This window comes from Parasutterella excrementihominis YIT 11859 (genome assembly GCF_000205025.1).
In the GTDB taxonomy this organism is placed as follows: domain Bacteria; phylum Pseudomonadota; class Gammaproteobacteria; order Burkholderiales; family Burkholderiaceae_F; genus Parasutterella; species Parasutterella excrementihominis.
This window is the reverse complement of record NZ_GL883675.1, coordinates 1-57,671: the sequence shown is the minus strand read 5'-3', so window position 1 is coordinate 57,671 and position 57,671 is coordinate 1. Positions and strand designations below refer to the sequence as shown.

Below are 57,671 nucleotides of genomic sequence, written 5' to 3'. Positions count from 1 at the left end.
CACGAAAATTTTATGGCCCGATTTCACCGAGAACGAGTTTTTAAATGCGCTAAATTGGTACTCTAATAGAGAACGTAGATTTGGTAAGACTTCCGAACAAATTCAACAGGAAGCGAAAAAGGAATAGTTCATGTTGCTGCAAAGAGTCATCACCGCCGTTGTGTTGTTAATTATCATCATCGGCGCGCTTTTAATTTCCCCTCTCGCTTTCACGGCGGTGGCCGCGATTGCCATCGGATGCTGCTTTTGGGAGTGGCTCCGGATCTGTAAATGGAATAACGGAGTCGCTATGGTCTGCGGCGTTTTGCTGGCGGCCTTCCTCTTCTTTCTAGAGTATGTTTCACCGGCTGCGCTGCAAACCATTCAGTCCGGCAACGGGCTCATGATTATTACAGCTGTGGCTACCGTGCTTTGGGCTGTTATCACCGCTGTCATCTTCACTCGCCGGGCTTCCGGCTGGATGGTACCGAAAGGCATCGGGGCTTTGCTTGCCTGGATCTTTGTTCCGGCAGCTTGGTTCTCCCTCATGTATCTCTTCCGTGAGAAGGGCACCATCTACATGCTTTCCGTCTTAGCTATTGTTTGGGTTGCCGATATCGTGGCCTATTTCGGCGGCCGCTGCCTAGGCGGTCCGAAGATGGCCGAAGGCATCAGTCCGAAAAAGACTTGGTCAGGCGCGCTGACGGCTTTTGTAAGTGTCCTGGCTTTGTCGTACGTTCTTTATTGGGCTCAGCCGTCCTTCCCGCTCTGGACCAACGCTCTGATCTCTCATTTAACAGGCTGGGCTTCTGCCTTGATCCTGATCGTAGTAGTTCTGTTTTCGATTGCCGGCGACTTGTTTGAAAGTGCCCTCAAGCGCTCCGCCGGTGTCAAAGATTCGAGCAATCTTCTTCCGGGACACGGTGGTTTCTACGACCGTCTCGACGCTCAGATGAGCGTTCTTCCGCTTACCGTCTTCATTCTTCTTTTCCTCCAAGGTTACTAAGTTTCAGTCATGGAAAGCATTGCGATACTCGGTGCGACCGGCTCGATCGGTAAAAGTTCATTAGATGTCATCTCTCGTTATCCCGACCGGTTCACCGTGTATGCGGTAACGGCGAATTCCAGCGTTAAAAAAATCGCTCAAGCGGCTAAGGACAGCGGAGCTAAAGTCGCGGTTATTGCTGATAAAGAGCTTCTGGGAGCCTTACAGGAAGAGCTTAGAGCTGCCGGAAGTACGGCCGAAGCTTTGGCCGGTTCGAAGGCGATCGATGAAATCGCTGCGAACCCCGAAGTCGATATCGTTATCGGAGCCATCGTCGGAGCTGCCGGAATTTCTTCTACATTTAAAGCTGCGGAAGCCGGAAAAAAGCTTCTGCTCGCCAATAAGGAAAGTGTCGTTTGCGGCGGCCGAATCCTGATGGATGCGATAAAGGCCTCAGGTGCTGTTCTCATGCCGGTTGACAGCGAACACAATGCCATTTTCCAGTGTCTTGTCGGCGCGACCAAAAAAGCTAGATGTGAAGCCAATATCATTCTGACTTGCTCGGGAGGCCCTTTCCGTCAAAGACAGGACCTCTCTGATGTCACGGTTGAAGAAGCCACGCATCACCCAAACTGGTCGATGGGCAAGAAAATTACCGTTGACTCTGCGACGCTGATGAATAAAGGCCTGGAAGTTATCGAGGCCCGCTGGCTTTTTGATTTCGAACCGGAACGCATTCAGGTTGTCGTTCATCCCCAGAGCGTCATTCACTCTATGGTCCAATACGCCGACGGCGTAGTCATTGCCCAAATGGGCGCTCCAGACATGAGAAACACGATTGCTTACTCTTTAGGCTTCCCGGAAAGATTGGACGCCGGAGTAGAACCATTAAACTTCTCAAAAATCAAAACGTTAACCTTCGAAGAACCGGACTTAAAACGTTTTCCCCAGCTCGGCTACGCTTATGATGCATTGAAGCTGGGCGGAGCTGCTTCGATCGTCTTGAACGCGGCCAACGAGATCGGCGTCGAGGCGTTTATTCAAGGCAAGATCGGCTTTACCGACATTGCACGCCTGTGTCATGCAATGATGTACGGCTTCCAGCCCCCGACTCCGACCAACTTGGAAGAGATTTTGGAAACGGATAAAGAAGCCAGAAAACTGGCTCAGTCTTGGCTCGAAGGTTTTTGCGACAAACTGGAGAACTAACCTTGACATTGTTGACGACCATTGCTGCCTTTGCGGTAACGATCGGTATTTTGATTACCTTTCATGAGCTCGGGCATTATTTAGTCGCCAGACTTTGCGGCGTAAAAATTCTGAGATTTTCTCTCGGCTTCGGAAAACCGATTTTTATCTATAAACGCAAGAACGACCCGGACGCAACCGAGTGGGCGGTTAGTGCACTGCCTTTAGGCGGATACGTCAGGATGCTTGATGCGAGAGACCCTGCCTGTCTGCCTATCAAACCGGAAGATAAAAACCGTGAATTCGGGGCCAAGAATGTATGGCAGCGATTCGCCATCGTTGCTGCAGGTCCATTTGCCAATCTTCTGCTCGCCGTCCTGCTTTACGCTTCTATCTTCATGATAGGCAGCACGCAGCCGACGCCGGTTGTTGCCGAGCCTCCCGCCGGTACGCCGGCCGCCATGGCCGGACTCCATGCCGGCGACAAGATTCTGAAAGTCGGCGATTCCGAAATTAAAACTTTTACGGATCTCCGTATGGAGATGCTGAATAAGTTCGGAAGTACGACGGATATTTTGGTTCACCGTCCCAACGGGAGCGAAGTAACGAAAGAAATTGACCTCACGAAGATGAGTCTGGACCCGAAAGCAAAAGATGCCGATCCTTTTGATGAGGTCGGTCTTCATTTGAATATGGGCCATCCGTTTATCTCATCTTTTGTTGAGAACTCTGCCGCGCAGCGCGACGGAATCAAAATCGGCGACCATATTTATCGCGTCGGTAATGTTCCGGTTAAGATGCCGAAAGATTTTGTCAGTGAAATCAAAAAATATCCCGGGAAACCCGTCACATTACTCGTCGGAGACGAAAACGGTCCGACACATACTCTGGAAGTTACACCGGCAGCCGCTATGGACGAACAGGGTAATGAAATCGGCCGCATCGGCGCAGCGATCGGGGTAGATTTTCCGCACACTCAGGTTTCTTATGGCCTCCTAAAGAGTCTGGCCGAGGGTGTGAAGAAGACGTGGGATACCGCGGCGATGTCTGTTCGAATGATCGGAAAGATGTTCACCGGTGATGTCTCTATCAGCAACATCTCTGGTCCGGTGACGATTGCCGACTATGCCGGCCAGACTGCTCAGCTGGGTATTCTTCCTTTTATTTCGTTTTTAGCGTTGGTTTCCATCAGCTTGGGAATTTTGAACTTGTTACCGATTCCCATGTTGGACGGCGGCCATCTCCTGTATTATTCTCTCGAAGTAGTGACTGGTAAGCCGGTTTCTGAGGCTGTACAAGCGTCTGCACAAAAGATTGGCATCGCAGCTCTCTTTGGTTTGACTATACTTGCACTATTTAATGATTTGACGCGACTTTTGCCGTGATTTCAATCACGCAGGGTCATTTTTTAATTTATAGAATATGCCTCATCCTAAGAAGATAGCGCTAGCTTGCGCTTTAGCTTTGGCAGCGACGACCGTGCTTGCACAGGGTCATGTGATTAAAGACATTCGACTCGAGGGCATTTCCCGTACGGAGGCGGGTACTGTATTTTCGCATCTGCCGATCCGAGTGGGAGACACGTATTCTCCGGAGCTGGGCGCTGAATCACTGCGTTCTCTGTATGCCTCCGGAATGTTCCAAGACGTTCAGCTCGACATGGACGGCAACGTCCTGGTTGTTCGAGTTCAGGAACGTCCGACGGTCGCAAACATTCACACTACCGGTATTTCCGAGTTTGATGCCAAAGGTGTTGAAAAATCTCTCCGTGATGTGGGCTTAGCCGAAGGCTTTATTTTTGACCGTGCGGTGTTAGACCGTGCCGTTCAAGAATTAAGACGCCAATATCTCTCGCGTGGCCGTTACTCCGCAGATGTCAAAGTCACTGTGACGCCGGTCGAACGCAACCGCGTCCGCATCAACATCGACGTTGATGAAGGTCCTGCTGCAAAGATTCAGCAAATCCGTTTTGTCGGCAACAAAGTTTATGACGAAGGCGATCTTCGCGACGAAATGCAGCTCGGTACCCCGAACTGGTTCTCTTGGTATACCAAACGCGACCAGTACTCTCGAGAGAAGCTCACTGCCGACTTAGAGGCAATTCGCGCTCTGTACAACAACAACGGTTACCTCGACTTCAAGATTGACTCGACACAAGTATCTGTCAGTCCCGATAAGTCAGAGATTTTTGTCACCATCAATATTGATGAAGGCAAAAAGTACACAATCAAAGATATCCGCTTAACCGGTGACATGCTTGGCCTTGAGCCCGAGTTTGAAGATCTTGTGGATATCAAGCCGGGTTCCGTCTACAACGCTTCCGAAGTAAATGGTCTGGCAAAGAAATTTACGGATCGTCTTTCCGCTTTGGGCTACGCGTTTGCAAGAGCAAACCCGAATCCGGTCGTTGATCCGGAAAATCCGGATGAAGTTAGTGTCGTATACACGATTGACCCCGGCCGCCGAGTTTATGTTCGTAAAGTGAACATTACCGGCAACACGCGTACTCAGGACGAAGTCATTCGTCGTGAAGTTCGTCAGTATGAAGCGAGCTGGTTTGACAGCGATAAAGTTGCCGTTTCTCGTGACCGTATCGACCGTCTCGGTTTCTTTGAAACTGTTACTGCGGAACCCGAACCCGTACCCGGTTCTCCGGACGAAGTTGATTTGGCCGTTAACGTGAAAGAACGTCCGACCGGCAACATCTCGATCGGTGCCGGCTACTCCACCTCCGAAGGTATTGTTCTTTCCGGCGGTTTCTCGCAGAACAACGTTTTCGGTACCGGTAATTCTCTATCTCTTGAAGTCAATACGTCTAAGAGCTCTAGAACTTATGCTGCCAGCTTCACGCAGCCTTACATCACGACTTCGGGTATTAGCCAGTCCTTCGAAATTTACGATCGTAAGCTCGACTTGGACGAACTCGAAATTACCGATGACGTTAAGTACGAAACGTACGGTGCCGGCGTAACTTACGGTGTGCCGATTACGGAAAACGACCAGATCTTTCTCGGCGGCAAGTTTGAAATGACCGATGTGACCGTCGGCTCCGGTGCTCCGCGCCGCTACGTCGACTATGTCAACGATTACGGCAAGAAGCCGAAGAGCATTGCAGCGACGATCGGCTGGTCTCGTGATACCCGAGACAACATTCTGGCTCCGACTCGCGGCCGCTATCAGAGATTGTTCGGTGAAATTTCTCTTCCTGTTCTTGATCTGAAATACTATCGTGCGACCTACCAGTTCCAGCAGTTTGTTCCGGTTACGAAATCCATTACTTTTGCGTTCAATACCGAACTCGGTTATGGTGACGGTTATGCAGGCAAACAGTACCCGTTCTTCAAGAATTTCTATGGTGGCGGTATCGGTTCAGTTCGCGGCTACGATACTTCCTCCTTGGGCCCCCGTGATACAGACGGAGATGCCTCCGGCGGTAACCGCAAACTCAATTTCTCTCTCGAACTGTTGACGCCGATCCCCGGGGCAGACAGAACCCTTCGTATGTTCACCTTCCTGGATGGCGGCTGGGTTTGGGGCCGCAAAGCCTTTTACAAACAAGCAGCTAACGGCAGTTATGTTGTGGATCGCTATGAGAAAGACAAGCTTGACCTCGGTGACCTTCGTTACTCCGTCGGTTTCGGTTTAGCCTGGATTTCTCCGATGGGCCCGCTTAAATTGAGCTTCGCATTCCCGCTCAATAAGAAGGACAGTGACGAGCTTCAGAGATTCCAATTCCAAATTGGTACAGGTTTCTAATAAATTTGTGGCACAATTAAACAATTGTGTAGGAGATACATTCATGCAAAAAAAATGGTTAGCGGTTGCTTTAGTTTCCGCCTTGGTTTGCTCTGCTGCGACAGCAGTGCAGGCAGAAGTTAAGATCGGTGTTGTCAGCACCGAGGTTATTCTTCGCGATTCTGCAGCTGCTCAGGCCGCAAGTAAAAAACTTGAACAGGAATTCTCTAAGCGCGATAAAGAGCTCAATGCTGCCGGTCAGCGTTTGAAAAATGACGTCGAGCGCTTCGAAAAGAACGCCGGCACAATGACGGAACAGGAAAGAATTCGCAAGCAGCGTGATTTGGCTGAAAGAGACCGCGATTTCCAGCGCCGTCAGCGCGAACTCCGCGAAGACTTCAATCAGCGCAGAAATGAGGAGCTTCAGAAGCTTCTCCGTCAGGCAAACACGGTCATCAAGAACATCGCTCAGCGCGAAAAATATGACCTCATTCTTCAGGAAGCTATCTACGTCAACCCGAAGATTGACATCACTGACCAGGTTCTTAAGGAACTCAAGTAATTTTTATCGGGCACAAGCAGACAGATGTCTGCTTGTTGCTTAATTGCCATTTAGTGCAATACGTGCGGCATGACCTGACTCGGGTTTCGGCGACTTCAAACTTGCTCTCCCTCTCAGATCAGCCGCATAAATTTTTTAATTAGGGCGATTCAAATGATTCAACAAACAGCGCCGATGACTCTTCTTGAGTTAGTAGACCGAATTAAAGAAAAAAGCAACGATACTTTATTGAGCACAATCAGTGCCAACGGAGGCAAGGCTGAAATTAAGTCCATTGCTCCGCTGGAGACCGCCGGGCACGGCGACGTTGCTTTTTTAGCCAACAGCAAATATCGCGATGCGGCTGGCGCCTGCAAAGCGACAGCTTTGGTTTTGACAGAAGAAGACAAACAGGCGATTTGGGGAGAAAAAGAGCCCGAACGTATCCTCGTCATTACCCGCAATCCGTACGCTTGGTTTGCATATGCCCTGCAAATCATCTTCCCGCAGGAGCAGCCGGAGCCGGGGGTTGATACCAGAGCCGTAGTCGAAGACGGTGCCGTTATTGATTCGACCGCAACCGTTGAAGCCGGCGTTGTAATTCGCAAAGGTGCGCAGGTCGGGCCTTACTGCTTTGTCGGAGCCAACAGCGTTATCGGCGAAGGCGTTGTTCTCGGCGAACACACTCGTATTTATCCGAACGTTACCATCTACTATGGCTGCCGTATCGGCAGACGCAATATCATTCACTCCGGTGCCGTGATTGGCGCCGACGGTTTCGGATTTGCGCCTTTGGACAGACAATACGTGAAGATTCCGCAGATCGGTGCGGTTGAAACTGGCGACGATGTTGAAATCGGCGCCAATACATGTATCGACCGCGGTGCGTTGCAGAATACCACCATCGGACAAGGCACCAAGATTGATGACTTAGTTATGATCGGTCACAACTGCCAAGTTGGTAAGAATGTTGTCCTATCCGGAAGAACCGGTTTGGCCGGCAGCACGATTATCGGCGACAACGTTCAGGCCGGCGGCGGTTCCGGTTTTGCCGGACACCTCAAGGTCGCTGCAGGTTCGATCATCGGCGGCGGGGCAGGCGTTCCGAGTTCGATCGAGAAACCTGACTACTATGCCGGCTACATGCCCGCAATGCCTCATAGAGAGTTCTATAACATTCTGTCCGTAATTAAACGTTTGCCTGAGATGCGCAGACAGCTGAAGCATCTGGCTGAAAAAGTTGATTCCCTTAAGAAAGAGTAAAATGCAAGACATTAATGACATCATGAGGCTCCTGCCTCACCGCTATCCGTTTCTTTTAGTTGACCGAGTTTTGGAAACGAACGGTGTTGATAAGCTGATTGCGATCAAAAACGTCACTGTCAACGAACCTCAGTTCACCGGCCACTTCCCCGGCGTTCCCGTCATGCCCGGCGTTCTGATCATCGAAGCGATGGCTCAGGCCTGTGCGATGCTTGCTTTTGCAAGAATGGGCGGCGAAAGAGATCCTGAGAAACTTTTCTATTTTGCTTCTATTGACAACGCTCGCTTCAAACGTGTCGTGATTCCGGGTGATCAGCTTCGTTTTGAATGCACATTCCTCCGTGAAAAACTCGGCATGATCAAGATGCACTGCGATGCAACGGTTGACGGTCAGCTGGCTGCATGTGCCGACATGATGTGCTCTTATCGTTCACCCAAATAAAGGAAAAAATATGGCTCAGATCCATCCCTCATCCTTAGTAGATCCTCAAGCCAAACTTGCGGAGAACGTTGTCGTCGGTCCGTTCTGCACGATCGGTCCCCACGTTGAAGTCGGTGAAGGAACCACTTTGCAGAGCCATATTGTTCTTACCGGTCATACGAAGATCGGTAAGAACAACAAGATTTATGCCTTTGCAGCGATCGGTATCGATCCTCAGGATAAAAAATACCGCGGTGAAGAAACTCAGCTAATCATCGGTGACAACAACGTTATTCGCGAACACTGCACACTCTCTGTCGGGACCGTGCAGGACAAAGGAATAACCATTATTGGAAACGGCAATCTGCTGATGGCCAACGTTCATGTTGCACATGACTGCGTCATCGGAAACGGCACCATCATTGCCAACAATGTCGGCTTTGCCGGGCACGTTCATGTTGCCGACGACGTGATCGTCGGCGGCCAGTCCGGCATCCACCAGTTTGTCAAGATCGGAAAGGGCGCGATGCTGAGCGGCGGAAGCATGGTTCGTCAGGACTGCATTCCCTACGGCATGTATCAAGGTTATCCTGCCTCTCCTTTCGGCATCAATCTTGAAGGCATGAAGCGTCACGGCTATTCAAGGGCTGCCATGCACGCGGCACGCGAAAGCTACAAACTGATCTTCCGTGAAGGCAAGACCGTTCCAGAGGCCGTGGAAGCCATCAAGGCTTACGCATCAGCATTAGAAGATGAACAGGCTAAGAAAGTCTGTGAACTGATGTGCGAATTCACAGAGCAGGCAACTCGAGGATTGGCTCGCTAATGGAGCAATTGACCAACAACAGCATTATCTGGGCAGCCGGAGAGAACAGCGGAGATTATCTAGCTTCGCGTGTTCTGCCGGCTGTTGCCGCGTCTCGTCCGAATCTTAAGATGGAAGGTATCGGCGGTAACCGAATGATTCAAGACGGCTTGGATCCTTGGTTTCATGCCAGCGAACTTTCCGTCCGGGGCTATTTGGAAGTGATCCGTCATTTGCCTCGAATTTTAAAAATTCGCCGAGAAATGATGCGCCGTACTGTCCAGCTTCGTCCTGCTGCCTACATCGGAGTTGATGCTCCTGACTTTAATCTGTCGATTGAAGAGAAGGTCAGAGCATCGGGGATTCCGGTTGTTCACATGGTGGCTCCGGCCGTTTGGGCTTGGCGTCCGCAGAGAATTCACCAAATCAAACGTGCGGTGGATCATCTGCTTTTGATTTTCCCTTTTGAAGAGAAAATTTTTAAAGAAGCCGGCATTCCGAGCACGTACATCGGCCATCCTCTAGCCGAGATCATTCCGATGGTGCCGGATACGGAAGGTGCAAGACGCAAACTGAACATCGCTGCGCAGGGGGCGGTCATTGCCATTCTTCCCGGCAGCCGTAAAGACGAGATTCGCTGGTGTGCGCCGGCATTTTTCGGCGCTGCGTCCTTACTGCTGAAGCAGGAACCGAGAACTCGATTCATAGTTCCGGGCGCCGATGAGCAAAGGAAAAAAGAGATTTTAGAAGTTCTCAATCGCTTTCCTGATGTCGAAGACAATACCGTTCTTTTGGACGGGAAGTCTCATTTGGCGATGGAAGCGGCTGACGCTATTTTGGTGGCGAGCGGCACAGCAACGCTTGAGGCGGCACTTTATAAAAAGCCCTTGGTCGTCGGATACGCTATGCCGGCGCTTTCGGCAATGCTGATTCTTTCCAAAGGACAGACAAAGTGGATCAGCCTGCCCAATATCCTGGCGCAGAAGACTTTGGTTCCCGAGTGCGTTCAGATGTTCTGTTCGCCTGAGATCCTTTCGTCCCATTTGCTTCACGCCCTGGAGCCGAAGCGGCAGGAATATCTCAAAGAAGTATTTTCAGAAATGCATGAAACATTGCTGAGGCCGACTGCTCAGCTGGCAACAGAGGCAATCGATCAGGTTTTAAAACGCTGATGGCTGACTATTTATTCGACGGTGAGGAAACGATCGCCACACTTGTTTGCGGTGTGGACGAAGCGGGCCGCGGCCCTTTGGCCGGACCGGTTGTTGCTGCAGCCGTGATTTTGAACCCCGATCATCCGATAGAAGGGCTCAGAGACTCAAAAAAACTGACGGCTCACGCAAGAGAAGTTCTTGCAGAGCAGATTAAAACGCATGCGCTCGCTTGGGCGATCGCCGAAAGTTCGGTTGCGGACATTGACCGAATGAACATTCTTCAGGCGACGATGGCAGCGATGCGTAAAGCCGTTCTTCAGCTTGATCCAAAACCGGACTTAGTCTTGGTTGATGGGAACCGCCTGCCAGAGCTTCCTTTCCGTGCAGAGCCGATTGTCAAAGGCGACGACTTGATTCCGGAAATTTCCGCAGCCTCCATCTTGGCCAAGACCTATCGGGACGCCTTGATGAAAATCTTGGGAGGAATGTATCCGAAATACGGCTTTGAGCAACATGCGGGATACGGTACGGCACACCATCTTAAAATGCTGGAGAAATGGGGCCCGTGTCCAGTGCACCGAATGACGTTCGGTCCTGTGGCCTTGATTGCTAAGAAGTTTGAACGGCGAGCCGATCGTAAAAAGCGAAAGGGACAGTAAATGGAATTCATGCGGATCACAAGCGCAGCTAATCCTTCGATTAAGCTTGCGAAGAATTTGGCGCAGCACTCGAGGGCGGCGAGAAAAGAAGGTTTATCTCTCGCCGAAGGGATTCATTTGGCCCGAGAACTTCTTTCGCATCCTGAGCTTGTCCGCAAAGTATTTTTAAGAGAAGGGGCCGAGAAGAATTTTGAAATATCGGAAATCCTGCAAAAGTACCTGTCGTTGAAGATTTCTGTAGTTCAGTTGCCGTCTCAAATTTATGCTTCGATTTCTCCGGTGGACACCAGTGCCGGGATAGTTTGTGAGATCCGCATCCCGGAAGAGGGAAAGATCAAAAAAGACGAGGATTGGATTTATCTTGACGGCGTCCAAGATCCGGGCAATGTCGGAACCATCCTTCGTTCCGCACTGGCTTCCGGTGTGACGAATATTGCGTTGTCACCGCAATGTGCCTACGTTTGGTCTCCCAAAGTGCTTCGTGCAGCCATGGGAGCTCATTTCTTCTGCAACATTATTTCTTCCGTCGAGCTTGCAGAGATCAAAGAAAAAACCGGAGCTGTATGTTTAGTGGCTGACGCGCGCGGCGGAAAAGATCTCTACGAGGAAAAATGGGGAAAGGGCCAAACTTTGTGGGTGTTCGGAAGCGAAGGTCTGGGTGTTTCTGAAAAAGCCCTGGAACTTTCCGATTTAACCCTGTTGATTCCTTTGGATTCCAGAGTTGAAAGCCTCAACGTTGCAACAGCGGCTTCCGTCTGCCTTTTTGAACAGCGCAGACGCCGTCTTTCAGGCATTGCGCACAAATAGAAAGCGGCCGAAGATTCGGCCGCATATCTAAATATCGATTCGGTCCGGCCTCACATACTCATGTGAGGATCAATATTGATTTTGAGTTCAAGCAGGATCGTCGCTGAAATTTCTTCAATGGACTTAGAAGTGGAAGACAGATATTTAATGCCTTCACGATCCATCATCCGCTGAGCCTCTTCAACTTCGTATTCGCAGTTCTCTATGGAAGCGTACTTAGAATTCGGGCGGCGTTCGCCTCGAATTTCAGAGAGACGCTTGGGAGAAATGGAAAGACCGAATATCTTGTCTTTGCAGTTTTCCAGTGCGGGCGGAAGTTCGCCGCGCTCGAAATCTTCTGGAATAAGCGGATAGTTAGCTGCTTTGATACCGTACTGCATGGCCAAGTACAGGCTGGTCGGAGTCTTACCGCTGCGGGACACACCTACCAGCACCACGTCTGCATCTTCCAAGCCTTTGTTGGTTTGTCCGTCGTCGTGTGCCAGCGTGTAGTTAATCGCATCAATACGACGGTTGTATCTTTCCTGGTCACCGATTTCATGGCTCTTGCCGACGGAGTGGTCACTCGGAACACCGAGTTCACGCTCAAGCGGTCCGACGAAGGAGCGGAAAAGCTCGATGACGAAGGCGTTGCAGTATTCGTTAAATGTCGAAGCCAGAGATCCGGCGACGAGTGTAGAGAAAACAATCGGGCGCACGCCGTTCTCTTTGCCGACCTCATTGATTCTCAAGGCCGCGGCCTTGGCTTTTTCTTCCGTGTTGACGAAAGGCATGCGGTAGCGCAGGTATTTAAGGCCGTGAAACTGCGCTAAAACAGCATTTGCCAAAGTTTCTGCAGTAATAGCCGTCGCGTCGGATACAAAAAACACGGTACGCTGAGTCGGTTTTTCAGGGGTTTCGTTTACGTTTGAATTCATAAAATTTAACGCTGTTAGATGAAGTTACGAACTTAACGCTAAAAGAACGGCTAAAATTTAGCAAATTTTTTCACTCAATTTCGAGGTAAACATGACACAAGGACGTTTCGTCATTCCATTCAGCCAACTTCGTATGACAGATGTTGACATCGTAGGCGGCAAGAATGCTTCTCTTGGCGAACTGCTTAGCCAGCTTACAGAAGCCGGCATCAGAGTACCTGACGGCTTTGCAACGACGGCTGAAGCTTTCAGAGTCTTTTTAAAAGAAGGCGGTCTTGATAAAAGAATTGAAGATCGTCTGAGCAAGTTAGACGTTGATGATGTTAAAGAGCTGGCAAAGGCAGGCGCTGAAATTCGTGAATGGATTGAAAAAGCTCCTTTCCCGGCTCAGCTCGAAAAAGAAATCAGAGAACACTATGAGTGGCTCAAGGGCGACCAGAAGGAAATTTCCGTTGCTGTTCGTTCCTCTGCAACTGCTGAAGACCTTCCGGACGCTTCCTTTGCCGGCCAGCAGGAAACTTACCTGAACGTCGTCGGTCTCGAACAGGTGTTCGCAAGAATGAAGGAAGTATTCGCTTCCCTCTACAACGACCGCGCAATATCTTACCGCGTTCACAAAGGCTTCGACCACGCTGATGTGGCTTTGTCCGCCGGTGTTCAGAGAATGGTTCGCTCCGATAAGGGCGCTGCCGGTGTTATGTTTACGATGGATACCGAAAGCGGCTTTGATCAGGTCGTTTTCATTACAGCCAGCTATGGCCTCGGTGAAACCGTTGTTCAGGGCGCTGTGAACCCGGACGAATACTTTGTCCACAAACCCATCATGGAAATGGGCAAATTCCCGATCATCCGTAAAGTTCTCGGCAGCAAGAAGATCAAGATGATCTTCGACACAGACAAGTCCAGCGGACGCTCTGTGAAGGTGGTCGATGTTCCCGAATCCGAACGCCGCAAGTTTGCCTTGAACGACGACGAAATCGTTCAGCTTGCCAAGTACGCCCGTATTATTGAAAAACACTACGGCCGTCCGATGGACATTGAATGGGGCAAAGACGGTATCGACGGAAAACTCTATATTCTTCAGGCTCGTCCCGAGACCGTGAAGAGCCGCCAGAAGAAGGCTGATGTTCAGCAGAAATTCGTTCTTCTCGGCAAAGGCGAAGTCCTGGTAACCGGCCGCGCTATCGGTCAGAAGATCGGCGCCGGCAAGGTTCGTATTGTTGCCGGTCCGGAACAGATGGACCTGGTTCAGGAAGGAGACGTCCTTGTTACGGACATGACCGATCCTAACTGGGAGCCGGTGATGAAGAAGGCCAGCGCCATCGTTACTAACCGCGGCGGCCGTACCTGCCACGCAGCTATTATTGCTCGTGAGCTCGGTATCGCTGCTGTTGTCGGCTGCGGCGACGCTACGGAAGTCCTCAAAGACGGCCAGGAAGTTACCGTCTCCTGCGCCGAAGGTGATACAGGCAATATTTACAACGGCCTGATCCCGTTCGAAATCAAAGAAGTGAAACAGGGCGAACTGCCTGAGATCCCCGTTAAGATCATGATGAACGTGGGCAATCCTCAGCTTGCATTCGACTTCCAGTCCATCCCGAACAATGGTGTCGGTCTGGCCCGCCTTGAATTCATTATCAATAACAACATCGGCATCCATCCGAAGGCCTGCTTAGCTTACCCGGATCTTCCCGAAGATCTGAGAAGAGCGGTTGAAGAGGCTTCTGCCGGTTACGAAAACCCGCGTGAATTCTTCAAGGAAAAGATCGCCGAAGGTGTTGCCACGATTGCTGCCGCTTTCTATCCGAAGAAAGTGATCGTTCGTATGTCCGACTTCAAGAGCAATGAATACCGCAAACTCTTAGGCGGCAAGCTCTACGAACCGGAAGAAGAAAACCCCATGCTCGGTTTCCGCGGTGCAAGCCGTTACGTTTCCGAAGACTTCAAAGAATGCTTTGCTATGGAATGCGAAGCTCTGAAGAAAGTCCGCGACGAAATGGGCCTGACCAACGTCGAAATCATGATTCCGTTTGTCAGAACCGTTAAGGAAGCCAAGGAAGTTAACGAACGTCTGAACGAACAAGGTCTCAAGCGCGGCGTGAACGGTCTTCGCCTCAATATGATGTGCGAAATCCCGAGCAACGCACTGCTTGCCGAGAAGTTCCTTGAACACTTCGACGGTTTCTCTATCGGCTCCAACGACTTGACCCAGCTGACACTCGGTCTGGACCGCGATTCCGGACTGGTTGCCAACTTCTTCGATGAACGCGACGAAGCCGTTAAGATCCTCCTGGCACGTGCCATCAAGGCCTGCCGTGAGAAAGGGGCTTATGTCGGTATCTGCGGTCAGGGTCCTTCCGACCATCCTGACTTAGCTCAGTGGCTGATGGAAGAAGGTATCGAATCTATCTCTCTGAACCCGGATACTGTCGTCAATACTTGGCGCAGACTGGCTAAAGACGTTAAGAAATAATTCTTAGGTTCTAAGCTTTACCAAACGGCCGTTTTCCTTTCGGATGCGGCCGTTTTCGCGTTCTTAACCTATAATTGACTCACGGTCAAAGGAGAGACCTCAAAGAAGGGAACGCATTATGGGATTGTCGTATTTTTGGTTTATTGCCGCTGCAGTGATCGGCGCGATGGATCTTTACTTCGGCAATTTTTTTCTATTGGTGATTTCAGCTGCCGCCTTTACGACAGCCCTTTTTTCCTTCTTCCTCAGTTCCGTTTATTTACAAGTCGCCATCTTCACCGTCATTTCTCTTTTAGTGATCAGTTATTTGATGCTTTTGCAGCGTCACTTGAGAGAAGTCGACTTTTATTCCGAAATTCTCCGCCGGCACATTGGTAAGACCGTGACGGTTCACGAATGGAGGCACAATCGGTACGCGACCGTCCAATACAACGGGCGAGTTTGGGAAGCCGAGATTGCTTTTAATGCGGGCGGTAATCTTCGTGCAGGGAAATACAAAATATGGAAAATGCTTTCGAACCGGCTAGTTCTGATTCCGTAGAAGGAAAAATCCCGGAGGGCGTCAGGCTCCCCAATCTTGACGATCCTCTCGTCATTAAAGATTTATTGAGAGCTCATGCAATGGCGGTCTCTAAACGCCTTGCGGAAGCCGTTCATAAAAATGTTCGTCGAGAAGAAGTCGTTCAAGCCGACCAGAGAGCCGCTGCATTCTTGGCTACAACGCTCTTAGGCCAAAATCCGGCTTATGCAAAGGCGGCAGTAAATACGCCTGAAAGAATTGAAAAGCTGCTTCGTGCGGAATTCACAGAGGCTTTGAAAGGCTTCGGGATCAAAGAGGAAGAGGCCGCTGATCCGGCCGTCTTTATGCAGCTCGTGATGTTCTTATTCACGAACCAAGTTCACGAGCTCATTAATGAACTGCAGAAAAATCCGGATGAGATCGAAGCAAAAGGTCCGCAGGCTCTCGACGCTCTGCTCGAGTCTTGGGTGAAAAAATTAACCAAAGAGAAGTGCGATGCCTAAATGTATTAAACCGAGCTGTAACCGCGGCTGCTGCGGTCACGATCACAGCTCCAAGGCAGAACAGGCTCCTTCTATCGTAGACATTGAAGTCGTCCGAAAAATCCTCTCCCAGGCTGTCGTGAATATGTGCAAGCGCGCTATTGCTTGTGCGGAAGGCGAACTGACGAGAGATGAGCTTGCAGAGAAAGATATGAAGCTCATGGAGTGGCTTGGAGAGACTTTCTGCGGCAACAACAGTCATTTTGAACCGGGCCCTGAAGACTGGACCACCGAAGGTTTGGCAGAATACATCAAACAGGCGCTGCCTCAGATCGAGGAGAATCCGGAAGGGGAGGAGATGAGTTCTGATGAGGTCGTCGTCAAAGCCTGCGCGATTTTTGTAGGGGAAGCCTATAAGGCGATCCATGATGCTTTGAAAGCCGGATTCCCGCTGCTGGATGCCGATGAGTTACCGGCGCCGGTCGCTTCTTTTGTCGAATCCTGGACCCTTTTGTTCGTCGGTGCTCCGATGGGCAGCAATAACTAAAACTGAAAATAGGAAAAAATAATGAATAACTTTGAATACTCTAATCCCACACGCTTAGTTTTCGGCAAAGGAGAAGAAAGCCGTATCGGAGAGCTAATGCGTGCCCGTGTGCCGGCGATGAGTCCCGTGCTGGTGGTTTACGGCGGCGGTTCTGCCAAAGAGAGCGGCCTTTTGGAGCGCATCTCCGAGTCGTTAAAAGCTGCCGACCTTGTGCCGATTGAATTGGGCGGCGTGACACCGAACCCGCAGCTTTCTTTTGTTCAGAAGGGTATTCTTTTGGCCCGCGAGCACAGAGTCAAAGCTATTTTGGCCGTCGGCGGCGGAAGTGTTATTGATGCTTCCAAGGCGATTGCGATCGGCGTTCCTTACGTCGGTGATGTTTGGGATTTCTTCACAAAGAAAATTACGCCGACAGAAGCGCTTCCGGTTGCCGCTGTGCTCACGCTTCCTGCTGCAGGCAGCGAACAGAGTATCCGTATTGTGATTTCAAACGGAGACAGAAAGCTCGGCGCCGGCTCTCCTCTAGTTCGTCCGTTTGTAAGCGTCATCGATCCCGAACTTTTCTTTACGCTTCCGGAAAAGCAAATTAGAGCAGGTGTGATCGACATGATGAGTCACATCATGGAGCGCTACTTTACCCAGACCAAAAATACCGACTTTGTGGACAGTCAGGCTGAAAGCGCCATGAAGACGATCATGAAGAACGGTCTGAAGCTCAAAAAGAATCCTAAGGATTACGACGCTTGGTGCCAGATCGGTTTGGCCGGATCTTTTGCACACAACGGATATTACGGATTGGGACAGGTCGAAGACTGGGCCTCCCACGGGATGGAACATGAACTGAGCGCCTGGGATACGACGATTACGCACGGCGAAGGTCTGGCAGTTGTAGTTCCGGCTTGGATGAAGTACGTCTGGCATGCCAATCCGAAACGTTTTGTTCAGTTTGCCCGCAACGTTATGGGCGTAAAAGGCGAAGGTACCGACGAAGAGATTATTCGTAAAGGTATCAAAGCCTTTAGACGATTCCTGAAGAAGATGGGTGCCCCGAAGAATCTGAAGGAACTCGGCGCTGAGAAGGCCGATCCCAAAGAGCTCGCGAAAAAAGCGGTGGAAATTCCCGGAAAATTAGGAAATTTCCTCCCGCTTTATGAGAAGGACATCGTCAAGATTTACAAACTGATGCGTTAATTTTGATTTTTTGTGAGAGGCACTTCGGTGCCTTTCTCTTTTTCTGGCGCTGCCAGAACGGAGTGAGAGAAATGCTTCTCCCAGTTTTTGACATATTCTTCGGCGAGCGGCTTGGATTTCAAAATTAAGAGGTTTTCCCCGTTCTTGGTTTCGGCGACTTTGACGAAATTGAAGCTTCCGGTGAGGACGATATTGTCATCGACGATGATGATTTTGTCGTGCGCGGTTCGGTGAGCCGTGTCAAAGAAAGTCGGAACACCGGTTTTTAAGAGGTCTTCCGTTGTATTCGGTTTTTTCTTAGGCATCTTCTTATCAATGATGACATCGACTTTCACGCCGCGCTGATGAGCTCGGATGAGCGCCTGCGTAATTTCCTTGTTAGAGAAAAGAAAGGCCTGCATACGAATTCGGACCTTTGCGCTGTCAATAGATTGAACGATGGCGTTCTCAGCGCCTCCGTTAGGAGAGAAGAAGACTGCGGCCTCTGTAGGATAGAAAGGAGAGGCAGAAGCAGGGGCTGCCAAAGAAATAGCAGCAGCTTGTGCAAGGCATAAAAGGAAGTATTTCATAGGGTTACAAAAAGAGAGCTGCCATTCGGCAGCTCGATAAAAGATTATTTTCGGTTAAGTGTTCTGTTTTTCAACAGACGGCCTTGTTCGCGTTTCCACTCTCGCTTACCGATATCGGCTCGTTTTTCAAATAACTTTTTCCCTTTACCAAGGCCGAGTTCGAGTTTGACACGTCCGTCCTTGAAATGCATGTCTAAAGGAATCAGCGAATACCCGGCTTGTTCGACGCGGCCGATTAATCGCATGATTTCATGCTTATGAAGAAGGAGCTTACGGTTACGCGTGGGATCCGCTTTTTCATGGGTACTGGCGGTTTTCAGAGGCGTAATGTTTGCATTCAATAAAAACAGTTCTCCGTTTCTGACGAAAACGTGAGCTTCTTTAATGGAAGCGCCGCCGGCACGGATGGATTTCACTTCCCATCCTCTTAGTTCCAGACCGGCTTCAAATTTTTCTTCAATTTCGTAGTCGAATCTGGCCTTTTTATTTTGAATAATTGCCAAGGTTGCTCTCCAAGTAATAATGGCTCACAGCGAATTGATGCGGCAGGGCCGAAAACAGGCTGAAAGCCGAGTAAAATCTGCATAATTTTACTTTATTCGAGGTACGGGAGGTTCATTTGCTGTTATCAGCCGTAAAACAAACACCCTCCGGACTGCTCAAAAAAGTTCTTGAGCTTCCTGAAGGTTCAACGGTCGGGGACGCACTGCGCGCACTCGGCTGGCAAAAAACCGAAGAAATCGGTCTGAGCATTTACGGCCGGCGCTGCAAAGAAGAAGACCTCCTCAAGGACGGGGACCGAATTGAATTAACCGAACCGCTCCGAATCGATCCGAAAGAAGCCAGACGGCTTCGCGCTTTAAATAAACCGCTTTTGGCAACTCGAGGTCGAAAACATGCGAAATAAAATTTCACCCTTCGAATAAATACCTATTGCTGTCAACAAATACAGCTCCTTCAATTTACGTATAATTGTTTTTTGTGCTTAGAGGTTCAACAATGCGACTCCTTCAAAAGGCTTTAACCTTTGACGACGTTCTCCTCGTTCCTGCATACTCGAACGTACTTCCCCGCGAGACCGTCCTTTCCACACAATTCACCAGAGACCTCCGCTTAAACATCCCGTTCTGCTCTGCAGCTATGGATACGGTTACTGAAGCTAATTTGGCCATTGCCTTAGCTCAGGAAGGCGGCATCGGTATTATTCATAAAAACATGACAGCCCAGGCTCAGGCTGCCGAAGTTAATAAAGTTAAACGCCACGAAGCAGGCATGGTTGCCGACCCGATCACCATCGGTCCGGACATGATTGTTGCCGACGTGATTCGTCTGACCCGCGAACACAACATTTCCGGTCTTCCCGTTGTTCAGGGCGAAAAAGTTCTCGGTATGGTTACACACCGCGACCTTCGCTTCGAAGACCGCATGGACGCCAAGATTAGTGAAATCATGACACCGGCCGAACGCCTGATCACGATTAAAGAAGGCGCCACACTCGACGACGCTAAGAAACTGATGCACGAGCATCGTCTTGAAAGAGTTTTGGTTGTTGACGACAACTTCCACCTTCGCGGCTTGATGACCGTCAAAGACATCATCAAAGCAACCGAACATCCGTATGCTTCCAAAGACAAACACGGAAAACTGCTTGCCGGTGCTGCTGTCGGCGTCGGAGCCGGTACGGAAGAACGTGTCGAGCTGCTGGTTGATGCCGGTGTCGACGTCTTGGTTGTTGACACAGCCCATGGCCATTCTCAGGGCGTGCTTGACCGCGTCAAATGGGTTAAGCAGCACTATCCTCAGGTTCAGGTTATCGGCGGAAACATTGCTACTGCCACTGCTGCCCTAGCCCTCGTTGAAAACGGTGCAGACGCTGTTAAAGTCGGGATCGGCCCGGGTTCCATTTGTACGACTCGCGTTGTTGCCGGTGTCGGTGTTCCGCAGATTACAGCTGTTTCCAACGTTGCCGAAGCTCTTCAGGGCTCCGGTGTTCCTCTGATCGCTGACGGCGGTATCCGTTTTTCCGGCGACGTCGCAAAAGCCATCGCAGCCGGCGCCAATACCGTCATGATGGGCGGCATGTTTGCAGGTACCGACGAAGCTCCGGGCGAAATCATTCTTTACCAGGGCCGCTCTTACAAGAGCTACCGCGGTATGGGTTCTCTCGGCGCCATGAATAAAGGTTCTGCCGACCGTTACTTCCAGGACAACAACAACGGCAACGTTGATAAGTTTGTTCCGGAAGGCATCGAAGGTATGGTCCCCTACAAAGGAAGCGTTCTTGCCATCATCTATCAGATGTGCGGCGGTCTGCGTTCTTCTATGGGCTACTGCGGCTGCCGTACGATTGATGAGATGCGCAACAAGGCCTGCTTTGTTGAAATCACATCTGCCGGCTGGCGTGAATCTCATGTTCACGATGTGAAGATCACGAAGGAAGCTCCGAACTACAGACTGGAACATTAATTTTCCTACATGTCTGAAATTTCAGATTAATATGACGGGCAAGGGTCGACTCGAGTTTTATAGACTCGGGCCGACTTTTGTTTTTAATTGATATTTAGCGAAGATGAACCACGATCGAATTTTAATTCTTGACTTCGGAAGCCAAGTCACGCAATTGATTGCGCGCCGTATTCGTGAAGCTCACGTTTACTGCGAAGTCCACTCCTGCGACGTATCGGATGGATTTATTAAAGAATTCAAGCCGAGCGGCATCGTCCTTTCCGGCTCTCACATGAGCGCTTATGAAGAATCCACGGACCGCGCTCCGAAGGCCGTTTTTGAAATCGGCGTTCCGGTTTTAGGCATTTGCTACGGCATGCAGACAATGGCTGAGCAGCTCGGCGGCAAAGTTGAAAGCGGCGCTCAGCGTGAGTTCGGCTACGCAGAAGTTCGTGAGCACGGCCACACAAAACTTTTGAAGAACATCTCCGACTTTACTGATAAAGACGGCAAGAGCTATCTGAAGGTTTGGATGAGCCACGGCGACAAAGTCACTGAAATGCCTCCCGGCTTCAAACTGATGTGCTCGACTCCGACTTGCCCCATCGCCGGTATGGCTGACGAGGAAAGAGGCTTTTACGCTGTCCAGTTCCATCCCGAAGTTACGCATACCGAGAAGGGCCGTGAAATCCTTGAGACCTTTGTTCTTAAGATCTGCAAGGCCACTCCCGACTGGGTCATGGGCAACTTCGCTCAGGAAGCCGTTGAAAAAATTCGTCATCAGGTTGGAAAAGATGAAGTTATTCTCGGTCTTTCCGGCGGCGTCGATTCTTCCGTTACGGCGGCTTTGATTCATCGCGCGATCGGCGATCAGCTGTCCTGCGTTTTCGTAGACAACGGACTGCTTCGTCTTCACGAAAGAGAACAGGTCGCTCAGACTTTCCGTGACAATATGGGTATGAAGCTGATTGTGGTTGATGCTTCCGACCGGTTCATGGATGCGTTATCCGGTGTTACCGATCCTGAAGCCAAACGTAAGATCATCGGTCGTCTGTTTGTCGAAGTCTTCCAGGAAGAAGCTGAAAAACTGCAGAATGCTAAGTGGCTCGCACAGGGCACCATTTATCCTGACGTCATTGAATCCAACGGCGCCAAGACCAAGAAAGCCCAAACCATTAAGTCCCACCATAATGTCGGCGGTTTGCCCGATACACTTCATCTGAAGCTTCTCGAACCGCTTCGCGAACTCTTCAAAGACGAAGTTCGTGAACTCGGTATCGCACTGGGACTGCCTGCCGAAATGGTTTATCGTCATCCTTTCCCTGGTCCCGGCCTCGGCGTTCGTATTCTCGGCGCTATTAAACGCGAATACGCCGATCTTCTGAGAGAAGCTGATGCGATCTTCATTGAAGAACTTCGCAATGCAGGTTGGTATGACAAAGTCAGCCAGGCTTTCGTTGTCTTCCTGCCGGTTAAGAGCGTCGGTGTGATGGGCGACGGTAGAACATACGACTGGGTTGTCAGCTTGAGAGCTGTTCAGACCAGCGACTTTATGACCGCTAAATGGGCTCATCTGCCATACGATCTTCTTGGCAAGGTTTCCAACCGCATCATCAACGAGGTTAAGGGTATTAACCGCGTCGTTTATGATGTATCTGGCAAACCCCCCGCAACGATCGAGTGGGAATAAAAATATTGAATTTCTAGCTATTTCTTAAGCATTCGGGATGATCAATTGGTTATCCCGTTTTTTTTGTTTAAAATCAATTAACAAGGGCTTCTTTTTAAAATCTATTTGTTTCCATTGCCTTTTATCTGCTATTTACGTTGACCCGACCAATAACACAGTGTCTGGTTAAAAACTCATACAGTTATATGCCTCATTTTTTAAACACCCAAGCGAACGAACTCATAAACTGGTTTACAACTTCAATTCATGCGCGTACCCAGTTAGCCGTGCTTCTACGTAAGCTTATTCAATCAACAGGACATGAACTTCAAAAAGTGGATTTTCCAGGAAACGACGATGCCGAGCGTCCAGGCTGGGACGGTTTCTTAGAAACAAGCTCAAGTAATGCTTGGATACCAGATGGTATTTCTGGTTGGGAGTTCGGTGTTACGGAGAGCATCACAAAGAAGGCAGACGGAGATTTTGAAAAAAGTGTTAGAGCGACTAACGACGCTGAAAGAAGAAATATTACGTTTGTTTTTGTCACTCCGAGACGCTGGCAAGGCAAAGTCCATTGGGTCAAGAAGATGAAGGGCAAGAATCTCTGGAAAGACATTCGTGCATATGACGCAAGTGATCTAGAACAGTGGATGGAGCAATCAGTCTCGTCCCGAATCTGGTTTGCAAACGAGACGGGGCGCCCTTCCGATGGTGTCAGAACCTTAGAGCGTTGTTGGGCTGACTGGGCAAACGTGACGGATCCTTACCTTCATTCTTCTCTTTTTGCTACTGCGATCCAAGCGTGGAATTGTGAGATCAAGTCTTTCTTTGAGAAATGCGACTCAAAGCCGTTAGTAATAACGGCTGACTCTATGGAAGAGGCACTAGCTTTTTTAAAACAGGTCTTTGATATTCCAGAGCTTGAACAGTATCGGGATCGAGTGCTGGTGTTCGACAAGACGGAAATACTTCCCAAAATTGCACAAGAAACTACTGATTTCATTGTAGTAGCCCATACTCGTGAGGTGGAACGTGAGCTTGCACCTTACTGCACAATGTTGCGCTCCATAGTTGTCTATCCGCGAAATGCCGCCCGGGTGAAGTCCGATATCGTTTTGGAACCGCTTGGGACTGAACCCTTCAGGAAAGCGCTGGAGTCAATGGGAAAATCTCGAGATGACATAGCAGTATTAGAGAAGGCTTCAGGGCGTTCCTTGACTGTGCTTCGGCGTCAACTTTCGAATGTTCCCGCCATCGGAACACCTGAATGGGCTGATGATTCAAGAATTGCATCTGATATGGTTCCCCTGGTTCTTGCTGGGACATGGGATGCTCAGAACGAAGCGGATCGAACATTGCTTTCTCTTCTAGCCGAGGTTTCTTCTTATGAATTGTTGGAAAAACGCATTCTTAATTTATTGCAGCTTAACGATTCCCCAGTCTGGTCCCTTGGTAATTTGCGAGGCGTAATTTCCAAAAAAGATGCAATTTTCGCAATTAAAGGTAGTGTCTCTAAAGCTGATCTTTATCGCTTTCTTGAGATTGCGCAAATCGTATTGGGTGAAGATGATCCGGCGCTCGACTTGCCGGAAAAGGAACGATGGGCGGCTGGTCTATATGGGAAAAAGCGAGAATTTTCTGGAGTATTGCGAGAAGGCATTTCCGAGACTTTGGTTCTGTTAGCCGTGCATGGCAAGGACCTTTTTGGTAAACACCTCGGTTTTGATGGGGCATTGGAGGCGGCAAAAATTGTCCGTGAGCTTCTTATGCCCCTAACGACTAGAAAGTTAGAGGCTAATAATCGAGACCTTCCCCTTTATGCAGAGGCTGCTCCGAGGGCGTTTCTCAATATCATCGAGCAAGATTTGCAATCAGATAATTCTGAGGTGTTGGGTTTATTAAGACCTGTTGGTACTTGGATATTTAGCACTTGTCCACGCACTGGGTTACTTTGGGCCCTTGAGGCACTAGCTTGGAATCCTCACACCTTTCCAAGAGTAGTGAACATTTTGGGACGGCTCTCAGAGGTAGAGATTAATGATAATTGGGTGAATAAACCATTTGAATCGCTTAGCTCCATTCTTCGAGTATGGATGCCGCAGACAGCGGCTGATCAAGAAATGCGAGTGAGAGCGGTTAAGATGCTTTTGGACAAGCATCCAGTAGTCGGTTGGCGAGTTTGTCTTAAACAGATGGAGGATTACGGGACACGGATCGGTCGGTACAACTATAAACCCAAGTGGCGTCGTGATGGCTATGGGTACGGAGAACCTCTAATGACGTTTGAAAAGATCCATGCGTCGGAGCGGGAGATGATCGAATTAGTACTTACTAGACAGACCTATACTCCCGAAATGCTATGTGATCTTGTATCTAAGTTACATGTGCTCGTGCTAAATGATCAGGAGCGTGTTTGGAAGATCATTGAAGATTGGCGTATCTCAGGTGCTCCAGACGAAGATATTGCCAAGGTACGCGAGAAAATTCGTGTGGCTGTTCTCTCTCGTCGAGGACATAAATGGGCAGGTGATGAAAGTCAAGCGTTTCTGAAAAAGAAAGCCAAGGAAGTTTATGATGAATTGCTTCCCAAAGACATTCTGAACAACTATGAGTGGCTGTTTCGCCAGGTATGGTTCGAGGGGACAGTTGAAGGAGTTGTGGAAGAAGAGGATTTCCAAACGCGAGAAAAAGAAGTACAAAGGCTCCGAATAGATGCTTTAACGGAAATTGCACGAGAGCGTGGAATCCCTGGCATTCTTGAACTCTCAGAAAGAGGAAATTCCCGACGCTTAATTGGCGCGTACTTAGTGTCCGACGTACTCGCTGCCGAGAGGGTTCAGGACTTGATCTTAACGTGCTTGCGCTCAGAAAATAATTGTCTTTCTCTTAATGAAATCTTAGCAGGAGCCCTCTGGTCGTTGAATAAGGACAGAAGGAAAGCTATGCTCGCAAGCCTTCGGAATAAGATTTCTGAAGAGGAATTACTTCGATTGTTGCTTCTATCGCCGTATAGAGCCTCTACTTGGGAAATTGTAGATCAACTTTCGGCTGAAGCCAGGAATGGTTACTGGGTTGAAGTAATTCCTCAATATTCTTTTGACTCATTTGAGGAAAACAATGAGAGCATTCGTCGACTGCTTGAAGTTAAACGTCCAAGAGCAGCATTTGCATCGGTGCGTTTCAATCTAGAAAAAATAAATCCGTCACTCATTATTCAGATGTTATCTGACATGTTGAAGAATGGTCAGGACAAAGAAGGGGAGTACCTGTTGAACAGCTATGACGTTCGAGAAGCCTTCCAGCTTCTCGATCGTAAATCAGATCTCTCTTTAGAGGAAAAGGCTAGGCTGGAATTCTCATATCTTGGCATACTTGATGTTTCCTCAAGAGGAGAAGATAAGCACGGGATTCCCAACCTTGAACTGTACACAGAGCAACATCCTGAACTGTTTGTTCAGGCTATAGTTTGGACATACAAACGCAAGAATGGTGGAGAAGATCTCATTGAGGGAGATAAAGACAGTTTGGCCCAGTGCGGTTACCGTTTTTTAGAAGCCATTGAACGCATTCCAGGTCTAAATGAAGCTACTAAAAAAGAACAGCAGGAGAAACTATCTAAATGGGTTGAAGCAGTGAGGCGAGCTTGTGCAGACCTCGACCGTCTTGAGGTGGCGGACGAGTGGCTTGGAAATCTGTTCTCTCACGCTCCAGTTGGGGAGGACGGAGTGTGGCCCGATGAAGCTGTTCGCAATGTAATGGAGAACATTCGGTCTCAGTTTATAAGTAGAGGGGCACACATGGGTTTATTCAATTCTCGCGGAGCTCATTTTTGCGGTAAAGGCGGAGCTCAAGAGCGTGAACTTGCGAACAAGTACCGCGTTTGGGCAGATGCGTTGCAATTTACACACCCTTTCGTTTCTTCATCTTTGTTGATGTCGATGGTCTATACATATGAATGTGAAGCTGAAAGGCTGGATATTGAAACCGAAATCAGATCTCGAGTAACCCTTTGAAAAATAATAGAAAGTTTATATCGTAAGTTTAATCATTGCTTTTTGCATTTACTTATCAATAAGTTCAAGTGTTTTTTAGAATGACTTCTTGTTCTTTTTGGAACATGAGTACGTTCCTCTGGGGAAAAAAGGTTCTCGCGAAAGTTCCTTGAGAATGAAATATTAGTGCGTTAAGGCATCCAACTTACTCGATTCGCACGGCTTTACCTTCGTCTTCGAGGTCCGCGCGTTAATATGCTAAGCAGGTAACTCGTTTATACTTTGGCCATGAAAAAGATCGAAATAAAGAAATTTAAAACTACGCCTGACCTGGCAAAGATGATAGAAGAAGGCCATAAGGTTCATGCGATGGCGAACGGAAGAATACAATCGTATGAGCGACATACGCCTCAGCCGGAAGACTACAGTAACTTAGACGATTTTATGGAAGTCGCCGAAAATCATATCGACGAGCTCTATAGCACCAGAAAAGAAGTTGATGAGATGCTGACTGAAGTCTTTACGGTTTTTGTCAAACATCCGGAGCTTTCCGGGACGCCTTATATTGCCGTCTTGGAACTGATGGTTTTTCTCGAAGAAGATTTCCGACAGTTAACTAAGAGATATGAGGCAGCTTCTTCTGCGCTGGCAGCCATGGAAGAAAATCAATACGGCTGCGACGATATGGACATTTACGTCGGAGAACACGGCGCAAGAACAATGCTGAATGCTTTGGACCGATTAAAGAAATTTGGTCAATTAACCAACGACGAAGAAGGCCTTGAGTCCGAACTCAAGGAAGGCGTGGCAAACCAAAGCACCGATATTAATTGGCAACAGCCCCGTCTCAATTAAATTTCTAATGAAAGATGCCTCAGCAGTCGGATCTAATTTCGAAATTTGTGAAATTGTCTATTCGGCGAGGCTCTTCTCTTGCTTCCCTTTCAAAATCTCCCGACCATCTTCGTATAGTTGTCGATACGTTTAGAGCAACGGCTCGAGATCCGCTGGATCCGGACGAAGAAGATGCAAAAAAATTTCTAGCCGAAGCCGGAAACTGGATAACCGATACAGCACAAAATCTTTTGGAAGTATCGGCTTCTTCTATCGAACAAATCGTCCGATTTCCGCTCTCAGAGTTAACTTCTGCAGTTGAAGCTTTTCGAGAAGAGATTCGGCAAAAAAGAAAACATAAAGCCCTGAGCCGTGAGGAAGAAGTTCGGCTTTCTCGGATCGATCGCTCGCGTGATGAATACTTCATGCGCGAAGCCCTTGTCGAGGCAGAAAAGGCTCATCAGGCCGGAGAAGTACCGGTTGGCGCCGTTGTTGTCGATAAAGAAGGCAAAATTATAGGCCGAGGTCATAACTTGGTGGTTGCCGGTCATGACCCGAGCGGACACGCTGAAATCATTGCTCTTAAAAACGCTTCTCAGAATCTTAAAAATTATCGGCTGGATAACTGCACGATTTATGTGACGCTTGAGCCTTGTCCGATGTGCTCCGGAGCAATTATCGGGGCCAGACTTGCCCGATTGGTTTACGGGGCCAAAGACCAAAAAGCGGGTGCCGCCGAAAGTGTGTTTAAACTATTTGACGAGAAAAGAGTCAATCATCACACTGATGTGACAGCAGGAGTACTGGAGGAAGATTGTCTCCGGATACTCCAAAGTTTTTTTGTCGAATTAAGAAAGAGCCGTGGTAAAACAAATGGATAAAGTCGGTATTAACGCCCCTTCCGGTAATGTCATTCATTTCAAATCCGTCGAGAGGGCGGCCGAACTTTTCAGAGAAAGAGGTTGGGACGTAACCATCGGAGAAGATGTTTACACCAGCTTCGGTCGTTTCGGCGGTTCCAGCGACTCCGCTCGGTTGAATGATTTTCAGCAGGCTTGCAGCGATAATGAACTTGTTTTGTGTGCTCGAGGCGGTTACGGTTTTTCCCGACTCCTACCGAACCTTGATTTCAACAAAATCAAATCTAATGGAACTTGGGTTGCCGGTTTTTCCGATATCACTTTTTTCACTACGGCTTATTTAGCACTGACCGGCGGAAAGAGCCTGCAGGCGCCGACGGCTTCTGTGCTCGGCGACCTCAAGTGCGATCCTTATACCATTCAAACTTTCTTTGAAGTATTGGCGGCAGAAGAATACAAATTCTTTTTCCCGACACCGTTTCCGGACTTTCAAACAACGGGTTTGCTTTGGGGCGGGAATTTGACCGTCTTGTGTTCGATGCTCGGAACCAAGTACTTCCCGAAAATCGAAGGCGGTATTCTTTTTGTCGAGGATATCGCTGAACCGGCTTACAAAATAGAGCGTGATTTGAATCACCTTCTGCAGGCCGGAGTGATCGATAACCAAAAAGCCGTGGTCCTGGGGGATTTCTCGAAAATTAAGTCCTCCGAACATGATTTCGGATACGGGCTGGAAGATGCTTTGAGTTTCATCGCAGGGCGCACTAAAACCCCGTTTATCTCAGGGTTGCCTTTCGGGCACGAAATGAAAACCGCCACACTTGTAGTCGGCTCTGAGGCACATCTCAATGTTCAGTCAAACATGGCAGAACTCACGATGAAAGGCTGTCCAAACTTTAGAGTTGCGGGAGTGCCGAAATGATTTTTTCTGCTATTAAGCGCCTTAAAACCATTTTTGAGCCGAACCCTCCCGAGGCGACTAATTACCATCTTCATCTTTCAGGCGCTCGGTTAGCTTCCAAGGTGCAGCTTCGTCAGTTGTCGGTTTTAAAGCACCGGACGACAGCGGTCGTTGCGATCCGCATGCTGCTGTACCTTATTTTTACCTTGACTTGCTGGAGCTATGTCGGGGGCTGGGTCATGGCGCTCTGGCTGGCTTTTAATGTGATGCATACGCTGGCTAGCATGAAATCTGCGGATGACTTCTTCAACGAGCCGTCCATGGACAAGCGTTTTCATTACTGGAAGAACCGCACGCTCCAGATGATTTTGGTGTCGGGTCTCTCTATCGGTTTTGCAGGCTTTTATTTCATGGTTCCGGACAACGTCATTGTCGAGATGATTCTCTTGGCCATGATTGTGGGCGTGACATTCGGCAGTGTTCCGCTTTACGCCATCTGGCTTCCCGCCCTTTGGATATTCGTTCCGGCAACGCTGCTTCCGACGATTCTGAAGCTCGTCCTGATATACCAGCCGTCCTTGTTTATCGCTTTATTCTGGACGCTTATTCTTTTCCTCATTATTTTCTACTTCGGCGTCCGTCTGAATAAGATTTATCTCCAAGGCATCTATCGTTCGTTTGAACGAGAGTTCTTGATGGAGCAGCTGATTTTCCAGCGGCAGAAGGCCGACTATATCCGCGAAGCGTCCGAAATGGCGATCTCTGCAAGAACACGATTCTTTGCGGCTGCTAACCATGACCTCCGTCAGCCGCTCCAGGCTATGGGCATTTTTATCTCTATTCTTCAGGGGCAGGCCGATCAACAGGCTAAACCTTTAATTGATAATTTGTCGAAGGCCTGCAATACGGTGGCGACGCTGGTGGATCAGATTCTGATTATTTCGAAGCTGGATTCCAAGACGATGAAGATTCGGCCTACCGAAGTCTCCATTCGTTCAATGTTCTCTGAATTGGCGAATGAATTTACGCCGATGGCCGAACACAAGGGGTTGACTTTTGAAGTGAGGGCCGAGCCTCTGATGATCGTCACCGACGGACTGCTTTTTGAACGGGTGCTTCGTAACCTTATCGGAAACGCCGTACGTTATACCGAGCACGGCGGTATCCTGCTGAGGGCAAAGAAAACAAAGAAGAACACGCTTGTTGTTACTGTCTCCGACTCGGGCTGCGGGATTACGAAAGAAGATCAAGCTAAACTTTTTCAGGCTTATTACCGCGGCGGCGCCGGCCACAAATCCCGAGAGGGTTTCGGCTTAGGTCTTTCGATTGTCGATAAGATCTGCAAACTTCTGAATATCGAACTCAAACTGATTTCTAAAGTAGGAAAAGGTTCTATCTTCCGCTTGGAAATGGCAATCGAAACGTCTGTAGATACGACGGAAGTACAGCCGCCCGTACAGCCGAATCGGATTTTTTCTCTGGAGGATGTCAACGTCCTGTTAATTGAGGACGATCCTTTGATTCGTGAGAGCCTGGCAACGTTATTAGAAGGCTGGGGTGCCAAAGTGAGAAGGGCGGAATACTTTGATGCTGAACTCGCTGCTCAGTTGATTGAGGAGGCGCCGGTAGACATTATTTTCTCTGACTTTAACTTAGGTCCCAGCCGTTTGACCGGTCTCCAATCGATCTTCCGCATCCGCAGTGTTCTGGGACGCAAGATTCCGGCGATTATCAGCACGGCCACTTCTCGTGATGCCATCATGGCTCAGTACGAAGAAGAGACCGAGGGTTTGGACTTTGCGGATTCAGCGGTTAACCTGATGGAACTCCCGCTTATCGTACAGAAGCCGGTCACGCCGACAGAGATTAATCGGATTATTCATCGAGAAATCGAGAAGAAGTAATTTCTTTCTGAGATTTAAAGTTCCCGCGTTTATTGCGCTATATTGGAAGAGTCTTCTACAAGAAGAATAAAAAAACTGAACCCAACCATTCCGCAAGAATGAGCCGGCGTCGGTATTAGAACATGCGGGCCTCCGTCACAAGCAGAGTGTTCGCCTCCAATCAATTTCCCGTGGACTTTGAAAGGATATTTCCTAATGAAATCTCAAGAAGGGTCTAAACCCGCAGAACGTCTGAACGGGTCAGAGATACTTGTACGCGCGCTTGCCGAAGAAGGCGTTGAATACGTTTTTGGTTATCCCGGCGGCAGCGTGCTGAATATTTTTGACGCGATCTATAAGCAGGATAAATTCAAACACATTCTTGTTCGACACGAACAAGGTGCAGCTCATGCTGCAGATGCCTACTCCAGAGCATCTAATAAAGTCGGCGTAGCCTTGGTCACCAGCGGACCCGGCGCTACTAACGCTGTTACCGGCATCGCGACCGCCTATGCCGACAGCATTCCGATGGTTATTTTTACCGGTCAGGTTAATACCCTCGCGATCGGTCAGGATGCTTTCCAAGAAGTGGATATCGTCGGTATCTCTCGTCCTTGTGTCAAACACAATTTCTTGGTGAAAGATGTAAAAGACTTAGCCAAGACGATTAAGAAAGCTTTTTATATTGCTAAAACCGGCCGCCCCGGTCCTGTCTTGATCGACATTCCGAAGGATGTTTCCGCAGCGATCTGCGAATATCAATATCCGGAAAACATGGAACTTCGTTCTTACAAACCTTTGACGAAGGGCCATTTGGGCCAGATCAAAAAGGCACTGCAATTAATTCTCTCGGCTGAACGTCCTTTGATCCATATCGGCGGAGGCATCGTTTCTGCCAATGCGAGCGAACTGCTCCAGCGTTTAGCTTTTGAACTCGGCATTCCCGTCAATTCAACATTGATGGGGTTGGGTGCCATGCCATCCGACGATAAAAAGTTCCTCGGCATGGTGGGCATGCACGGAACCTACGAAGCTAACATGGCGATGCAGAACTGCGACGTTCTGATCGCAATCGGTTCCAGATTCGACGACCGCGTTGTCGGCTTGCCGTCCAACTTTGCACAGCCCGGCCGCAAGATTATTCATATTGATATCGATCCGTCCACGATTTCCAAACGCGTGAAAGTCGATATCCCGATTGTCGGCGACGTGAAAGAAGTCATCGCCGACATGCTCAATCTGCTCGAAACCACCGACAAGCGCCCCGATCCTGAAAAGCTTGCCGCGTGGCAAAACAGAATCAACGGCTGGCGTGAAAAAGACTGCCTTCACTACGAAAACAGCGATACGGTGATTAAGCCTCAGTACGTTCTTCAGAAGCTGCAGGAAATCGGCGGTGACGATATGATCGTGGCGACCGACGTCGGTCAGCATCAGATGTGGTGCGCCCAATTCCTTAAGTTCCGTAAGCCTCGCCATTGGCTGACTTCCGGCGGCTTGGGCACGATGGGTGTGGGCCTGCCTTATGCGATCGGTGCCTGCGTTGCTCATCCCGATAAACCGGTGGTCTGCGTCACAGGCGACGGTTCCATTCAGATGAATATTCAGGAATTGGCCACTGCTAAGCAGCTCGGCGTAGCGCCCAAGATCATCCTGCTCAACAATAACTATCTCGGTATGGTTCGTCAGTGGCAGGAACTTGAATATGACCGCCGCTACTCCCATTCTCACATGGAAGTGACACCGGACTTTAAAGCCCTGGCGGAAGCTTACGGTCACATCGGTATTGTGGTCGATCGTCCTGAAGACGTCGAACAAGCTCTGAAGGATGCTTTCGGCAAATACAAAGACAAACTCGTCTTCCTTGATTTCCATGTGGATCCGACCGAAAACGTTTGGCCGATGGTGAAAGCCGGACGCGGACTGACGGAAATGATCTTAGGCTCGGAGAAAATCTGATGAATCGACACGTTCTATCTATTCTTTTGGAAAACGAGCCGGGAGCACTTTCCCGCGTGGTCGGATTGTTCTCCGCTCGAGGCTACAACATTGAATCTTTGACCGTTGCACCGACCGAAGATCCGACGGTTTCCCGTATGACCATTGTCAGCCCGGGAAGCACGGAAATCATCGAACAAATTACCAAGCACCTCAACCGCTTAATCGAAGTTATTAAAGTCGTTGATTTGACGGAAGGCGAGTACGCAGAACGCGAACTCATGCTTGTCAAGGTTCGTGCTGTCGGCAAGGATCGCGAGGAAATGAAACGTTTGAACGACATTTTCCGCGGACGCATTATTGATGTGACGGATAAAACCTACACCATTGAATTAACCGGTAATTCCGACAAACTGGATGCCTTTCTCAAAGCAGTTGATAAGGAATGCATCCTTGAAATGGTTCGCACCGGTTCCTGCGGCATCGGCCGCGGAGATCGAATGCTCCACCTCTAATTTATTGTTCCAACCTTCATAACTTGAGGAAAATTAAAATGAAAGTTTATTACGACAAAGACTGCGACCTTTCTTTAATCAAAGGAAAGAAAGTCGCTATCATCGGTTACGGCTCCCAGGGCCACGCTCACGCACAGAATCTTCATGATTCCGGCGTTGACGTCGTTGTCGGTGTCCGCAAAGACGGCGCTTCCTGGAAGAAAGTCGAAGCTGCCGGTCTGAAGGTAGCCACAATCGAAGATGCGACAAAAGACGCAGATGTTGTGATGATCCTTCTTCCTGACGAAAAGATCGCCGAGGTCTACAAAAAACAAATCGAACCGAACCTGAAAGAAGGCGCTGCTTTGGCTTTTGCCCACGGCTTCAACATTCACTACGGTCAGGTCACTCCGAGAGCCGACCTTGACGTTTGGATGGTTGCCCCGAAGGCTCCCGGCCATACCGTTCGCCGCACCTATACCGAAGGTTCGGGTGTTCCTCAGCTGATCGCTGTTTACCAGGACAAATCCGGTAAAGCCCGTGAAGTCGCCATGTCTTACGCTGCTGCCAACGGCGCAGGCAAGGCCGGCATCATTGAAACCACCTTCAAAGAAGAAACCGAAACCGACTTGTTCGGCGAACAGTGCGTTCTGTGCGGCGGCATTGCCGAACTGATCAAGATGGGCTTCGAAACCCTGGTTGAAGCCGGCTACGCTCCTGAAATGGCTTACTTCGAATGCTGCCATGAAATGAAGCTGATCGTTGACCTGATCTACGAAGGCGGCTTGGCAGATATGAACTACTCCATCTCTAACAACGCTGAGTTCGGCGGCTACGTCACCGGTCCAAAGGTTGTTTCCGACCAGGCTCGCGCAGCGATGAGAAAAGCTCTGAGCGACATTCAGGACGGTTCTTACGCTAAGAACTTCCTCCTTGAAAACCAAGTCGGCGCTCCGATGCTTCGCTCCATCCGTGCTCAGACGGCCGCTCATCCGATTGAAGTCGTCGGTGCTCGCCTGCGCTCCATGATGCCGTTCATCTCTGCTCACCGTCATATCGACCGCAGCAAGAACTAATCATTTGAACTGCTAAAGAAACAAGAAGGGGCGCCGATGGGCGCCCCTTCGATTATCAGAAAAAGAAAAATTATTCGAGGTTCTGAATTTGCTCGCGCATCGATTCAATCACGAGCTTCAGATTGACGGACGTGTCCGTCATCGAAATTGAAACGGCTTTGCTGCCGAGCGTATTGGCTTCACGGTTGAGTTCCTGCATCAGGAAGTCGAGTTTCCGGCCGACGGGGCCGCCGCGATCCAGTGTTCTTCTCACTTCTTTGACGTGGGTGCACAGTCTTTCCATCTCTTCGTTGACATCAAGCTTGATGCCGTAAAGCGTGATTTCCTGACGGATGCGTTCATTGACTTCTTCTTTGGTGATCTGAGCGCCGTCTGCCAGCGTGGTACCTAATGCTTCTTCAAGTCTTTCGGTGAGTTTGTCCTTTTGCGCCTGAAGAATTTCAGGAATCTTAGGACGAAGCGTATTGACGAGGTCTTCAATCTGTGTGCAGTATTTGAGCAGAACCTGAGCTAAAGCAGCGCCTTCACGCTGTCGGCTTTCGTTAAATGCAGCGAGGCACTGTTCAAAGCCTGTCAGCACTTGCTTTGCGAAGACTTCGGGATCGGGGACCGGAGCGGCGACGATGCCGGGATAATTCAGAATGTCGGCGACGCGCAGGGCTGTGGCGGAAGGGTCTGTCTTTAAGACCTGCGTCTGAAGAGCCATAAGCTTGTTGAGGGCTTCTTCATTTAAGGCCGTATCCGCCGATAAGCCGGAATCCACTAAATTCAAGCGGCATTCCATCTTGCCGCGGGCGATTTTGCCGGAGATGATCTCTCTGAATTTCGGTTCGAGGAAACGAATTTCTTCGGAAGCGCGGAAACTTAAGTCTAAAAAACGAGAGTTAACGCTTCTCATGTCGATGCTCAGCAAGCCCATGTCGGTTTGGACTTTGGCATTCGCGTAACCCGTCATACTCGAAATATTACTCATTCAAAACTCCTTCTCTGCCGCGCTTGATTGAACTGGATTGCACGGTCTTTCTGCCGCCGTATTTTACCTTCCTTGAAGCCGGCTCTAACTTCCACAAGGTTCGGATCGGGTGGAAATTATGGTTTACGAATCTGCCTTCATTAGAATGACAGAACATTGTTGAAGGAGATATGAATGACAGAAGAAACTTGGAGCCGTCCCAGCGGCCGCAAAGCAGACGAACTGCGCCCGATAAAGATCACACGTCACTACACAAAATACGCCGAAGGCTCCGTTTTAATTGAAGTCGGAGGCACCAAGGTCATTTGCACCGCTTCGGTTGAAGAAAAGGTCCCGGGCTGGCTCAAAGATCAGGGAAAAGGCTGGGTGACTGCGGAGTACGGAATGCTGCCGCGCGCTACCGGTACTCGCACGGACCGAGAAGCCGCCAAAGGAAAGCAAAGCGGCCGCACACAGGAAATCCAGCGTCTGATCGGAAGATCTCTGCGCGCAGTGGTGGACATGGAAGCACTCGGCGAGAGAATGATCAAAATTGACTGCGATGTGACCCAGGCAGACGGCGGTACAAGATGCGCTTCGATTACCGGTGCATATGTGGCACTCGCTGATGCCGTCAATTGGCTCATTAAAAACGGCTCCTTGGAAAAATCTCCGCTCAAAGGACAAGTCGCTGCACTTTCAGTTGGTATTTATGAAGGTGTTCCAGTTGCTGATTTCGACTACGACGAAGATCATTTAAGTGATACGGATATGAATGTCGTGATGACAGACGCAGGAAAATTTGTTGAACTGCAGGGAACCGCTGAAGGAGAACCCTTTAGTCGGGAAGACCTCGATGCTTTGCTCAAGCTGGCTGAAGACGGCCTGAAGCAGCTGTTTGCAGCTCAGAGAGCAGCTCTTGCCGAGGAGTAAAAAGACATGTCTAAGAAAATTGTTCTCGCCAGCAATAACAAAAAGAAAATGAAAGAAATGCAGGAGCTTCTTGCTCCGATGAGTGCCGAAGTGATTTCTCAAGGTTCTTTGGGAATCCCTTCTGCAGAAGAGCCTTTCGGTACCTTTGTGGAAAATGCGCTGGCAAAAGCCAGATGGGCGGCGAAACATTCCGGTCTTCCGGCCATTGCCGATGACTCGGGAATTTGCTCGGATGCCTTAAAAGGCGCGCCCGGCGTACTGAGTGCACGTTTTGCCGGCGAGCCGAGCTCAGATGCTGCAAATAACGCAAAACTGATTAAAGAACTTGAAGACAAAGACAATCGTAACGCTCATTACACCTGCGTTATTGTCGCCGTCCGTGATGAAAACGATCCCGAGCCGCTGATCGCGATTGATTTTTGGAACGGCACGATCGGTTATGAACCGAAAGGCGAGGGCGGCTTCGGATACGATCCTTTCTTTATCGTGACGCCGGACGGAAAGACCGCTGCTCAGATGACGGCCGAAGAAAAGAATGCCGTCAGCCATCGCGGCAAAGCCATGAGAAAAATGCGCACTTTATTAACCGAACGTTGGAATTGGTAAATTGAAAGAACTTCCGCTTTCTTTATATATTCACTGGCCGTGGTGCCTAAAAAAATGTCCTTACTGCGACTTTAATTCTCACGGCTTGAGAGGGCCGGCGCCGGAAGCACTCTATGAGGCTGCCATCATTGAAGGGCTCAAAGAGCAGGGCGCCCGTGTCCAGAGAAGAAAGCTGAAGAGCATATTTTTCGGGGGCGGCACTCCTTCTCTGATGGCGCCGGAAACCATCGGCAGAATCATTGAAGCGGCCGACAACAATATTCCGTTCCACGAAAACATCGAAATTACGCTGGAAGCCAACCCCGGCACTTTTGAGGAACAGAAATTTAAAGACTTCAGGGAGGCCGGTGTCAACCGGCTTTCGATCGGAATTCAAAGTTTTGATGACGCTAAATTGAGGGCTTTAGGCCGGGTTCACAACTCGCAGGAAGCCAGGCGGGCTGCAGAAAGCGCCGGAAAGATCTTTGAGAACTTCAACCTGGATTTAATGTTCGGGCTTCCCGGCCAGACTATTCAGGAACTGGACGAAGAGCTGGAAACCGCGTTTTCTTTCGGATCGACGCATTTGTCCTGCTATCAGCTGACCCTGGAGCCGAACACCTATTTTGCCAAATTTCCGCCCAAAGGGATTCCTGATGACGATGTGCTTTCAGATATGTCCGATTTGGTCAGGGATAAAACCGCAGCCCGCGGTTTTGATCACTATGAAGTGTCTGCCTATGCCAAAGGAGGGTACCGCTGCAGGCATAACCTTAACTATTGGGAGTTCGGAGATTATTTTGCCGTCGGTCCCGGTGCCCACGGAAAAATAACCATTCAAGGACGTCCGGAGCGTTTTTATAACTATCGCGATCCGGCCCGATGGCTTTTATCGTTTAAAGAACATCAGACTCAAATCGCCGAGCGGAAACTCATTGATCCGGAAGATTTGCCATTTGAATTCATGCTTAATGCGCTTCGGCTGAGAGAGGGCGTGCCCTTCGATTTTTACACCGAGAGGACCGGCCTCGATTTCGATGTTATTGAGTCGATTTGGACGGAACTTCGAGAAAAAGGTCTTGTCTGCGACCATCTCAAGAGAATCAAAACGACAGAGAAGGGCTGGCTTTTCTTGAACGAGGTGCTTGAAGCTTTTCTTTGACAGGATCTCAGCGTACGACATCAAACTATGCGGCCGATTTCGGCCGCTAATTGTTTCACTCGGAAGAAATGCACCATTTCGCCGCAATGTTCTATTGCGGATCAAAAATCAATAAAAAAATCCCTAAATTGTTCCTTTTTGCACTAAAAAGGTGCATCATTACAAAAGTTTTTGCGATTGCTTACTGAGGCTCTTTGAGAATGCATGATTTCGTGCATGTCGAAAATTGGCACGAAATTTGCATAAGCTTTGTTGAACATATTTTTTGATTGCTACGTCCAAATTTACTAAGGAGATATCCATGGCTAAGACCAGCGCTGAAATCATGCAGATGCTTGTGGACAACAACGTCAAATTTGTTGATTTGCGCTTCACTGATTTCAAAGGCAAAGAACAGCACGTTTCCGTACCGGTTTCTGCTTTTGATGAAGACAAGTTTGAAGAAGGTCACGCTTTCGACGGTTCTTCCATCGCTGGATGGAAAGGCATTGAGGCCAGCGATATGCTGCTGATGCCGGATCCGGACAGCGCCCGTATGGACCCGTTCGCCGACGAAGATATTCCGACAATGATCCTGACCTGCAACGTTGTTGAGCCTTCTACCGGCAAGGGATACGATCGCGACCCCCGCAGCGTTGCCAATCGTGCTGAAGCTTACTTAAAGAGCACCGGTATCGGCGACAATGCTTACTTCGGACCTGAACCGGAATTCTTCATTTTTAACGGTGTTAGCTGGGGCACCACAATGAATCACAGCTTCTTCAAAATCGAAAGTGAAGAAGGCTATTGGAGCAACGGCAAGGATATGAACGGCGCCAACAGCGGCCATCGTCCTACTGTCAAAGGCGGTTATTTCCCAGTTCCTCCGGTTGACTCTCTCTACAATGTCCGCTCTCAGATGTGCGAACTTCTTGAAGAACAGGGCGTTCCCGTTGAAGTTCATCATCATGAAGTCGGCGGCTGCGGCCAGTGCGAAATCGGTACGCTGTTCAGCACACTGACCAAACGCGCTGACTGGACTCAGATTCTTAAATACACAGTTTGGAATGTGGCAGCAGCCTACGGCATGACTGCAACCTTTATGCCGAAACCTGTTGTCGGCGACAACGGCTCAGGTATGCACGTTCATCAGTCTATTTGGAAAGACGGCAAGAATATCTTCGCCGGCAACGGCTACGCAGGGCTTTCTGATACGGCTCTCTATTACATCGGCGGCGTCATCAAACACGCTCGTGCTTTGAACGCGATTACGAATCCGACAACGAACAGCTATCGTCGTTTAGTCCCGGGTTTTGAAGCTCCTGTGAAACTTGCTTATTCCGCCCGTAACCGTTCTGCTTCTCTGCGTATTCCATTCGTTTCCAGTGATAAGGCACGTCGCGTTGAAGTTCGCTTCCCCGATCCGATGGCCAATCCCTATTTGGCTTTCTCTGCTTTGCTGATGGCCGGTTTGGACGGTATCCAGAACAAGATTCATCCGGGCGAAGCTGCTGACAAGAATCTCTATGATCTGCCTCCGGAAGAAAACGCTAAGATCCCGACCGTATGTTCTTCTTTGGAACAGGCCTTGGAAGCTTTGGCTGCCGACCATGAATTCCTGACGGCCGGCGGAGTCTTCAGCGAAGATCTGATCACCTCTTACATTGCACTCAAGCATGAAGAAGTCGTACGTACTCAGATGGCGGTGACACCTGAAGAATACGACATGTACTATTCGAGCTAGTAGAGTAATTTGAGGCTGTCTGAGTAAAGACAGCAAAATGACCGAGCGGAGGATGTCGTGAGTTTTGATGCTAAGCGTTTAGAAAGTTTCGATCTCCTCAGGCTCGGTCTTTTTGCATGTAATAAAGAAGGCGATATTCTTTACGCCAATACCGCGGCTCAATTTCTATCCGGGCAGTCGCTCAAACTTCTAAAAGAAAGAAAACTTCAGTATTACCTGAATTCGTCGGATGAATGGCTCGCAAATTACCGTGCGCATCCCGAGCCTTCATTTTTGGTTCCGAACGAACTAGACCATTTCCTGCGTCCTCCGGCAGAACCGATTCCGGTTCTAGTCACCATTCATCCTTTCCCAGATGACGAAAATATTCTCTTGGCCGAGATTGTGCCGGCAGATAAGACCCTTCAAATGACGCGAGAACGTCATATGAATGAGTTGTCTGAAAATACTCGGCGCCTGCTGAGAAATCTCGCTCATGAAATTAAGAATCCTCTCGGAGGGATTCGAGGCGCAGCACAGCTCTTGGAAGGGGAGCTTCACGATCCGGAAAATAAAGAATTTACCGAAGTGATCATTAGTGAAGCCGACCGTCTCCAGCATCTTGTCGATAAGATCCTCGCGCCTTACCGTCAGCTTTATCATCCTGTGCCAACCAATGTTCACGAAATCCTGGAACGTGTTCGCCTTCTAGTGCAGTCGGAATTCCCGGAAGGGTTAAAGGTTGTTCGCGACTATGACATCAGTGTACCTGAAATGATGGCCGACAGAGGTCAGCTGACACAAATTTCCTTGAACTTAATGCGCAACGCCGCTGAAGCTTTATCCGAGCAAATAGCACAGGGTACGGCCTGTATCACGCTTAAAACCCGTGTTGTCCATCATGTTCAGGTCGGTCAAAGTTTTTGCCGCACGGCATTAAATATCCATGTGATCGACAACGGAGAAGGCATACCCAAAGAACTGACTGACAGTATTTTTTATCCGCTGGTCAGCGGAAAAGAACAGGGGAGCGGCCTCGGACTCTCATTGGTTCAGACTTTCGTTGAACAGCACGGCGGCAGTATCTCGGTCAGCAGTGAAGCCGGCCGTACCGATTTCAGCATCTTGTTTCCCTTATCGTTATGAAAAATGTTTGGATCGTGGACGATGATCGTTCCATCAGATGGGTATTAGAAAAAGCACTTCAAAAGGCAGATATTCCCTGCAAAACTTTTAGTGAAGCCGAGTCTGTGCTGCAGGCGATCAAGAAAGAACAGCCCGCCCTGATTTTGAGTGACATTCATATGCCGGGCAAAAGCGGCTTGGAAATGCTCGCCGAAATTAAGAAGTCCTACCCAAAACTTCCGATCATCATCATGACGGCCTATTCGGATCTGGACAGTGCCGTGGCAAGTTTCCAAGGCGGTGCGTTCGAATATCTTCCCAAACCTTTCGACATCGATAAAGCGATTGAACTCGTACGGCGTGCAACGGAAGAGAGTGAGGAAGAAGAACAGACTCCTGCTGAAGAGACTGCTTCCGAAATCATCGGTAAGGCGCCGGCCATGCAGGAAGTCTTCCGCGCTATCGGACGTTTGTCTCAAAGCAAGGCAACCGTCCTTTTGACCGGAGAATCCGGCGCCGGCAAGGAAGTTGTAGCCCGAGCGCTTCATAAACACAGCCCGCGCTCCAATGCCCCGTTTGTCGCGATCAATATGGCGGCAATTCCGAAAGACTTAATGGAAACCGAACTCTTCGGTCATGAGAAGGGGGCGTTTACCGGCGCCAGTGCGATTCGTCACGGACGCTTCGAACAAGCCGAAGGCGGCACGCTGTTTCTGGACGAAATCGGTGATATGCCTGCTGAACTCCAGACCAGGCTCCTGAGAGTATTGTCCGATGGTTATTACTATCGCGTCGGCGGACATCAGTCTCTAAAAGCCAACGTCAGAATCATTGCGGCAACGCACCAAAATCTCGAGGCGATGGTTCGGGAAAATCGGTTCCGCGAGGACTTGTATCACAGACTCAATGTCATTCGTCTGCGTTTGCCGCCCTTAAGGGAAAGACCCGAAGACATTCCGCTTTTGGTCAATCATTTTCTTCAGAAGTCAGCGGAGAATCTTGGTGTCGAACCCAAGCTCATGTCCGAAGAGGCGATGGAGTTTTTGAAGCGTTTCCCGTTTCCCGGCAATGTTCGTCAATTAGAAAATCTCTGCAATTGGCTTGTCGTGATGGCACCTTCCCAGCATATCCGAGTGACGGATCTTCCTGAGGAAGTTCGCAACGGTGAAGCGGAAAAAGTTCATAAAAACGGCGAGGTTTCGGGCAGCACACCTGCAGGCGGAAGCTGGGAGGAACTGCTCAAAGGAGAGGTCAAAGAGATGCTGAAAAATCAGTCTCCAGATCTTATGAAGCAGCTTGCCGATACCTTCGAAAGCATTGTGATCGGAACCGCACTTGAATATACGCACGGAAGGCGTGTCGACGCTGCAACAAGACTTGGCATCGGCCGAAATACAATTACACGCAAAATCGCCGAGCTCAAACTTGAAAGCGAAGACTGACGAGCTTGATAATATTTGCTTCTATGAAGATTGCTGATATTGAACAACAACTTATCCAAGCCGGCTGTAAAAGCGTTCACATCGAACGCTTTTGGCGCAATTGGTATTCCGGCAAACCTCTGAACCGCAGTAAGGTGCGCTTGCCTGCTGCTGCCGAGGCGATATTGCCTCAAATGGAGGAATACTTAGCCAATCAATTAACTGCTCAGGAAAAGGCAGAATCCGAGACCGGAACGCGCTGGGTTCTTAAAGCTTACGACGGTCAGCTGATCGAATGTGTTCTTCTTCCGCGAGAGGGCGTTTGTGTTTCTACGCAAGTCGGATGCGCAGTCGGGTGTGTCTTTTGTATGACCGGCAAAAGCGGTCTCATACGTCAGTTAACTGACTTGGAGGTTGCCGGTCAAGTTCAATACGCCATGAGGAATGCGCCTGTTAAGAAGGTAGTTTTGATGGGTATGGGCGAGCCTTCTCATAATCTTCGTTCCGTTTTTTCTGCGGTTGAACATATCGTTCGGTATTCCGGCATCGGATATAAAGAAGTTGTTATCTCTACCGTCGGCGATAAAAGACTCTTCAAAGCCTTAATGGAATCCCAAATCAAACCGGCTCTGGCAATTTCTCTGCACAGCGCAATGGATGAGAAGCGCAGAAGTCTGTTGCCCCGAGCTGCGGAGCTGACTGTCAAGGAAATATTAGAGTTCGGCGCAAAGTACGCAGAGGTTGGGAAATATCCGATCCAATATCAGTGGACTTTGATTAACGGCGTCAACGACGGAGTTGATGAAATTGAAGCGCTCGCTCCGCTGTGGTCGCGGCAGGCCATCCTCAACATGATTCCCGTCAACGCTGTTGAAGGCAGTCCCTATAAGCGCCCGTCGGCAGAGCAGATCGAAAGAATTAAGGAAGCATGCCGGGCTAACGGAATACTGCTTAAATTCCGTGATTCTGCAGCTCAAGATGTTGACGGAGGGTGCGGTCAGCTTCGCGCCAGAGCGCTAAAAAGAAAGCCGGCGATACAGCCGGCTCAGGAATTAAAGATCGAGCGTTAGTGTCACGGGTGCGTGATCACTCGGGCGCTCATTTCCTCTAACTTTCTTGTGGATTTCAACGCCAAGGTTCTTGCTGACAAGAGCCTTGGAAATCAAAATGTGATCGATGCGAAGGCCGCGATTCCTTCTGAAAGCCATCATTCGATAGTCCCACCAGGAATAGGATTTTTCCGGCTGTTCAAAAGCGCGGAAGGAATCCGTTAATCCGAGATCGATAAGACGCTGAAAAGCTTCTCTGGCCTTTGGTGTGCAAAGCACGGATTCGGCCCAGGATTCCGGATCCCAAACATCTCTGTCTTCCGGAGCGATATTAAAGTCGCCGAGCAAAACGAGGTTGGGGTATTGCTCTAACTGGCTCGGGAGCCATTCGGCTAAGGCTTCCAGCCAAGAAAGTTTATAAGGGAACTTTTCGCTCTCAACCGTTTCCCCGTTCGGGAAGTATCCGTTGATGACGCGGAGCCTTTCGCAGCCGACCCGCACCGTTGCGGCTAAGAGACGGCTCTGCGGATCTTCAAAACCGGGGATGTTGCGAACTTCCTCGTCCGGAAGAAAAGTCAGCGGATCACGAAGGATCGTGGCTACGCCGTTGTAGGTTTTCTGGCCGAATGCATCCAGCGTGTATCCGATTTCTTTGAAGGCGCTAGCGTCGATGTCTGCCTCCTGCATCTTGAGTTCCTGAAGACAGAGAATGCTGTTTTCAGTCTCCTTCAGGAAGTCTAAAACTTGCGGCTGACGAACCTTCAGGGAATTGACGTTCCAAGTAGTAATCGTGATGCTCATTTGGACTCCACAAGTCCGTATTGGCGGAGGAGGGCGTCGACCGAAGGTTTACGGCCGCGGAATGCAACGAAGCTTTCCATTGCAGGACGGCTGCCGCCGCGGGAGAGAACTTCGTCCAGCCATTTGTTTCCGACCACAGGATTGAAAATGCCTTTTTCCTGGAACAGCGAGAAGGCGTCTGCAGACAGTACTTCAGCCCACTTGTAGCTGTAGTAGCCTGCCGCATAGCCGCCTGCAAAGATGTGCGAGAAGGAGTTGGCAAAACGGTTGTATTCAGGCGGGAATGCGATAGCGACTTCTTTTCTGACTTCGTTCAAGATCTTGTTAACCGTGTCCTTTTCCGGATGGGTGTCCATATGAAGGAGCATGTCGAAGAGGGCAAATTCGATTTGACGAACGTTTGCCATTCCGGCGCCGTAGTTCTTGGCAGCTACCAGTTTGTCGAAGAGTTCGCGCGGCATAGTCTTGCCGGTTTTGACATGGTGCGTTATGGTCTGCATCACATCCCAATTCAAAACGAAGTTCTCCATGAATTGGCTCGGCATTTCAACCGCATCCCACTCCACACCGCTGATGCCGGAAACGGCCAATTCTGTCTGGCGAGTCAGCATATGATGAAGTCCGTGGCCGAATTCGTGGAAAATCGTTTCGACGTCTCTTAACGTCAGAAGGGAAGGATTGTCTCCGACCGGTGCGGCAAAGTTGCAGACGAGGTAGGCAATCGGTTTTTGAATTTTTCCGTTGACCTCTCGGCGGGAGATCTGATCGTTCATCCATGCGCCGCCTCTCTTTCCGCTGCGGGCATAAAGATCCATATAGAATCCGGCGATTTCTTTGCCTTCCTTGTCTTCAATGACAAAGAATTTGACGTCATCGTTCCAGACGGGCGCTTTCTTTTCTTTGATTTTGATCGAGAACATCTTCTCGACGAGTCCGAACATTCCTTTAAGAACAGCGGGTTCCGTGAAGTATTGCTTTACTTCATTTTCAGAGTAAGAGAACTTTGCTTCACGGAGTTTTTCACTGATGAAGGAAAGATCCCAAGTTTGGACGTCCTTGATGCCGAGTTGGTTCCTGCCGTAATCAATGAGCTCTTCCATTTCTTTTTCTGCTGCCGGTTTGGCTTTGGCAGCTAGCTCGCGCAGGAAAGAAACGACCTGTTCGGGAGACTCAGCCATTTTCCGAACCAAGGAAACTTCAGCGAAGTTTTTATAGCCCAAGAGGTGAGCATCTTCAACACGAAGTTCAAGCAGACGGTTGATGATCGGAAGATTGTCCTTGCCTGCCGGAGAGAAATCAGATGCACGGGTAACGTATGCGTGATACATCTTCTCGCGAAGATCTCTGTTTTCTGCGTACTGCATGATGGGCAGATAATTCGGCATATGCAGGGTGATTTTGTAGCCTTTGGCGCCTTCGGCAGCTGCCTGCTGAGCAAAAAGATGCAGTTCAGCTTCCGGCACCCCCTTGAGTTCATCGGTGTCTTCCGGAAGATACAGCGCAAATTCATTGGTGCAGTCAAGAAGATTTTCCGAGAACTTCTGAGAAAGTTCGGCTTCTTCTCGATTGATATCGGCCATCTTCTTCTTGCCCGGTTCATCCAGCTCAGCGCCGGCGAGAACAAAGCCTTCTAATTCTTTATTAATGACCCGCTGACGAGTTGCAGAGAATTTTTCGAAAGCTTTCTCGGCCTTCAAAGCTTTGTACTTCGCATAGAGTTTCTCATCCATGCCGAGTTCGCTAAATACTTCGGAAATCGGAGGAAGAAGTTCATTAATCGTTACTCTTAACTCAGGCGTGTCGGCAACACTGTTTAAATGCTCGACAACCGACCAAACATAGGAAAGGTTTTCGGAAGCATCTTCTATCGGTGTTACCAAAGTGTCCCAAGTCGGTTCTCTGTTCGAAGATTTAACCGCCTTTACTGTGTCTTTCAAGCGTTGAATCAATGTAAGGACAGCCGGCTTGAAGCTGTTCGGATCAAGTTTCGGAAAGTTGATCAGTTGAGATTTATCGTCGATGATGCTCAGAATGTTAATTAAATCAGACATGTATTGATTCCTACTGAGATATTTTTTGCAGACGCCTTTCATAGGCTTCTACCGTATTGGAAAGAAGCATTGCGATGGTCATGGGGCCGACACCACCGGGGACCGGTGAGATATACCCGGCGACTTTTGCAACTTCCTCGGTGTCGACGTCTCCGCAGAGTTTGCCCTCGGCATTGCGGTTCATTCCCACATCAATCACTGCGGCGCCGGGCTTGACCATATCGGCCGTGACGACTTTTTCTTTACCGACCGCAGCGACAATGACATCGGCCTGAAGAGCGAGCTCTTTCAAATTCTTGGTTTTGCTGTGGGCGACCGTGACAGTGGCATTTTTCTCCAGCAACATGATCGCCATCGGTTTCCCGACAATATTGCTTCTTCCGATGACTAAAGCATGGGCGCCGGTCAGGGGATAATCCACAGACTCCAGCATTTTGATGACGCCGTAGGGCGTGCAGCTGCGGAAACCGCCGATGCCGGTAACAACTGAACCGACGTTGGCAACGTGGAAACCATCGACGTCTTTATCCGCACGAATCGTCTCAATGACCTCTTGCTCGTTGATATGACGAGGCAAGGGCAGCTGGACTAAGATTCCGTCCACAGAATCGTCGGCATTGAGTTTCTCCAAAAGTGCTAATAACTCCGCTTCTGAAGTTTCAGCCGGCAGCTTTTCCAATTTAGAGGTAATGCCGACATCAGAGCATGCTTTGATCTTGTTGCGGACGTAGACCTGGCTCGCCGGGTTGTCACCGACGAGAATAACGGTCAGGCCGGGTGCTCTCGAGCTTAATTTGAATTGTTCTACCTTTTCTTTCAAACCGGTTCGAACAGACTGCGCCAGTGCTTTTCCATCAATTATTTTTGCGCTCATTGTTGTTAAAAGATAGTAACTAAGACCGAACCATTGTAAGGATATTCAGCTTGGCTAAACTTTTTAGTCACAAGAACGAGTAACAAAGATCGTCGAAAGAATAGGCGCACAAAAAAGAAAAGGAAGGCAGTGGGCCTTCCTTAGCGACGCTGTCTAAAAGACTATCTCATAGAACCGGAGTCTTTGACAGGAGGTCTGTTCGCATTCATTACGACGCGCATCAGGTCTGCGACGGTGCCGGAATTGGTCTTATCCATAATGGAAGCGCGATGAGCTTCAACGGTCTTAATGGAAATGCCCAAGTCTGCCGCGATTTGTTTATTCAGGCGTCCGCTCACAATTCTTTCGAGAACGTGCTGCTCTCTCGGAGTCAGTTTGCTCAGAAGAGCGTCGTTCAAGGAGCGCTGTTCAGCCTTGGCCTTGCGCTGACGGGCTTCCTGCAGCATTCTTTCGATTAAAGAGCGCAGAGCTGCTTGGTCGAAGGGTTTTTCGATGAAGTCGACCGCACCTTTCTTCAAGGTGGAGACTGCCATCGAAACGTCGCCGTGACCGGAGATAAAGATAATAGGAATGTCGCACTTACGGGCGATAAGGTGTTCCTGGACTTCCAAACCGCTCATGCCCGGCATTCTGACGTCAAGGACGAGAACGGCGATAGCGTTCGGATCGAATTTGGCAAGGAACATTTCACCGCTTTCGAAAAGTTCAACACGGTAGCTGGAAGCTTCCAGAAGCCACTTGAGAGAATCACGTACGGCTTCGTCGTCTTCAACGATATACACAACACCTGCGGTATCCGGAGATTCTTGAGTGTAGGGTTTCGAGGTCATCTGAATCATCATGTGCCTTTCTAATTAATTTCTTTTTACAAGCAATCCGTTATCTTAATCTAAAGGATGATAAGAATCGCTAACTGAGATACTTTGTATCACGTGAAGATATTATATATCTTAATCACACCCCTGGGTAGTACAGAAGTTGTATCTCCTTAATTAGATACACAATTAATTTTGTTTCTTGTTCTCGGAATCCTTGGTGAAGCAAATCTTCAAGTCGAAGAAGAAGACGGTGCCTCCGCCCTCATTATCCCTCACTCGGAGTCTGGAATTATGCGATTCTGCAATCGTCTGACAAGTACTCAGACCCAAGCCGAGACCGTTCTTCTTGGTAGAAAAGAAGGGTGTGAACAGACTAGCCTTCATGGTATCGCTGATACCGGGGCCGTGGTCGCCGACAGACAGTTCGACGTCCTTTGCACCGACTTTCGCGCTGACCGTAATCGTTTTGTCTTTGCTACCGTGCTCAAGAATAGCTTCTGCTGCGTTGCGAATCAGGTTCATCAGGATCTGCATGATCTGAACCGGGTCGCAGATCACATCAGGCACCACGGCCGGCAGTTCGTAGACGACGTGGACACCGGCATATTTCTTCTCGATCAAACGTCCGAGTTCCATCGTGTCAGAGAAGACGCTGTTCAGGGATACGCATTCCAATGTAGTCGGGCGACGTTTGGCAAATGCTCTGATGTTCTTAATAATTTTGTCGATACGTGCGGCCTGATTAGCAATTTTTCGGTAGATTTCAAGTACCTGAGTTTTGTTCACTTCAGGTGCTCGGTCAATCACTTCTAAGGCCGTATTGGCGTAAGCCGTAATCGCGGTGAGCGGCTGATTAATTTCGTGCGTGATCGTAGAGGCCATCTCGCCGAGCGTAATCAAGCGGGAAGAGTTTTCCATCTTGCTGGTCTGCTCTTCAAATTCCTGCTCATTGATTTTTCTCTTAGTGATGTCCAGAGCAGACTGAAGCGTGACGTGAGAGCCGCCCGGAAGTGTCACTCTGGCTTCCGCTACTGAGAACCAGCGGCCAAGGGAGTCGACCCAAACCTCTCCCTGACGATTGCCTTGAGGATCGAACGGTTCTTTAAATGCCTTGGAAATCTCTAAGTGGCCGTCAGCGGTGTTTCCGAGCTGTTCCGTGTAGTGGTTGTTGTGAATACCAAGCATGCTTCCGGTTGGTTTCTGCATCACAGCGGAAATACAAGACAAGACAGAGTTCAGAAGTCTTTCGTACGAAGCGATGGAGTCGTTCGTGAGGTTCATGGACTGAGCCTCGACGGTGTTGTCCTGGATCATATAAATCCAGCCGATGTGCTCGTTGTATGCCGAGTAGAAGGGCATCGCCAGCATCAGTGCTTCTAGCGTTTCGTCATTCCTACAGCGGATTGTCAGGTCAAAGCGATAAGGTTTACCGGGCTCTTCGTGGGGACGATCTTTTAGCAGCTGAGAAGGAAGTTCGGAGCTGTCTCCCCAGAAAGGATAAGGCGGTGTCTTGCCGAGGAGTTCCTCTTCGGAGTATCCCGTAATTTCTTCGGTTTGGCCGTTGGTGTAGACAATTTTGTTGTCCAAGTCAGTGATGACCAAAGCCAGGTTCATGGAATCTTCGATCGAGCGGCGGAGCTCCAGTTCCTTTAGAGCGCGTTCCAGATCGGATTGATTCCGGCGCATTTCACGGTTGAGGAAAAAGAGCGAGAGGAGCAGGAACAACATCAGAGCCCCCAGCCAGTAGATCAGCGGGCTGGCAAAGATCATCGGGCTTTCGAGTACGTTGCAGCCGTATAACTGAATGGAAGGCGGCAGCGGATCGGCTGCGCGTACGTAACTCGGGATGGTGTAGTCATCCGGCGGGTTGTAGGCAGCTCGGCCGGCAATTTCCTTTGTTCCGTGGAGGAAGGAGAACTCATAGTCGGAAAGAAGCGACTGTGGAGTGGAAACCTCCAAAAGTTTGTTCAGTGACAGTCTGGCGAGCAGGGCATATGTTTTCTCACCGATTGCAAACGGATAAATGATGACGACCGAGGGCGAAGAGATGTCGCCGGGCGTAAACCAGAAGGAAGAATAAGAGACTCGGTTAGAGAGGAAGGCATCTCCGATCGCATCGCGTACAACCTGAGGGTAGTCTAAATAGTTGTATTGACGAAGGTCACTTCTGCCGAGGCGGGGATTAACCACTGATTCCAGGCCCTTACCGCTTGGCTCAATGACGCGAAGCAGAATGACTTCCGGGCTCGACGAGATGATCTCTCTGCCGTACTTATTTACAACGGCAGAATTAATGCCGTCTAGTTCCATTTTTTCAATCATGCGGGCCATATTGGCGGAGATGCCGCGCATTCTCATTTCGATGTTATCAGCCACCTTTGCCGTGCTTTTCATCAGATTAGTTCTGAGAATAGTTTCGTTATTGGCTCGGACGTTGAAATAGAAAGCCGAGAAGATGACGACAATGAGAACCGCGATCGCCCAGATGAATGGCGTTGTACCGCTCGGAAGATTGGAATGACTTTTTATACCCGCAAAAGCCGACGAGAATCGGTCTAATAAGTCGTTGCTTTGCGATATATGCTTCTTATAAGTCATGGCAATCTTTCTATAAATTTATATTTGAGGCCTTCTATAGTGAAGCGCCTTTAGATTTGTTCATTAAAAGATACAAATCAGTAGTTCTTAATTATGCCACTCCTAGGAGCAAGCCTTGTGTTCTTACCAGGCTGAAAGTTTTAAGTTAGTTTCTAGGAATAGTCGCAAATTCAACTTCGCAAAGAGCGTCGCTAAAACTTGCGCGGATTTTTTCTCCCTCTTCATAGACTATTGACGAGCGGCTAAAAAAACAGACCCATCGAGGTTGCTGGTGGACTGGCCGTAGATGTACGAGTTCCGCCAGCACGTACCGGCGCTTCCTATTGCTTGAGTAGTAAAAACCACGCACACTTAGGTACACACCAAGTGTGCGGCAATTCTTTAAGACCTTACAAAAGGAGCATCTTTTTTATACTTGACTATCATCTTCAAGAGTGCCTCCCTGTAGGAAATATAAAATCCTTCCCTTAAGGCCTTTCTCATAATCACCATGATAGTCGTAGACTAAAAAATCAATGACTGCGGCCCTTTATTTCCAATTGCCTTTTCTTCACTATTTAAACCCGTACCACAATTGGAGGTACCACGGTTGAGTCTAGACCCAGTCGAGTATTAACCCATAGTTTTCAATTTTTTCTTTGAGTTTTGAGCATCAGAGTCTTCAATTCCAACTAAGAAGTCCAAAGTTTCTTTTGATCGACCGTTGTAAGAAAAAGCAACATCTGGTCTGGCTATAGCCATCAGTCGGCTAGAACGTGATATTCCACTCCTCAGGGAGGGAATATTTGTCAATTGTTCTAAAACTTCTAGAACTTTATTTTCTTTTCTTGAGAGTTCTTTGGAAGTTCTCTAGATGCAAAATCTCTCAATATCCACAAAACCCGCTTGCCATCTTCTTCAATGATATGCGTGTTGAGTGGCCAACGTTCTTGGCTACCTAATATCATGTAAGGATCAGAAGTGCCTGTAAGTTTATTAACTTCTTCTTTTGTGTAAGTTCCTTTGTGGTGAAGGAGTAGATCGTGCATTTCGCCGATTGTATCAAGTGCTACTTTGAGACCAAGACCTGACTCATGCTGTGATTTTGCTTCTTCGAGTAATCGACAATATTTAGAGAATGATTTTTTGCAATTCTAATGAATCTGTGAGCATTAAAGAAAGTGTTCTATTTTTAACTGGTTGTTTTGAGAGATTTTTGTCTATATTCATCCTTTGGCTTCTTTGTCTAACGTGTAAGTTCCTGTAACTATTGTCAGCGTCTTCAAAAAGGAAGGTTTGCTGCCATAGCCCTTCAAAATAATCGGAAATTTCATCTATCAAATCTGGGTTTTCAAGGAGAAGGAGAATCTCCTCGTTTTTTTGTAACTCTCCATTTGTGAAATTTGCACTTCCTAAAGGAACTCTTTTTTTACCAGAGTGATCAGTGAATATATAGATTTTTGGGTGGAAAACCCCATTTTTTTATTTTCTGATATGTTTTCAGAAAGTACTCTTATTTCAATGTTAGGAGCTTTTTAAGCAGAACATCGGGGTCAGAAATAGCATTGCTTATTCCAGCAAGAAGCCTGACCGTTAGTTTTCCATCTTTAGCTCTCTCAATGGTGTCATTGAAGATATCGTTTCTTGAGACAAAGGCTGACACAATATCTAATTTGACCGCTCTGTCCAATAATTTTTTAAATTCATTTTTTCTGTTTTTGTAAATCAAATATTTTGACGCCATATTAACTCCTTGTTCTGAAGAGAACGCTTACCACCGCAATATGCACGAAAATGACTGCCAATTGGCTTAAAGAACGTCTGCCCGAATGGGCTCCTCTTTTAAGTCGGAAAATTTCTTCTAGGGTGGTTGAGTCAAAGTTAGAAGCTGTGATTGACTTTTCCTATAACCAACTCTCTTCACTTTGATATTCTGGGATATAACGTTTCGGCTAATTTTTTAATGGAATGGCCTAAGCCGTCAGAGCTATGAACTTGGTTAAATCAACATATTCTCGTTCCACTTTTCTTTGTCATAAGCTATCTATTAGCCCATTGGGCTTCATGGTTTCTTTATCCTCTTTTTTGTTTCAGAGCAGCCGTCTTTTATCCAAGACTCAAAGCGACTACCAGCGATTCTGTCTGTTCTGAGAGGAGATGCTTTTTCTGTTTTTTCATTGTCGATGGGATTAATTCAGACAGCAAGCATCTTTCCTATGTGTGCTTTTTGAATAATCTGGTTGATAGCTATGTTAGAGGGGTTATAAAAATTCGCAGCACAAACGACATTTTGAATAGGATTTGCCGAGTTTTATTTATAACTAATTCCACTTCTGAACCGAGAAATAATATTTCCAGGAGACCAATTTAGAAAACAGGTGACCGTCTAAGTGACCGTTTAATCACGGCTGTAAGAAACTCCATACGCAAGGTAGTCATTACGAAGGCTTCGTAATAAAGGGGATTTTAGGTGTCGGGTCACATACGAACGTATGCAAAGAAGTGATTGGCGGAGAGGGGGGGATTCGAACCCCCGAAACCTTTAAAGGGTTTACACGCTTTCCAGGCGTGCGCCTTAAACCACTCGGCCACCTCTCCAAAAGAGAATTGAATTCTATAGGAAAAAAAAATACTTGTCATCTCGATTGAATGTAAAAATTTTGAATAATTCCTCCAAGATAGTCCAACGCCCTGATTGCAATATAAAAGATTTTGAAAATTATTTTTCTTTTAATTTTTTCCCATTGTGGGAGAAGTGCAAATTTAAGGGTTATCCCGAGAAATACAATCCAAAATAACTCGATAATGAGGAGATTAAAAATGAGAATGTTGCGTAGGAACGCATTGTCGTTCTTAACTTGTATGCCTATTGCAGCGGCCGCTGGAGGAACTTCGGCTGCGGCAGTTCCTGAGGAAAAACCAAAAACGTCCGGAAAAATTCTTTTCGTAATTACCAGTCATGGAGAACTGGGAAACACAGGTAAAAAGACGGGCTACTGGCTCTCAGAAGTGACACATCCCTGGAAAGTATTGAAGGACGCAGGGTACGAAATTGATTTCGTCAGTCCTCAGGGCGGCGAATGCCCTGTCGAAGGACAGGACGCTTCCGATCCGATTAATAAGGCTTTTGCGCAGGATCTTTCTGCACAGAGAAAAATCAATTTCACCATGAAACCGTCTGAGGTTAAACCCGAAGAATATAAGGCTGTCTTTTTTGCCGGTGGCCATGGCGTCATGTGGGACTTTCCCGACAATAAAGAATTAGCTGCCATAACTTCTAAGATTTATGAAAACGGCGGTGTGGTTGCTGCTGTTTGCCACGGACCGGCCGCTTTAGTAAATGTGAAACTTTCAAACGGCAAGTATCTTGTGGACGGAAAGAAAATCAACAGCTTTACAAATTCGGAAGAAAAGGGTATTGGTTTAGATAAGGTCGTCCCGTTTGCTCTGGAAACTGCTTTAGTAAAACATGGAGCCAAATTTCAGTGTTCGGATAACTTCCAGTCTCATGTCGTTGTTAATAATAGAGTGATCACCGGACAGAATCCGATGTCGGCGATGGCCGTAGGTGATGCGATTCGTACCGCACTTCAAAATTAGTAACTAAGTTAAGAGAGAATAGGTCGTGGAAGGAAAAATAATTCCCAGCATTATCCTGGCCGCCGGGTTCATAGGCGGTATTGCCCTCTTCGGAAACCAAGTAGGGGACGGTGTCAATGCACTTTTAAACAAAGACCGCATCGTGACGGTTAAGGGTCTTTGCGAAAAAGAAGTCAAAGCAAATCATGTCATTTGGCCGCTGAGCTTTAATGAAATGGGCAATGACCTCGCTACGGTTTATGACAACCTGGAGAAAAAGCAAGACACTGTTTTTGACTTTTTAAAGAAAGGAGGAATTGACCCTTCTGAAATCTCGTTAGCTGCGCCAAAAGTTAACGATACTTTGGCAAATAATTACGGGCCTAACCGGCCGCCTTTCCGCTACATTATCACTCAGGTCATCACGATTGCGACGGACAAAGTAGACACAGTTCGGAAGCTTATGGAGGCCCAGAGAGAGCTTCTGAAGCAAGGTGTTGCTCTGACGAACGACTATAGCTATATGATCAATTATTCGTTTACCGGTTTGAACGAAATCAAGCCAAAGATGATCGAGATTGCGACGAAAAACGCTAAGGAAGCAGCTAAAAAATTCGCTGAAGACTCCGGCTCAAAACTCGGGAAGATCAGAAGGGCTAACCAAGGCGTCTTCTCTATTACCGATAGAGATGACAATACGCCCTTCATAAAGAATGTTCGCGTCGTAACGACAGTTGAATATTTCTTGAACGACTAAACAAAAGAGCGGCGCTTTAGCGCCGCTCCCTCGACATAGAACTTTAGTTATTTAGCTTTTCGTGAAGAGAAGAAGCTTTTCTTGGGCTTTGTAACTTTAATACCTGCTTCCGAAGCAACGAGGAGGACGTCGGCGCCTCTGTGAGCAAAAATGCCGCAGGTTACAACGCCCGGAATTTTGTTGATGGCGTTTTCCAACAGCTGCGGTTCTTTAATCTGAAGACCGTGCACATCGATGATGTTGTTGCCGTTGTCCGTAATGAAATCACGAACAACCGGATGACCGCCTAAATCTTCCATTGCTCTGGAGACAGAGCTCACAGCCATCGGGATGACCTCTAAAGGAAGAGGGAAAGCACCGAGCTGTTTTACAACCTTGCTTTCGTCAGCGATACAGACAAATTTTTCAGATGCCTGAGCGACAATCTTCTCGCGTGTTAGTGCTCCGCCGCCGCCTTTGATCATGCAGAAATTGCCGTCAATTTCATCGCATCCGTCAATATAAACAGGAAGGTAATCAACGATATCATTCAAATCGCAGACAGGAATGCCGTAGGCGAGAAGCTGTCGGGTCGTGGCTTCCGAACTGGAAACGCAGCCCTTTACTTTTTTACCGGAAGTAGCTAATTCAGTGATGAAAAATCCTACCGTTGTTCCGGTGCCTACGCCAAGATATTCTCCCTCGACAACATATTCGAGGGCAGCTTTGGCAGCCATCTGCTTAAGTTGATTCTGTAATTCCATTGTTTTTCCCGAAATAAAAAGAGGCGCTTGAAAGCGCATGTCGAGGATATTTTAGCTATGGGAGAGGGCATATCCGATGAATCTAACTACATTTTGAGAAGCGAATGGCGGTTGATGCTTTTTTGAGAGGATTGCTGAAAAAGATGCGGAGTGGGGGACTCGAAAATTAGTAAAATTGGTAGGGAAGGTACAAATATCCCGTATTTTGGATTTATTTGTAAGTTATTTTTTTGTACTAAAATCGTGTATCACTATAAAAGAAAAGGAAAAAATTATTTAAATGAGGTTTTACTACAGGGTCTTTATTGCGAACAAATAGCCAATTAACGTGATAAGATTTCCGTTTGCCTGAACAGGACAGGAGGAAGAATGGGATCCGATCCTAAAATTAGAAGAACACTTTGTCAGAGGCTTTTACAGCTTAGACACGAAAACAACCTTACTCAAGCCGAGCTCTCGAGTCTGAGCGCGATACCTCAGCCGGTTCTTTCTCTTTATGAGAATCAGGGCAGTTCAAGATCTCCGACGCTTTACGCTTTAGTGCGTCTTGCCAATTCACTGAACGTTTCTACCGATTACCTTCTGGGCCGCACCGACGATAAAAGCGGGGCGAGGAGTTTGATCTCAGAGGACTCGGTGATATCTCAGCTTTCAAGAAGAGACCGTCAAGTCCTGCTCAGAGTTGCTGAGGGTCTCCATGCGGCTTCCGTTCAAAAACAGGAAGCTATGAAGTCTAGCCGTACTCAAAAGATTGTTCCTCCTGCGGATGTGAAAAACGCTCGATAATTTCGAGCGTTTTTAAGGAATGCCTTGAGTTAGTTCGTGAAATTTCGGCAACCTGAGACGTTAGAAATTTCACAAGGTAGCGTGCCGACTTTTACGTTCTTCGGGGCAGCTGTATGAATGTAGTAAGCCATTCTGAGGTTGCCTTTTTGATTTTCAGAGCAGTCTTTTTCGAAGGAGCAGGAATATTCTGACCGAGCGAAGTCTCGTTGTTCCTGCACGAAGCGTGCAGTTGCCTGATCCCAAGACTCCTTATGCTGAGCCATATTGATAAGAATCGCTTTTTGGGCTAATTTGATTCGTGTCGGATTCTTTGCGGAAATATCAAGAAGAGGTCTGAAGACATGATAGAACTGAGGAGCAGGATGGTTCTTCAGATAAGTCAGTTTTTCCTGGGCTTCTTCTCTCATCTTGGCTAATTCTTCGGCCGGTGTCCTGTCTGTCAGATCTCTTGCATCCACCCAGCCTCTTGCCGTTCTAAAAATAGTTTTTCCACCGAAACCCTTTTCTTCTGCGCGAAGCGTTAATTTTGCCGGACGTTTCATCTCATGACATTCTTTACGTCTGAGTTTGCGGGCTTTTTCTTTTTTGAAGGCTTCTGCGTTTTGAGATTCCAGTTCGTCAAGCGCAATCAGGTTGTCTTTTTTTCTGCACGTCAGAACGCCTTTTCCGAGGGTGGCAGTGCCTAAAGGCAAAGGTCGTTTAAGTTCGGTTCTGAGAGCTCTTAAATAATGGTCTTGCATGCTGATTTCAGAGATCTCAATAGACTTTTCTTCGGGACTTTCAGCAAAATCTGATCTGACCGTCTCGGGAGTAAGTTCTCCTTTATTAGCCTGAGCAAGATTGAAATTTCGATTCAAACGGGCGTGTTCAACCAACTCGTTGATCTCATAATTGTAGTAATCGGCAGGCAGCTGCTTGCTCACCTTATTTAAGGTTTTACCAAGAAGATATTTGTCCCCGCCGAGAGCGGCTACTTTGGCTGCATCTGCTTTTGAGAGGCTGCTGACGGCGTCTTTAACGTTTTCATTGGTGATTTCGACGTCCGGATCCATTGAGCATGCAGAAAGCAGGAGGGCGGCAACTACTGAGAAGGAGAGAAGAATATTTTTGCGGACAAATATTTTCATAGTTGTTATTTAGGAAATCAGGGTTTTCGTTTACCTAAGGATACTTCATACAGGAGTTTTAGTCTGAAAAGATTGTGCTAATTTTCGAAAAATTTCCCAATCGGATGGACGCGGGCTTGTTTGAAAATCGTTCTGGCGCCGGCTAATGAGCGCAATCAGGAGAAGCGGTCGAGGTTTTAGTTTGGCGGCTAAAAGGACACAGCAGATGAAAGGTTTTCCCAGAATTTTCTGAAGAAAAAAGACTCGTAAGTAATGCAGCGAATCGTTTTCTGAAAAATTGCGAAACTAGGGCACTAAAAGT

Annotated in this window: 51 protein-coding genes, 1 tRNA gene and 1 pseudogene (1 of these 53 running past the window's edge); 38 read left to right on the top strand and 15 right to left on the bottom strand. The window is 48.5% G+C overall.

Features of this window, described 5'->3' with window-relative positions; translation table 11 throughout:
- The 12 genes from uppS to HMPREF9439_RS00280 all read left to right on the top strand — a co-directional run.
- On the top strand, nt 1–127 hold the final stretch of the coding sequence (gene uppS / locus HMPREF9439_RS00335) for a polyprenyl diphosphate synthase (protein WP_008863281.1). It extends 620 nt beyond the left edge of the window; the window shows 127 of its 747 coding nt (coding positions 621–747); its start codon lies off the left edge, out of view; the stop codon is at nt 125–127.
- 3 nt (nt 128–130) lie between these two features.
- Nucleotides 131–985, top strand: a complete 855-nt coding sequence (locus HMPREF9439_RS00330) for a phosphatidate cytidylyltransferase (protein WP_008812014.1) — start codon at nt 131–133, stop codon at nt 983–985.
- Nucleotides 986–994: 9 nt separating this feature from the next.
- Entirely contained in the window at nt 995–2,173 is a 1,179-nt protein-coding gene (locus HMPREF9439_RS00325; protein ID WP_008863280.1) for a 1-deoxy-D-xylulose-5-phosphate reductoisomerase, read from the top strand.
- An 8-nt stretch (nt 2,174–2,181) separates the two neighbouring features.
- Nucleotides 2,182–3,537 carry an RIP metalloprotease RseP gene (gene rseP, locus HMPREF9439_RS00320; RefSeq protein WP_008863279.1) on the top strand — a complete coding sequence of 452 codons (1,356 nt, stop codon included), beginning with the start codon at nt 2,182–2,184 and terminating at the stop codon, nt 3,535–3,537.
- Between the two features lie 37 nt (nt 3,538–3,574).
- The gene (gene bamA / locus HMPREF9439_RS00315) at nt 3,575–5,908 is read left to right on the top strand and encodes an outer membrane protein assembly factor BamA (protein WP_008863278.1); all 2,334 of its coding nucleotides are present in this window, start codon (nt 3,575–3,577) and stop codon (nt 5,906–5,908) included.
- Between the two features lie 43 nt (nt 5,909–5,951).
- Nucleotides 5,952–6,449, top strand: coding sequence for an OmpH/Skp family outer membrane protein (locus tag HMPREF9439_RS00310; protein WP_008812018.1), 498 nt, complete (start codon nt 5,952–5,954; stop codon nt 6,447–6,449).
- Nucleotides 6,450–6,602: 153 nt separating this feature from the next.
- Entirely contained in the window at nt 6,603–7,691 is a 1,089-nt protein-coding gene (gene lpxD, locus HMPREF9439_RS00305; protein WP_008863277.1) for a UDP-3-O-(3-hydroxymyristoyl)glucosamine N-acyltransferase, read from the top strand.
- A gap of 1 nt (nt 7,692) precedes the next feature.
- The gene (gene fabZ, locus HMPREF9439_RS00300; protein ID WP_008812020.1) at nt 7,693–8,133 is read left to right on the top strand and encodes a 3-hydroxyacyl-ACP dehydratase FabZ; all 441 of its coding nucleotides are present in this window, start codon (nt 7,693–7,695) and stop codon (nt 8,131–8,133) included.
- 10 nt (nt 8,134–8,143) lie between these two features.
- Complete coding sequence (gene lpxA / locus HMPREF9439_RS00295) at nt 8,144–8,938, top strand: acyl-ACP--UDP-N-acetylglucosamine O-acyltransferase (RefSeq protein WP_008863276.1); 795 nt, start codon at nt 8,144–8,146, stop codon at nt 8,936–8,938.
- Complete coding sequence (gene lpxB / locus HMPREF9439_RS00290) at nt 8,938–10,089, top strand: lipid-A-disaccharide synthase (protein ID WP_008812022.1); 1,152 nt, start codon at nt 8,938–8,940, stop codon at nt 10,087–10,089. Before lpxA ends, lpxB begins: the two co-directional genes overlap by 1 nt.
- The gene (gene rnhB, locus HMPREF9439_RS00285) at nt 10,089–10,730 is read left to right on the top strand and encodes a ribonuclease HII (protein ID WP_008812023.1); all 642 of its coding nucleotides are present in this window, start codon (nt 10,089–10,091) and stop codon (nt 10,728–10,730) included. The genes lpxB and rnhB overlap by 1 nt, the downstream gene beginning before the upstream one ends.
- Nucleotides 10,731–11,537, top strand: a complete 807-nt coding sequence (locus tag HMPREF9439_RS00280; RefSeq protein WP_008812024.1) for a TrmH family RNA methyltransferase — start codon at nt 10,731–10,733, stop codon at nt 11,535–11,537.
- Between the two features lie 50 nt (nt 11,538–11,587).
- Here HMPREF9439_RS00280 and ppsR read toward each other — a convergent pair whose 3' ends face one another.
- A complete protein-coding gene (ppsR, locus tag HMPREF9439_RS00275; protein WP_008812025.1) occupies nt 11,588–12,454 on the bottom strand; it encodes a posphoenolpyruvate synthetase regulatory kinase/phosphorylase PpsR in 867 nt (288 codons plus the stop codon).
- 91 nt (nt 12,455–12,545) lie between these two features.
- Between ppsR and ppsA the strand changes: the two genes are divergently transcribed.
- From ppsA to HMPREF9439_RS00250, 5 genes are all read left to right on the top strand, one after another.
- The gene (ppsA, locus tag HMPREF9439_RS00270) at nt 12,546–14,927 is read left to right on the top strand and encodes a phosphoenolpyruvate synthase (RefSeq protein ID WP_008812026.1); all 2,382 of its coding nucleotides are present in this window, start codon (nt 12,546–12,548) and stop codon (nt 14,925–14,927) included.
- A gap of 118 nt (nt 14,928–15,045) precedes the next feature.
- Nucleotides 15,046–15,468: an NfeD family protein gene (locus tag HMPREF9439_RS00265; protein WP_008812027.1), complete on the top strand. Its 423-nt coding sequence runs from the start codon at nt 15,046–15,048 to the stop codon at nt 15,466–15,468.
- Nucleotides 15,429–15,950: a hypothetical protein gene (locus HMPREF9439_RS00260; protein WP_008812028.1), complete on the top strand. Its 522-nt coding sequence runs from the start codon at nt 15,429–15,431 to the stop codon at nt 15,948–15,950. The genes HMPREF9439_RS00265 and HMPREF9439_RS00260 overlap by 40 nt, the downstream gene beginning before the upstream one ends.
- Complete coding sequence (locus tag HMPREF9439_RS00255) at nt 15,943–16,476, top strand: hypothetical protein (RefSeq protein ID WP_008812029.1); 534 nt, start codon at nt 15,943–15,945, stop codon at nt 16,474–16,476. Before HMPREF9439_RS00260 ends, HMPREF9439_RS00255 begins: the two co-directional genes overlap by 8 nt.
- A 21-nt stretch (nt 16,477–16,497) precedes the next feature.
- Nucleotides 16,498–17,667, top strand: a complete 1,170-nt coding sequence (locus HMPREF9439_RS00250) for an iron-containing alcohol dehydrogenase (RefSeq protein WP_008812030.1) — start codon at nt 16,498–16,500, stop codon at nt 17,665–17,667.
- On the opposite strand, the gene HMPREF9439_RS00245 is transcribed toward HMPREF9439_RS00250, so the two are convergent.
- Both HMPREF9439_RS00245 and smpB read right to left on the bottom strand, forming a co-directional pair.
- Entirely contained in the window at nt 17,664–18,236 is a 573-nt protein-coding gene (locus HMPREF9439_RS00245; RefSeq protein WP_008812031.1) for a phospholipase D family nuclease, read from the bottom strand. The two genes, HMPREF9439_RS00250 and HMPREF9439_RS00245, sit on opposite strands and share 4 nt — an antisense overlap.
- Before the next feature lie 44 nt (nt 18,237–18,280).
- Nucleotides 18,281–18,739, bottom strand: a complete 459-nt coding sequence (gene smpB, locus HMPREF9439_RS00240; RefSeq protein ID WP_008812032.1) for an SsrA-binding protein SmpB — start codon at nt 18,737–18,739, stop codon at nt 18,281–18,283.
- 116 nt (nt 18,740–18,855) lie between these two features.
- Here smpB and HMPREF9439_RS00235 point away from each other — a divergent pair, with 116 nt between their 5' ends.
- The 11 genes from HMPREF9439_RS00235 (at nt 18,856) to ilvC (ending at nt 34,328) form a co-directional block, all read left to right on the top strand.
- Complete coding sequence (locus HMPREF9439_RS00235; RefSeq protein WP_008812033.1) at nt 18,856–19,143, top strand: RnfH family protein; 288 nt, start codon at nt 18,856–18,858, stop codon at nt 19,141–19,143.
- Between the two features lie 92 nt (nt 19,144–19,235).
- Complete coding sequence (gene guaB / locus HMPREF9439_RS00230) at nt 19,236–20,702, top strand: IMP dehydrogenase (protein WP_008812034.1); 1,467 nt, start codon at nt 19,236–19,238, stop codon at nt 20,700–20,702.
- Nucleotides 20,703–20,805: 103 nt separating this feature from the next.
- The gene (gene guaA / locus HMPREF9439_RS00225; RefSeq protein WP_008812035.1) at nt 20,806–22,371 is read left to right on the top strand and encodes a glutamine-hydrolyzing GMP synthase; all 1,566 of its coding nucleotides are present in this window, start codon (nt 20,806–20,808) and stop codon (nt 22,369–22,371) included.
- A gap of 137 nt (nt 22,372–22,508) precedes the next feature.
- Nucleotides 22,509–26,363: an addiction module antitoxin gene (locus tag HMPREF9439_RS00220; protein WP_174260295.1), complete on the top strand. Its 3,855-nt coding sequence runs from the start codon at nt 22,509–22,511 to the stop codon at nt 26,361–26,363.
- Nucleotides 26,364–26,630: 267 nt separating this feature from the next.
- Nucleotides 26,631–27,197 (top strand): hypothetical protein, encoded by a 567-nt coding sequence (locus tag HMPREF9439_RS00215; protein WP_008863274.1) that lies wholly within the window; start codon nt 26,631–26,633, stop codon nt 27,195–27,197.
- Between the two features lie 47 nt (nt 27,198–27,244).
- Nucleotides 27,245–28,057, top strand: coding sequence for a tRNA adenosine(34) deaminase TadA (gene tadA / locus HMPREF9439_RS00210; protein WP_244862358.1), 813 nt, complete (start codon nt 27,245–27,247; stop codon nt 28,055–28,057).
- Nucleotides 28,050–28,958, top strand: coding sequence for a S66 peptidase family protein (locus tag HMPREF9439_RS00205; protein ID WP_008863273.1), 909 nt, complete (start codon nt 28,050–28,052; stop codon nt 28,956–28,958). Before tadA ends, HMPREF9439_RS00205 begins: the two co-directional genes overlap by 8 nt.
- Entirely contained in the window at nt 28,955–30,841 is a 1,887-nt protein-coding gene (locus HMPREF9439_RS00200; protein WP_008812040.1) for a hybrid sensor histidine kinase/response regulator, read from the top strand. The genes HMPREF9439_RS00205 and HMPREF9439_RS00200 overlap by 4 nt, the downstream gene beginning before the upstream one ends.
- A 195-nt stretch (nt 30,842–31,036) precedes the next feature.
- Nucleotides 31,037–32,779 (top strand): biosynthetic-type acetolactate synthase large subunit, encoded by a 1,743-nt coding sequence (gene ilvB, locus HMPREF9439_RS00195; RefSeq protein ID WP_008863272.1) that lies wholly within the window; start codon nt 31,037–31,039, stop codon nt 32,777–32,779.
- Nucleotides 32,779–33,273, top strand: a complete 495-nt coding sequence (gene ilvN / locus HMPREF9439_RS00190; protein WP_008863271.1) for an acetolactate synthase small subunit — start codon at nt 32,779–32,781, stop codon at nt 33,271–33,273. The genes ilvB and ilvN overlap by 1 nt, the downstream gene beginning before the upstream one ends.
- 38 nt (nt 33,274–33,311) lie before the next feature.
- The gene (ilvC, locus tag HMPREF9439_RS00185; RefSeq protein ID WP_008812043.1) at nt 33,312–34,328 is read left to right on the top strand and encodes a ketol-acid reductoisomerase; all 1,017 of its coding nucleotides are present in this window, start codon (nt 33,312–33,314) and stop codon (nt 34,326–34,328) included.
- A gap of 70 nt (nt 34,329–34,398) precedes the next feature.
- Here the strand turns inward: ilvC and HMPREF9439_RS00180 are convergent, their stop codons facing one another.
- Complete coding sequence (locus HMPREF9439_RS00180; RefSeq protein WP_008812044.1) at nt 34,399–35,301, bottom strand: YicC/YloC family endoribonuclease; 903 nt, start codon at nt 35,299–35,301, stop codon at nt 34,399–34,401.
- Between the two features lie 174 nt (nt 35,302–35,475).
- Between HMPREF9439_RS00180 and rph the strand changes: the two genes are divergently transcribed.
- From rph to HMPREF9439_RS00145, 7 genes are all read left to right on the top strand, one after another.
- Complete coding sequence (gene rph / locus HMPREF9439_RS00175; protein WP_008812045.1) at nt 35,476–36,213, top strand: ribonuclease PH; 738 nt, start codon at nt 35,476–35,478, stop codon at nt 36,211–36,213.
- 6 nt (nt 36,214–36,219) lie between these two features.
- Nucleotides 36,220–36,819 carry an RdgB/HAM1 family non-canonical purine NTP pyrophosphatase gene (gene rdgB, locus HMPREF9439_RS00170; protein WP_008812046.1) on the top strand — a complete coding sequence of 200 codons (600 nt, stop codon included), beginning with the start codon at nt 36,220–36,222 and terminating at the stop codon, nt 36,817–36,819.
- A 1-nt stretch (nt 36,820) separates the two neighbouring features.
- Nucleotides 36,821–37,960: a radical SAM family heme chaperone HemW gene (gene hemW, locus HMPREF9439_RS00165; protein WP_050789266.1), complete on the top strand. Its 1,140-nt coding sequence runs from the start codon at nt 36,821–36,823 to the stop codon at nt 37,958–37,960.
- A 301-nt stretch (nt 37,961–38,261) separates the two neighbouring features.
- A complete protein-coding gene (gene glnA / locus HMPREF9439_RS00160; RefSeq protein WP_008812048.1) occupies nt 38,262–39,683 on the top strand; it encodes a type I glutamate--ammonia ligase in 1,422 nt (473 codons plus the stop codon).
- Nucleotides 39,684–39,740: 57 nt separating this feature from the next.
- Nucleotides 39,741–40,808, top strand: a complete 1,068-nt coding sequence (glnL, locus tag HMPREF9439_RS00155) for a nitrogen regulation protein NR(II) (protein WP_008812049.1) — start codon at nt 39,741–39,743, stop codon at nt 40,806–40,808.
- Entirely contained in the window at nt 40,805–42,229 is a 1,425-nt protein-coding gene (gene ntrC / locus HMPREF9439_RS00150) for a nitrogen regulation protein NR(I) (RefSeq protein ID WP_008812050.1), read from the top strand. Before glnL ends, ntrC begins: the two co-directional genes overlap by 4 nt.
- Nucleotides 42,230–42,252: 23 nt before the next feature.
- Entirely contained in the window at nt 42,253–43,278 is a 1,026-nt protein-coding gene (locus HMPREF9439_RS00145; protein ID WP_008863267.1) for a radical SAM protein, read from the top strand.
- Here HMPREF9439_RS00145 and xth read toward each other — a convergent pair.
- From xth to HMPREF9439_RS00105, 9 genes and pseudogenes are all read right to left on the bottom strand, one after another.
- The gene (gene xth, locus HMPREF9439_RS00140) at nt 43,261–44,058 is read right to left on the bottom strand and encodes an exodeoxyribonuclease III (RefSeq protein ID WP_008812052.1); all 798 of its coding nucleotides are present in this window, start codon (nt 44,056–44,058) and stop codon (nt 43,261–43,263) included. The genes HMPREF9439_RS00145 and xth overlap by 18 nt on opposite strands.
- Nucleotides 44,055–46,109, bottom strand: coding sequence for a M3 family metallopeptidase (locus tag HMPREF9439_RS00135; protein WP_050749129.1), 2,055 nt, complete (start codon nt 46,107–46,109; stop codon nt 44,055–44,057). Before HMPREF9439_RS00135 ends, xth begins: the two co-directional genes overlap by 4 nt.
- A 10-nt stretch (nt 46,110–46,119) precedes the next feature.
- A complete protein-coding gene (folD, locus tag HMPREF9439_RS00130; RefSeq protein ID WP_008863265.1) occupies nt 46,120–46,983 on the bottom strand; it encodes a bifunctional methylenetetrahydrofolate dehydrogenase/methenyltetrahydrofolate cyclohydrolase FolD in 864 nt (287 codons plus the stop codon).
- 161 nt (nt 46,984–47,144) lie between these two features.
- On the bottom strand, nt 47,145–47,813 hold the full coding sequence (locus HMPREF9439_RS00125) for a response regulator transcription factor (protein ID WP_008812055.1): 669 nt from the start codon (nt 47,811–47,813) through the stop codon (nt 47,145–47,147).
- Between the two features lie 174 nt (nt 47,814–47,987).
- Nucleotides 47,988–50,399: a PAS domain-containing sensor histidine kinase gene (locus HMPREF9439_RS00120; protein WP_008812056.1), complete on the bottom strand. Its 2,412-nt coding sequence runs from the start codon at nt 50,397–50,399 to the stop codon at nt 47,988–47,990.
- Between the two features lie 806 nt (nt 50,400–51,205).
- Entirely contained in the window at nt 51,206–51,427 is a 222-nt protein-coding gene (locus HMPREF9439_RS00115; protein ID WP_008863262.1) for a hypothetical protein, read from the bottom strand.
- Between the two features lie 82 nt (nt 51,428–51,509).
- Nucleotides 51,510–51,842, bottom strand: a pseudogene (locus HMPREF9439_RS13595) (phospholipase D-like domain-containing protein); the annotation flags it as partial.
- A gap of 49 nt (nt 51,843–51,891) precedes the next feature.
- The gene (locus HMPREF9439_RS00110) at nt 51,892–52,122 is read right to left on the bottom strand and encodes a hypothetical protein (RefSeq protein WP_008812058.1); all 231 of its coding nucleotides are present in this window, start codon (nt 52,120–52,122) and stop codon (nt 51,892–51,894) included.
- A 763-nt stretch (nt 52,123–52,885) separates the two neighbouring features.
- Nucleotides 52,886–52,976: transfer RNA gene (locus HMPREF9439_RS00105), tRNA-Ser, on the bottom strand.
- A 222-nt stretch (nt 52,977–53,198) separates the two neighbouring features.
- On the opposite strand from HMPREF9439_RS00105, the gene HMPREF9439_RS00100 reads away from it, so the two are divergent.
- Nucleotides 53,199–53,978 carry a type 1 glutamine amidotransferase domain-containing protein gene (locus tag HMPREF9439_RS00100; RefSeq protein WP_244862357.1) on the top strand — a complete coding sequence of 260 codons (780 nt, stop codon included), beginning with the start codon at nt 53,199–53,201 and terminating at the stop codon, nt 53,976–53,978.
- Nucleotides 53,979–54,003: 25 nt separating this feature from the next.
- Complete coding sequence (locus HMPREF9439_RS00095; protein WP_008812123.1) at nt 54,004–54,714, top strand: SIMPL domain-containing protein; 711 nt, start codon at nt 54,004–54,006, stop codon at nt 54,712–54,714.
- Nucleotides 54,715–54,761: 47 nt separating this feature from the next.
- Here HMPREF9439_RS00095 and rpiA read toward each other — a convergent pair whose 3' ends face one another.
- Nucleotides 54,762–55,457, bottom strand: coding sequence for a ribose-5-phosphate isomerase RpiA (gene rpiA / locus HMPREF9439_RS00090; protein ID WP_008812124.1), 696 nt, complete (start codon nt 55,455–55,457; stop codon nt 54,762–54,764).
- Between the two features lie 369 nt (nt 55,458–55,826).
- Between rpiA and HMPREF9439_RS00085 the strand changes: the two genes are divergently transcribed.
- Nucleotides 55,827–56,243, top strand: a complete 417-nt coding sequence (locus HMPREF9439_RS00085) for a helix-turn-helix domain-containing protein (RefSeq protein WP_008812125.1) — start codon at nt 55,827–55,829, stop codon at nt 56,241–56,243.
- A gap of 29 nt (nt 56,244–56,272) precedes the next feature.
- On the opposite strand, the gene HMPREF9439_RS00080 is transcribed toward HMPREF9439_RS00085, so the two are convergent.
- Nucleotides 56,273–57,370, bottom strand: coding sequence for a hypothetical protein (locus HMPREF9439_RS00080; protein ID WP_008812126.1), 1,098 nt, complete (start codon nt 57,368–57,370; stop codon nt 56,273–56,275).
- Nucleotides 57,371–57,671 lie beyond the last annotated feature (301 nt).

Excerpts from the sequence above, each read along its gene's own strand:
- HMPREF9439_RS00330 (WP_008812014.1), top strand. The coding sequence starts at position 131 with ATGTTGCTGCAAAGAGTCATCACCGCCGTTGTGTTGTTAATTATCATC.
- HMPREF9439_RS00325 (WP_008863280.1), top strand. The coding sequence starts at position 995 with ATGGAAAGCATTGCGATACTCGGTGCGACCGGCTCGATCGGTAAAAGT.
- bamA (WP_008863278.1), top strand. The coding sequence starts at position 3,575 with ATGCCTCATCCTAAGAAGATAGCGCTAGCTTGCGCTTTAGCTTTGGCA.
- HMPREF9439_RS00310 (WP_008812018.1), top strand. The coding sequence starts at position 5,952 with ATGCAAAAAAAATGGTTAGCGGTTGCTTTAGTTTCCGCCTTGGTTTGC.
- lpxD (WP_008863277.1), top strand. The coding sequence starts at position 6,603 with ATGATTCAACAAACAGCGCCGATGACTCTTCTTGAGTTAGTAGACCGA.
- fabZ (WP_008812020.1), top strand. The coding sequence starts at position 7,693 with ATGCAAGACATTAATGACATCATGAGGCTCCTGCCTCACCGCTATCCG.
- lpxA (WP_008863276.1), top strand. The coding sequence starts at position 8,144 with ATGGCTCAGATCCATCCCTCATCCTTAGTAGATCCTCAAGCCAAACTT.
- lpxB (WP_008812022.1), top strand. The coding sequence starts at position 8,938 with ATGGAGCAATTGACCAACAACAGCATTATCTGGGCAGCCGGAGAGAAC.
- rnhB (WP_008812023.1), top strand. The coding sequence starts at position 10,089 with ATGGCTGACTATTTATTCGACGGTGAGGAAACGATCGCCACACTTGTT.
- HMPREF9439_RS00280 (WP_008812024.1), top strand. The coding sequence starts at position 10,731 with ATGGAATTCATGCGGATCACAAGCGCAGCTAATCCTTCGATTAAGCTT.
- ppsR (WP_008812025.1), bottom strand. The coding sequence starts at position 12,454 with ATGAATTCAAACGTAAACGAAACCCCTGAAAAACCGACTCAGCGTACC.
- ppsA (WP_008812026.1), top strand. The coding sequence starts at position 12,546 with ATGACACAAGGACGTTTCGTCATTCCATTCAGCCAACTTCGTATGACA.
- HMPREF9439_RS00265 (WP_008812027.1), top strand. The coding sequence starts at position 15,046 with ATGGGATTGTCGTATTTTTGGTTTATTGCCGCTGCAGTGATCGGCGCG.
- HMPREF9439_RS00260 (WP_008812028.1), top strand. The coding sequence starts at position 15,429 with ATGGAAAATGCTTTCGAACCGGCTAGTTCTGATTCCGTAGAAGGAAAA.
- HMPREF9439_RS00255 (WP_008812029.1), top strand. The coding sequence starts at position 15,943 with ATGCCTAAATGTATTAAACCGAGCTGTAACCGCGGCTGCTGCGGTCAC.
- HMPREF9439_RS00250 (WP_008812030.1), top strand. The coding sequence starts at position 16,498 with ATGAATAACTTTGAATACTCTAATCCCACACGCTTAGTTTTCGGCAAA.
- HMPREF9439_RS00245 (WP_008812031.1), bottom strand. The coding sequence starts at position 18,236 with ATGAAATACTTCCTTTTATGCCTTGCACAAGCTGCTGCTATTTCTTTG.
- guaB (WP_008812034.1), top strand. The coding sequence starts at position 19,236 with ATGCGACTCCTTCAAAAGGCTTTAACCTTTGACGACGTTCTCCTCGTT.
- guaA (WP_008812035.1), top strand. The coding sequence starts at position 20,806 with ATGAACCACGATCGAATTTTAATTCTTGACTTCGGAAGCCAAGTCACG.
- HMPREF9439_RS00215 (WP_008863274.1), top strand. The coding sequence starts at position 26,631 with ATGAAAAAGATCGAAATAAAGAAATTTAAAACTACGCCTGACCTGGCA.
- HMPREF9439_RS00205 (WP_008863273.1), top strand. The coding sequence starts at position 28,050 with ATGGATAAAGTCGGTATTAACGCCCCTTCCGGTAATGTCATTCATTTC.
- HMPREF9439_RS00200 (WP_008812040.1), top strand. The coding sequence starts at position 28,955 with ATGATTTTTTCTGCTATTAAGCGCCTTAAAACCATTTTTGAGCCGAAC.
- ilvB (WP_008863272.1), top strand. The coding sequence starts at position 31,037 with ATGAAATCTCAAGAAGGGTCTAAACCCGCAGAACGTCTGAACGGGTCA.
- ilvN (WP_008863271.1), top strand. The coding sequence starts at position 32,779 with ATGAATCGACACGTTCTATCTATTCTTTTGGAAAACGAGCCGGGAGCA.
- ilvC (WP_008812043.1), top strand. The coding sequence starts at position 33,312 with ATGAAAGTTTATTACGACAAAGACTGCGACCTTTCTTTAATCAAAGGA.
- HMPREF9439_RS00180 (WP_008812044.1), bottom strand. The coding sequence starts at position 35,301 with ATGAGTAATATTTCGAGTATGACGGGTTACGCGAATGCCAAAGTCCAA.
- rph (WP_008812045.1), top strand. The coding sequence starts at position 35,476 with ATGACAGAAGAAACTTGGAGCCGTCCCAGCGGCCGCAAAGCAGACGAA.
- rdgB (WP_008812046.1), top strand. The coding sequence starts at position 36,220 with ATGTCTAAGAAAATTGTTCTCGCCAGCAATAACAAAAAGAAAATGAAA.
- glnA (WP_008812048.1), top strand. The coding sequence starts at position 38,262 with ATGGCTAAGACCAGCGCTGAAATCATGCAGATGCTTGTGGACAACAAC.
- ntrC (WP_008812050.1), top strand. The coding sequence starts at position 40,805 with ATGAAAAATGTTTGGATCGTGGACGATGATCGTTCCATCAGATGGGTA.
- HMPREF9439_RS00145 (WP_008863267.1), top strand. The coding sequence starts at position 42,253 with ATGAAGATTGCTGATATTGAACAACAACTTATCCAAGCCGGCTGTAAA.
- xth (WP_008812052.1), bottom strand. The coding sequence starts at position 44,058 with ATGAGCATCACGATTACTACTTGGAACGTCAATTCCCTGAAGGTTCGT.
- HMPREF9439_RS00135 (WP_050749129.1), bottom strand. The coding sequence starts at position 46,109 with ATGTCTGATTTAATTAACATTCTGAGCATCATCGACGATAAATCTCAA.
- folD (WP_008863265.1), bottom strand. The coding sequence starts at position 46,983 with ATGAGCGCAAAAATAATTGATGGAAAAGCACTGGCGCAGTCTGTTCGA.
- HMPREF9439_RS00125 (WP_008812055.1), bottom strand. The coding sequence starts at position 47,813 with ATGACCTCGAAACCCTACACTCAAGAATCTCCGGATACCGCAGGTGTT.
- HMPREF9439_RS00120 (WP_008812056.1), bottom strand. The coding sequence starts at position 50,399 with ATGACTTATAAGAAGCATATATCGCAAAGCAACGACTTATTAGACCGA.
- HMPREF9439_RS00115 (WP_008863262.1), bottom strand. The coding sequence starts at position 51,427 with ATGCACGATCTACTCCTTCACCACAAAGGAACTTACACAAAAGAAGAA.
- HMPREF9439_RS00110 (WP_008812058.1), bottom strand. The coding sequence starts at position 52,122 with ATGGCGTCAAAATATTTGATTTACAAAAACAGAAAAAATGAATTTAAA.
- HMPREF9439_RS00100 (WP_244862357.1), top strand. The coding sequence starts at position 53,199 with ATGAGAATGTTGCGTAGGAACGCATTGTCGTTCTTAACTTGTATGCCT.
- rpiA (WP_008812124.1), bottom strand. The coding sequence starts at position 55,457 with ATGGAATTACAGAATCAACTTAAGCAGATGGCTGCCAAAGCTGCCCTC.
- HMPREF9439_RS00085 (WP_008812125.1), top strand. The coding sequence starts at position 55,827 with ATGGGATCCGATCCTAAAATTAGAAGAACACTTTGTCAGAGGCTTTTA.
- HMPREF9439_RS00080 (WP_008812126.1), bottom strand. The coding sequence starts at position 57,370 with ATGAAAATATTTGTCCGCAAAAATATTCTTCTCTCCTTCTCAGTAGTT.